Annotated in this window: 59 protein-coding genes (2 of these 59 running past the window's edge); 37 read left to right on the top strand and 22 right to left on the bottom strand. The window is 70.0% G+C overall.

The annotated features are described in order from the left end of the window. The 4 genes from NDW01_RS06410 to NDW01_RS06395 form a co-directional block, all read left to right on the top strand. Nucleotides 1-129 carry the 3' portion of a cytochrome c biogenesis CcdA family protein gene (locus tag NDW01_RS06410; RefSeq protein ID WP_252818735.1) on the top strand. Its footprint begins 573 nt before the window's first position, so only the last 129 of its 702 coding nucleotides appear in the window; its start codon lies off the left edge, out of view; the stop codon is at nucleotides 127-129. Nucleotides 130-154: 25 nt separating this feature from the next. Continuing rightward, nucleotides 155-1765: a cytochrome c biogenesis protein ResB gene (resB, locus tag NDW01_RS06405; RefSeq protein ID WP_252817602.1), complete on the top strand. Its 1611-nt coding sequence runs from the start codon at nucleotides 155-157 to the stop codon at nucleotides 1763-1765. A gap of 5 nt (nucleotides 1766-1770) precedes the next feature. Next, entirely contained in the window at nucleotides 1771-2733 is a 963-nt protein-coding gene (gene ccsB, locus NDW01_RS06400) for a c-type cytochrome biogenesis protein CcsB (RefSeq protein ID WP_252817600.1), read from the top strand. A 76-nt stretch (nucleotides 2734-2809) separates the two neighbouring features. Further along, nucleotides 2810-3991 carry a L,D-transpeptidase gene (locus NDW01_RS06395; protein ID WP_252779534.1) on the top strand — a complete coding sequence of 394 codons (1182 nt, stop codon included), beginning with the start codon at nucleotides 2810-2812 and terminating at the stop codon, nucleotides 3989-3991. A 61-nt stretch (nucleotides 3992-4052) separates the two neighbouring features. On the opposite strand, the gene NDW01_RS06390 is transcribed toward NDW01_RS06395, so the two are convergent. Then, nucleotides 4053-4403: a PLD nuclease N-terminal domain-containing protein gene (locus NDW01_RS06390; RefSeq protein ID WP_252817598.1), complete on the bottom strand. Its 351-nt coding sequence runs from the start codon at nucleotides 4401-4403 to the stop codon at nucleotides 4053-4055. A gap of 168 nt (nucleotides 4404-4571) precedes the next feature. On the opposite strand from NDW01_RS06390, the gene NDW01_RS06385 reads away from it, so the two are divergent. Both NDW01_RS06385 and NDW01_RS06380 read left to right on the top strand, forming a co-directional pair. Further along, nucleotides 4572-5534, top strand: a complete 963-nt coding sequence (locus tag NDW01_RS06385; protein ID WP_252817597.1) for a hypothetical protein — start codon at nucleotides 4572-4574, stop codon at nucleotides 5532-5534. A 101-nt stretch (nucleotides 5535-5635) separates the two neighbouring features. Continuing rightward, nucleotides 5636-5809 carry a hypothetical protein gene (locus NDW01_RS06380; protein WP_252817594.1) on the top strand — a complete coding sequence of 58 codons (174 nt, stop codon included), beginning with the start codon at nucleotides 5636-5638 and terminating at the stop codon, nucleotides 5807-5809. Between the two features lie 54 nt (nucleotides 5810-5863). On the opposite strand, the gene NDW01_RS06375 is transcribed toward NDW01_RS06380, so the two are convergent. Further along, nucleotides 5864-6079, bottom strand: coding sequence for a BldC family transcriptional regulator (locus NDW01_RS06375; RefSeq protein WP_252779585.1), 216 nt, complete (start codon nucleotides 6077-6079; stop codon nucleotides 5864-5866). Nucleotides 6080-6296: 217 nt separating this feature from the next. Between NDW01_RS06375 and NDW01_RS06370 the strand changes: the two genes are divergently transcribed. Both NDW01_RS06370 and NDW01_RS06365 read left to right on the top strand, forming a co-directional pair. Further along, on the top strand, nucleotides 6297-7301 hold the full coding sequence (locus NDW01_RS06370; RefSeq protein WP_252817592.1) for a threonine ammonia-lyase: 1005 nt from the start codon (nucleotides 6297-6299) through the stop codon (nucleotides 7299-7301). A 126-nt stretch (nucleotides 7302-7427) separates the two neighbouring features. Then, the gene (locus NDW01_RS06365; protein WP_252817590.1) at nucleotides 7428-7745 is read left to right on the top strand and encodes a DUF4229 domain-containing protein; all 318 of its coding nucleotides are present in this window, start codon (nucleotides 7428-7430) and stop codon (nucleotides 7743-7745) included. 9 nt (nucleotides 7746-7754) lie between these two features. Here NDW01_RS06365 and NDW01_RS06360 read toward each other — a convergent pair whose 3' ends face one another. Continuing rightward, complete coding sequence (locus NDW01_RS06360; protein WP_252817588.1) at nucleotides 7755-8447, bottom strand: demethylmenaquinone methyltransferase; 693 nt, start codon at nucleotides 8445-8447, stop codon at nucleotides 7755-7757. 253 nt (nucleotides 8448-8700) lie between these two features. On the opposite strand from NDW01_RS06360, the gene NDW01_RS06355 reads away from it, so the two are divergent. From NDW01_RS06355 to NDW01_RS06280, 16 genes are all read left to right on the top strand, one after another. Next, nucleotides 8701-9981 (top strand): geranylgeranyl reductase family protein, encoded by a 1281-nt coding sequence (locus tag NDW01_RS06355; RefSeq protein WP_252817586.1) that lies wholly within the window; start codon nucleotides 8701-8703, stop codon nucleotides 9979-9981. A gap of 116 nt (nucleotides 9982-10097) precedes the next feature. Further along, nucleotides 10098-10457, top strand: coding sequence for an NADH-quinone oxidoreductase subunit A (locus NDW01_RS06350; RefSeq protein ID WP_252779618.1), 360 nt, complete (start codon nucleotides 10098-10100; stop codon nucleotides 10455-10457). Between the two features lie 2 nt (nucleotides 10458-10459). Beyond that, nucleotides 10460-11014, top strand: a complete 555-nt coding sequence (locus tag NDW01_RS06345; protein ID WP_252802605.1) for a NuoB/complex I 20 kDa subunit family protein — start codon at nucleotides 10460-10462, stop codon at nucleotides 11012-11014. After that, nucleotides 11011-11757, top strand: coding sequence for an NADH-quinone oxidoreductase subunit C (locus tag NDW01_RS06340; protein ID WP_308211653.1), 747 nt, complete (start codon nucleotides 11011-11013; stop codon nucleotides 11755-11757). Before NDW01_RS06345 ends, NDW01_RS06340 begins: the two co-directional genes overlap by 4 nt. Beyond that, nucleotides 11754-13100: an NADH-quinone oxidoreductase subunit D gene (locus NDW01_RS06335; RefSeq protein WP_252817583.1), complete on the top strand. Its 1347-nt coding sequence runs from the start codon at nucleotides 11754-11756 to the stop codon at nucleotides 13098-13100. The genes NDW01_RS06340 and NDW01_RS06335 overlap by 4 nt, the downstream gene beginning before the upstream one ends. Beyond that, entirely contained in the window at nucleotides 13097-13840 is a 744-nt protein-coding gene (nuoE, locus tag NDW01_RS06330) for an NADH-quinone oxidoreductase subunit NuoE (protein ID WP_252817581.1), read from the top strand. The genes NDW01_RS06335 and nuoE overlap by 4 nt, the downstream gene beginning before the upstream one ends. Then, a complete protein-coding gene (nuoF, locus tag NDW01_RS06325) occupies nucleotides 13837-15138 on the top strand; it encodes an NADH-quinone oxidoreductase subunit NuoF (RefSeq protein ID WP_252817579.1) in 1302 nt (433 codons plus the stop codon). Before nuoE ends, nuoF begins: the two co-directional genes overlap by 4 nt. Continuing rightward, nucleotides 15135-17579 (top strand): NADH-quinone oxidoreductase subunit G, encoded by a 2445-nt coding sequence (locus tag NDW01_RS06320; protein WP_252817576.1) that lies wholly within the window; start codon nucleotides 15135-15137, stop codon nucleotides 17577-17579. Before nuoF ends, NDW01_RS06320 begins: the two co-directional genes overlap by 4 nt. Further along, nucleotides 17576-18922: an NADH-quinone oxidoreductase subunit NuoH gene (gene nuoH, locus NDW01_RS06315; protein ID WP_252817574.1), complete on the top strand. Its 1347-nt coding sequence runs from the start codon at nucleotides 17576-17578 to the stop codon at nucleotides 18920-18922. Before NDW01_RS06320 ends, nuoH begins: the two co-directional genes overlap by 4 nt. Further along, nucleotides 18915-19442, top strand: a complete 528-nt coding sequence (nuoI, locus tag NDW01_RS06310) for an NADH-quinone oxidoreductase subunit NuoI (protein WP_252802592.1) — start codon at nucleotides 18915-18917, stop codon at nucleotides 19440-19442. The genes nuoH and nuoI overlap by 8 nt, the downstream gene beginning before the upstream one ends. Continuing rightward, on the top strand, nucleotides 19439-20269 hold the full coding sequence (locus NDW01_RS06305) for an NADH-quinone oxidoreductase subunit J (RefSeq protein ID WP_252817572.1): 831 nt from the start codon (nucleotides 19439-19441) through the stop codon (nucleotides 20267-20269). Before nuoI ends, NDW01_RS06305 begins: the two co-directional genes overlap by 4 nt. Continuing rightward, a complete protein-coding gene (gene nuoK, locus NDW01_RS06300) occupies nucleotides 20266-20562 on the top strand; it encodes an NADH-quinone oxidoreductase subunit NuoK (protein WP_252779706.1) in 297 nt (98 codons plus the stop codon). Before NDW01_RS06305 ends, nuoK begins: the two co-directional genes overlap by 4 nt. A gap of 10 nt (nucleotides 20563-20572) precedes the next feature. Next, complete coding sequence (gene nuoL / locus NDW01_RS06295; RefSeq protein WP_406567690.1) at nucleotides 20573-22513, top strand: NADH-quinone oxidoreductase subunit L; 1941 nt, start codon at nucleotides 20573-20575, stop codon at nucleotides 22511-22513. Between the two features lie 157 nt (nucleotides 22514-22670). Next, entirely contained in the window at nucleotides 22671-24218 is a 1548-nt protein-coding gene (locus tag NDW01_RS06290) for an NADH-quinone oxidoreductase subunit M (protein WP_252817569.1), read from the top strand. Nucleotides 24219-24303: 85 nt separating this feature from the next. Continuing rightward, the gene (gene nuoN, locus NDW01_RS06285) at nucleotides 24304-25866 is read left to right on the top strand and encodes an NADH-quinone oxidoreductase subunit NuoN (protein WP_252779722.1); all 1563 of its coding nucleotides are present in this window, start codon (nucleotides 24304-24306) and stop codon (nucleotides 25864-25866) included. Nucleotides 25867-25883: 17 nt separating this feature from the next. After that, on the top strand, nucleotides 25884-26879 hold the full coding sequence (locus NDW01_RS06280) for a polyprenyl synthetase family protein (RefSeq protein ID WP_252817567.1): 996 nt from the start codon (nucleotides 25884-25886) through the stop codon (nucleotides 26877-26879). Here NDW01_RS06280 and NDW01_RS06275 read toward each other — a convergent pair. Continuing rightward, on the bottom strand, nucleotides 26876-27451 hold the full coding sequence (locus tag NDW01_RS06275) for a hypothetical protein (RefSeq protein WP_252817565.1): 576 nt from the start codon (nucleotides 27449-27451) through the stop codon (nucleotides 26876-26878). The two genes, NDW01_RS06280 and NDW01_RS06275, sit on opposite strands and share 4 nt — an antisense overlap. 169 nt (nucleotides 27452-27620) lie before the next feature. Here NDW01_RS06275 and NDW01_RS06270 point away from each other — a divergent pair, with 169 nt between their 5' ends. The 3 genes from NDW01_RS06270 (at nucleotide 27621) to NDW01_RS06260 (ending at nucleotide 30450) form a co-directional block, all read left to right on the top strand. Then, nucleotides 27621-28529 (top strand): trypsin-like serine peptidase, encoded by a 909-nt coding sequence (locus NDW01_RS06270; RefSeq protein WP_252817563.1) that lies wholly within the window; start codon nucleotides 27621-27623, stop codon nucleotides 28527-28529. A 93-nt stretch (nucleotides 28530-28622) separates the two neighbouring features. Next, complete coding sequence (locus tag NDW01_RS06265; protein WP_252817561.1) at nucleotides 28623-29519, top strand: trypsin-like serine peptidase; 897 nt, start codon at nucleotides 28623-28625, stop codon at nucleotides 29517-29519. 25 nt (nucleotides 29520-29544) lie between these two features. After that, nucleotides 29545-30450: a trypsin-like serine peptidase gene (locus tag NDW01_RS06260; RefSeq protein ID WP_252817559.1), complete on the top strand. Its 906-nt coding sequence runs from the start codon at nucleotides 29545-29547 to the stop codon at nucleotides 30448-30450. Nucleotides 30451-30458: 8 nt separating this feature from the next. Here the strand turns inward: NDW01_RS06260 and rarD are convergent, their stop codons facing one another. Next, nucleotides 30459-31364 carry an EamA family transporter RarD gene (gene rarD, locus NDW01_RS06255; RefSeq protein WP_252817557.1) on the bottom strand — a complete coding sequence of 302 codons (906 nt, stop codon included), beginning with the start codon at nucleotides 31362-31364 and terminating at the stop codon, nucleotides 30459-30461. Nucleotides 31365-31467: 103 nt separating this feature from the next. Between rarD and msrA the strand changes: the two genes are divergently transcribed. The 3 genes from msrA (at nucleotide 31468) to NDW01_RS06240 (ending at nucleotide 33734) form a co-directional block, all read left to right on the top strand. Beyond that, complete coding sequence (msrA, locus tag NDW01_RS06250; protein WP_252817555.1) at nucleotides 31468-32124, top strand: peptide-methionine (S)-S-oxide reductase MsrA; 657 nt, start codon at nucleotides 31468-31470, stop codon at nucleotides 32122-32124. Between the two features lie 3 nt (nucleotides 32125-32127). Beyond that, complete coding sequence (locus NDW01_RS06245; protein ID WP_252817553.1) at nucleotides 32128-32646, top strand: flavoprotein; 519 nt, start codon at nucleotides 32128-32130, stop codon at nucleotides 32644-32646. A gap of 605 nt (nucleotides 32647-33251) precedes the next feature. Then, a complete protein-coding gene (locus tag NDW01_RS06240; RefSeq protein WP_252817552.1) occupies nucleotides 33252-33734 on the top strand; it encodes a hypothetical protein in 483 nt (160 codons plus the stop codon). Nucleotides 33735-33809: 75 nt separating this feature from the next. On the opposite strand, the gene NDW01_RS06235 is transcribed toward NDW01_RS06240, so the two are convergent. Beyond that, nucleotides 33810-34811 carry an aldo/keto reductase gene (locus NDW01_RS06235; RefSeq protein ID WP_252817550.1) on the bottom strand — a complete coding sequence of 334 codons (1002 nt, stop codon included), beginning with the start codon at nucleotides 34809-34811 and terminating at the stop codon, nucleotides 33810-33812. Between the two features lie 106 nt (nucleotides 34812-34917). Here NDW01_RS06235 and NDW01_RS06230 point away from each other — a divergent pair, with 106 nt between their 5' ends. The 3 genes from NDW01_RS06230 (at nucleotide 34918) to NDW01_RS06220 (ending at nucleotide 36099) form a co-directional block, all read left to right on the top strand. Then, entirely contained in the window at nucleotides 34918-35241 is a 324-nt protein-coding gene (locus tag NDW01_RS06230; RefSeq protein WP_252817548.1) for a hypothetical protein, read from the top strand. A gap of 154 nt (nucleotides 35242-35395) precedes the next feature. Beyond that, nucleotides 35396-35707, top strand: coding sequence for a hypothetical protein (locus tag NDW01_RS06225; protein WP_252817547.1), 312 nt, complete (start codon nucleotides 35396-35398; stop codon nucleotides 35705-35707). Beyond that, on the top strand, nucleotides 35683-36099 hold the full coding sequence (locus tag NDW01_RS06220) for a PIN domain-containing protein (RefSeq protein ID WP_252817545.1): 417 nt from the start codon (nucleotides 35683-35685) through the stop codon (nucleotides 36097-36099). The genes NDW01_RS06225 and NDW01_RS06220 overlap by 25 nt, the downstream gene beginning before the upstream one ends. Before the next feature lie 44 nt (nucleotides 36100-36143). On the opposite strand, the gene NDW01_RS06215 is transcribed toward NDW01_RS06220, so the two are convergent. Both NDW01_RS06215 and NDW01_RS06210 read right to left on the bottom strand, forming a co-directional pair. Further along, complete coding sequence (locus NDW01_RS06215; RefSeq protein ID WP_252817543.1) at nucleotides 36144-37301, bottom strand: alpha-hydroxy-acid oxidizing protein; 1158 nt, start codon at nucleotides 37299-37301, stop codon at nucleotides 36144-36146. 118 nt (nucleotides 37302-37419) lie between these two features. Next, the gene (locus tag NDW01_RS06210) at nucleotides 37420-37929 is read right to left on the bottom strand and encodes a hypothetical protein (protein WP_252817541.1); all 510 of its coding nucleotides are present in this window, start codon (nucleotides 37927-37929) and stop codon (nucleotides 37420-37422) included. 163 nt (nucleotides 37930-38092) lie between these two features. Here NDW01_RS06210 and NDW01_RS06205 point away from each other — a divergent pair, with 163 nt between their 5' ends. Continuing rightward, complete coding sequence (locus NDW01_RS06205) at nucleotides 38093-38344, top strand: DUF4236 domain-containing protein (protein WP_252817539.1); 252 nt, start codon at nucleotides 38093-38095, stop codon at nucleotides 38342-38344. An 8-nt stretch (nucleotides 38345-38352) separates the two neighbouring features. On the opposite strand, the gene NDW01_RS06200 is transcribed toward NDW01_RS06205, so the two are convergent. Then, entirely contained in the window at nucleotides 38353-39216 is an 864-nt protein-coding gene (locus NDW01_RS06200) for a DMT family protein (RefSeq protein ID WP_252817538.1), read from the bottom strand. A gap of 148 nt (nucleotides 39217-39364) precedes the next feature. Between NDW01_RS06200 and NDW01_RS06195 the strand changes: the two genes are divergently transcribed. After that, on the top strand, nucleotides 39365-39595 hold the full coding sequence (locus NDW01_RS06195) for a hypothetical protein (protein ID WP_252817536.1): 231 nt from the start codon (nucleotides 39365-39367) through the stop codon (nucleotides 39593-39595). 309 nt (nucleotides 39596-39904) lie between these two features. Here NDW01_RS06195 and NDW01_RS06190 read toward each other — a convergent pair whose 3' ends face one another. The 4 genes from NDW01_RS06190 to NDW01_RS06175 all read right to left on the bottom strand — a co-directional run bounded on the left by NDW01_RS06190 (nucleotide 39905) and on the right by NDW01_RS06175 (nucleotide 44731). Next, on the bottom strand, nucleotides 39905-40225 hold the full coding sequence (locus NDW01_RS06190) for a hypothetical protein (RefSeq protein ID WP_252779862.1): 321 nt from the start codon (nucleotides 40223-40225) through the stop codon (nucleotides 39905-39907). Between the two features lie 137 nt (nucleotides 40226-40362). Next, entirely contained in the window at nucleotides 40363-40836 is a 474-nt protein-coding gene (locus NDW01_RS06185) for a hypothetical protein (RefSeq protein ID WP_252817534.1), read from the bottom strand. 257 nt (nucleotides 40837-41093) lie between these two features. Continuing rightward, nucleotides 41094-42923 carry an ABC transporter ATP-binding protein gene (locus tag NDW01_RS06180; RefSeq protein WP_252817532.1) on the bottom strand — a complete coding sequence of 610 codons (1830 nt, stop codon included), beginning with the start codon at nucleotides 42921-42923 and terminating at the stop codon, nucleotides 41094-41096. Continuing rightward, on the bottom strand, nucleotides 42920-44731 hold the full coding sequence (locus tag NDW01_RS06175; RefSeq protein ID WP_252817530.1) for an ABC transporter ATP-binding protein: 1812 nt from the start codon (nucleotides 44729-44731) through the stop codon (nucleotides 42920-42922). Before NDW01_RS06175 ends, NDW01_RS06180 begins: the two co-directional genes overlap by 4 nt. A 213-nt stretch (nucleotides 44732-44944) precedes the next feature. Between NDW01_RS06175 and NDW01_RS06170 the strand changes: the two genes are divergently transcribed. Then, the gene (locus NDW01_RS06170; RefSeq protein WP_252817528.1) at nucleotides 44945-46222 is read left to right on the top strand and encodes a D-arabinono-1,4-lactone oxidase; all 1278 of its coding nucleotides are present in this window, start codon (nucleotides 44945-44947) and stop codon (nucleotides 46220-46222) included. 14 nt (nucleotides 46223-46236) lie between these two features. On the opposite strand, the gene NDW01_RS06165 is transcribed toward NDW01_RS06170, so the two are convergent. The 3 genes from NDW01_RS06165 to NDW01_RS06155 form a co-directional block, all read right to left on the bottom strand. Beyond that, a complete protein-coding gene (locus tag NDW01_RS06165) occupies nucleotides 46237-47130 on the bottom strand; it encodes a hypothetical protein (protein WP_252817526.1) in 894 nt (297 codons plus the stop codon). A 73-nt stretch (nucleotides 47131-47203) separates the two neighbouring features. Beyond that, nucleotides 47204-49003 (bottom strand): asparagine synthase (glutamine-hydrolyzing), encoded by a 1800-nt coding sequence (gene asnB, locus NDW01_RS06160; RefSeq protein ID WP_252817524.1) that lies wholly within the window; start codon nucleotides 49001-49003, stop codon nucleotides 47204-47206. 122 nt (nucleotides 49004-49125) lie between these two features. Then, entirely contained in the window at nucleotides 49126-49713 is a 588-nt protein-coding gene (locus NDW01_RS06155; protein ID WP_252817522.1) for an HD domain-containing protein, read from the bottom strand. 142 nt (nucleotides 49714-49855) lie between these two features. On the opposite strand from NDW01_RS06155, the gene NDW01_RS06150 reads away from it, so the two are divergent. Beyond that, nucleotides 49856-50200, top strand: a complete 345-nt coding sequence (locus NDW01_RS06150) for a VOC family protein (protein WP_252817520.1) — start codon at nucleotides 49856-49858, stop codon at nucleotides 50198-50200. 33 nt (nucleotides 50201-50233) lie between these two features. Here the strand turns inward: NDW01_RS06150 and NDW01_RS06145 are convergent, their stop codons facing one another. From NDW01_RS06145 to NDW01_RS06120, 6 genes are all read right to left on the bottom strand, one after another. Next, entirely contained in the window at nucleotides 50234-50863 is a 630-nt protein-coding gene (locus NDW01_RS06145; RefSeq protein WP_252817518.1) for a DJ-1/PfpI family protein, read from the bottom strand. Between the two features lie 11 nt (nucleotides 50864-50874). Continuing rightward, nucleotides 50875-51888, bottom strand: coding sequence for a GlxA family transcriptional regulator (locus NDW01_RS06140; protein ID WP_406567689.1), 1014 nt, complete (start codon nucleotides 51886-51888; stop codon nucleotides 50875-50877). Between the two features lie 122 nt (nucleotides 51889-52010). Continuing rightward, nucleotides 52011-53444 (bottom strand): serine hydrolase, encoded by a 1434-nt coding sequence (locus tag NDW01_RS06135; protein ID WP_252817514.1) that lies wholly within the window; start codon nucleotides 53442-53444, stop codon nucleotides 52011-52013. A 132-nt stretch (nucleotides 53445-53576) separates the two neighbouring features. Further along, nucleotides 53577-54560: a ribose-phosphate diphosphokinase gene (locus NDW01_RS06130; protein ID WP_252817512.1), complete on the bottom strand. Its 984-nt coding sequence runs from the start codon at nucleotides 54558-54560 to the stop codon at nucleotides 53577-53579. Nucleotides 54561-54605: 45 nt separating this feature from the next. Further along, nucleotides 54606-55265 (bottom strand): response regulator, encoded by a 660-nt coding sequence (locus NDW01_RS06125; RefSeq protein ID WP_252779928.1) that lies wholly within the window; start codon nucleotides 55263-55265, stop codon nucleotides 54606-54608. Further along, nucleotides 55262-55544 carry the 3' portion of a sensor histidine kinase gene (locus NDW01_RS06120; protein ID WP_252817510.1) on the bottom strand. It continues 878 nt past the right edge of the window, so only the last 283 of its 1161 coding nucleotides appear in the window; the start codon falls outside the window, past its right edge — the gene reads right to left on this strand; its stop codon occupies nucleotides 55262-55264. The genes NDW01_RS06125 and NDW01_RS06120 overlap by 4 nt, the downstream gene beginning before the upstream one ends.

Here is a 55544-nt window from a genome sequence, read left to right as displayed (position 1 = left end):
TACCAGGCCGTGATGCGCATCGGCGGCGGCCTGCTGGTCGCCATCGGGCTGCTCCTCGTCACCGGGCTGTGGAGCGACCTGACGGTCCAACTACAGAGCTGGGTCTCCGGCTTCAAGACGGTGATCTGATGAGCTTCGACAAGGGGGCACGCCCGTGAGCGTCGACGCTCCTGAGGCACAGGCCGCGCCGCAGGCGCCACGGGAGCGCCCGGCGGGCATCGGTGTGCTCGGCTGGCTCCGGTGGGGCTGGCGGCAGCTGACCTCGATGCGCACCGCGCTGGTGCTGCTGTTCCTCGTCGCGCTCGGCACCGTGCCCGGCTCGTTCCTGCCACAGCGGGGGCTCGCGCCGGAGAAGGTCACGACCTTCTTCCAGCAGCACAAGACGCTCGCGCCGGTGCTGGACAAGCTGTCGCTGTTCGACGTGTTCGCCGCGCCCTGGTTCGCGGCGATCTACATCCTGCTGTTCGTCTCCCTGGCCGGCTGCGTGCTGCCGCGCGCCAAGCACCACCTCGTCCAGCTGCGCTCCCGCCCGCCGAGGGCCCCGCGCAACCTCGGCCGGCTGCCGGAGGCCGCGTCGTACGAGACGGACGCCGCCCCCGACGAGGTGCTCGCCGAGGCCCGCACGATCCTCAAGGACCGGCGGTTCCGCGTCGACGCGTACGACGACGCGGTCGCCGCCGAGAAGGGCTACCTCCGCGAGACCGGCAACCTGGTCTTCCACGTGGCCCTGCTCGTGCTGCTGTTCGCGGTCGGCTCCGGCGCGGCGTTCGGCTACAAGGGCAACGTCCTGGTGACCGAGGGGGAGGGCTTCTCCAACACCCTCGCCTCGTACGACGCGTTCAAGGGCGGCCGCAGCTTCACCGCCTCGAAGCTGCCGCCCTTCACCGTCTGGCTCGACTCCTTCTCGGCGAGCTACCTGCCGAGCGGCCCGAACCGCGGGCAGCCGACGAACTTCTCGGCCAAGATCCGGTACCAGAACGGCCTGAAGTCCGCGGTCAAGTCCTACGACCTGAAGGTCAACCACCCGCTGAACGTGGACGGGGCGCGCGTCTACCTCCTGGGCCACGGCTACGCGCCGCGCTTCACCGTGAAGGACGGCAAGGGCCAGGTCGCCTTCCAGGGGGCCGTGCCGTTCCTGCCGACGAACGAGGCGACGTACGCCTCCGAGGGCGTCATCAAGGTGCCCGACGCCCAGCCCGACCAGCTCGGCTTCATCGGGCTGTTCTGGCCCACCGCCGTGCCGAACCAGCAGGGCAAGGTCGTCTCGGCCTTCCCCGCCGCGTGGAACCCGCAGGTCGCGCTGTTCGCCTTCCGGGGCGACCTCGGCCTGTCCAACGGCGCCCCGCAGTCGGTGTACCGGCTGGAGACCGCCAAGCTCAAGCCGCTCCTGATGGGCAACAAGGTCAAGCCCCTCGCGGTCGGCCAGACGCTGCAGCTGCCGAGCGGCGCCGGATCGGTGACCTTCGACGGCTACCGGCAGTACGTCACCATCCAGGTCAACCACGATCCCGGCCGGGTCCCCGCGCTCGCCGCCGGCATCGTCGCGATCATGGGCATCGTGACCTCCTTCCTCGTGCGCCGCCGCAGGGTGTGGGTCCGTGCGAAGGCCGCGGAGGGCGGGCGTACCGTGGTCCAGGTCGGAGGGCTCACCCTCGGCGGCGCCACTCCCGACTTCCAAGCGATCGTCGAGCGGCTCAAGATGGCCGCCCCGGAAGAGCCCCGGAGCACGCCTCCGGACGAACCCCCGAACACAGACGAGGAGTGACGGCCGTGGTCGACACCCATCTGGCCAACCTGAGCAACCAACTGATGCTCGGCGCGGTGCTGCTGTACGTCGTCGCCATGGTCGGATACGCCGCCGACATCTCGTTCGGGCGGCGGCGCGTCGCGGCGGTGCCGCAGGAGGCGAAGGTCCTCGTCGGCGCGGGCGGCCCCGAGACCGTGGAGGACGTGCCGGAGGCCAAGGACGAGCCCGAGGGCGAGGGCGAGCGCCGCAAGGTCGACTGGGGCCGGTTCGCCATCCTGCTCAACGTGCTCGCCTGGGGCGTGCACGGCGCCGAGATCGTCACTCGGGGCATGGCGGCCGACCGTGTGCCCTGGGGCAACATGTACGAGTTCGTGTCCGCGATCACGTTCGCCGCGGTGACCGTGTACCTCGTGATGCTCTGGCGCTACAAGACCACCTGGCTCGGCCCGTTCCTCATGGTGGCCGTCGTCATCGCGCTCGGCATCGCGACGATCTGGCTGTACGACGACCCGGGCCCGCTCCGCCCGGCGCTGCACTCGTACTGGATCGCGATCCACGTGACCGCCGCCGTGACCGCCACCGGGATCTTCACCGTCGCCGGCGTCGCCACGATCCTCTACCTGCTCAAGGCCAGCCGTACGGCGCCCAGGCCAGGCGGCCTGCTGGAGCGCGTCCCGGACGCCGAGACGCTCGACCGCATCTCCCACCGCACGATGATGTTCGGCTTCCCGATCTGGACGTTCGCCATCATCGCCGGCGCGATCTGGGCGGACTCCGCGTGGGGCCGCTACTGGGGCTGGGACCCCAAGGAGACCTGGTCGTTCATCACGTGGGTCGTCTACGCCGGGTACCTGCACGCCCGCGCCACCGCGGGCTGGCGGGGCCGCAAGGCGGCCGTCATCTCGCTGATCGCCTTCGCGTGCCTCCTGTTCAACTTCTTCGGAATCAACTACCTCGTCTCCGGGTTGCACTCCTACGCTGGGTGAACATTTATCTCCCACTGCCAACTTTTTACCGACGCCGTGCGTCGGACAAGGCGTGGGTGAAACTGGGAGGACTCGCGTGGGTAACAGGCGGTCGGCCGTTGGCATGCTGGCGATGGTGGCGCTGCTCGCCGGTGCGTCCGCATGCACGGGCAGCAGTGAGGCGGGCACGAATGGCAAGGACGGCACGAAGGCCCCCGACGCCCAGGTGCGCATCACTCCGGCCAACGGCACCGGCGCCGCCCGTCCCGACCAGGGCGTCGCGGTCGCGTCGTCGGGCGGCAAGCTGGAGCAGGTGACGGTCACCCAGGGCGGCGCGCCGGTGCCGGGGGACTTCACCGCCGACCACATGCAGTGGAAGACCAAGTGGACGCTCAAGCCCGGCGCGTCGTACAGCGTGAACGTCACGGCGAAGAACGCCAAGGGCAAGACCACGACGACGCAGAGCACGTTCACGACGCAGAAGGCCACGCAGAGCTTCAAGATCGCCGACATCACGCCGATGCCGGGGGAGAAGGTCGGCGTGGGCATGCCGATCATCGTGAAGTTCGACACGCCGATCGCCAACAAGGCGAACGTCGAGCGGGCGCTCGAGGTGAAGTCGGACAAGGGTGACACCGGCGTCTGGCACTGGATGTCGCCCACGGAGGTCGTCTTCCGCACCCAGAAGTTCTGGGGCGCGCACCAGAACGTCACGTTCACCGCCCACCTCGCCGGCGTCCGTGGCCTCAAGGGCGTGTACGGCAAGGCGGACGTGTCGCAGTCATTCAAGATCGGCGCGTCGAACGTCACCGTGGCCAACGCCAAGACGCACTACATGAAGGTGAACCACGACGGCGTCGTCAAGACGTTCCCGATCAGCACGGGCATGGGGACGACGACGGAGTACACCACGACCAGCGGCCTGCACATCACGCAGGAGAAGTCCGAGAGCGTGACGATGGAGTCCCCGGGCCGCAAGCCCGGCGACGCCGGCTACTACAAGGAGGTCGTGCACCTCGCGGTCCGGATCACCAACCGCGGCGAGTACGTCCACCAGAGCGTCGGGGAGTACGACGCCCTCGGCCACCGCAACGCCAGCCACGGCTGCGTCCGCACCTCGCCGACCGGCGCCCGCTACTTCTACGACATCGCCCAGCGCGGCGACATCGTGAACGTCACCGGCACCAGCCGGAAGCTGGCCAACGAGGTCGACTCGAACGGCTGGGTGTTCTGGGCCCTGCCGTGGAACAAGTGGGTCGCGGGCAGCGCCCTGGCCTGACCCGCCGAAGACCGCTCACTCCGGCCCCGGCCGCCGTCACGGCGCCGGGGCCTTTGAGAATCTAGGACTCCTCGCCGCGGAGGCGGCGGTCCAGATGACGGAGGAACTCCGGGTCGTCGTCCGGGCCGAGCGGGCCGCGCCGGTCCGCCGGCCCCGGATCGTCCCGGCCGAAGTCCCGTGAGGTGAGGAACTCCGGCGGCCACGCGGTCACGCCGGCCGTCACGAACCTGCGGCGCCGGCCGAACAGCAGCCAGGCGATCGCGCCGAGTTCGAAACCCAGCAACACAATGAGGAACCACGCAAACTTCGGCAAATGCCGAGTTTCGGTCTCATCGGTCGACAGGACCTCAAATAGGCAGAAAAGCCACACGCCGAGTGCGACAAGGACGAGCACGACGGCAAGGACGAGCATGCTCGCAGGGTAACCCGCCCACCTGAACGCCACCGCAGAGGTGACCGCATCGGGTCTCAGAGGCGACCGTACGGCGGCGCGGCGGGACGCCGGATCGCCGGCGGTGGGGATGACGGGCGGACGGAGGCTGGCTTACGCTTCCGCTTAGCCGAGGCGAGGGGCCGTGTCATGCGTTACCGGGTGAACCGTCGCCAGCAGCCCGAGGCGCCGGCCGCCGAGTCCCGGACGGGGCGCCACCGCCGGAGCAAGGACTCCGCCGGAGACGCCGATCGGGCCGCGCCCGCCGAACGCCACGTCGCCCGTCCGCGCCGCCTGCAGCCCAGAGACGCGCTCGGCCGCTTCCGCAAGCTGCGCCCGGACGAGGAACGGCGGCTCACGGACCGCGCGGACACCCCGCTGCCCGACCGGCCGAAGGCGCCCGACCGGCCGGCCGAGCCGCGCTACACCTGGCGCGACTTCGAACTCGACGACGAGCTCCCGCGCGCGGCGCCGCACCCGCCCGACGCGCCCGACGTACGGGACGGGCGCCGGCACTGCGGATCGCTCGAGGACATCCTCTACCGCCAGTGGCCCGCCGACGGGGCGCCGGCCTCCCCGGACGTCGTGCGGGCCGTGGACAGCCTCGCCGAGCTGCCCGACGTGCTGAAGGACAAGCTGGCCGAGAGCCTGAACGGCATCTACGTGGGCTCCGGCGGCGTGCCGGACCTCGACGACATGGCCTATCTCCGGGGCGAGCCCCTGCCGTCGGGCAAGGCGACCTGGGACATCTGCGCGGGGGCGTACGGGGATCGCACCATCGTCGTCGGTGACCGTCCGTCACCGACTCCAGACGTGATGCTGCACGAGATTGGGCACGCTCTTGACGACATCGACGGCACGATGACCGATGAGAGCGGCCGACAATGGCAGTCCGACAGCCCGGAGTTCCGTGCGCTGTACGCCCAATGTCTTCCACACTTGGAGAGTGAGTTTCACCGGCAGGCGGAAGATCTGGGCCGTCACGAGTTCTTCGCGGACGCCTTCGCGGCGATCGCGTCCCGCCAACGGCCGGCGCTTGTCGACATGCTCGGCGGCGATACCCGAACAGCGCTCAACGTAATGCTTTTCTTCAACCGCAAATACGGGATTTAGGTGATGGCGCGATGTACGTGATCAGGCTCCCCGGCGGGACCCTGCGGGTGCCCGCGAGCGTGCTGGCACCCGGACGGCGGGCGCACGGAGGGACGGGGAGCGTGATCGGCCAGGCCTATGTGGAAATCGGCCCGGAAGACCCCGACTACCAGCGACTTCTCGCGGAGTCGATCTCGGAAGAGGAGATGGCCGAGAAGCGACGTCGCTGGCGCGAGGACGACGAGGCGCTGCGCGCCGAATTCGAGGAGTTCAAGGCCCGGCAGGCGGAGGAGTGACGGGCCTGACAGGCGGAGGGATGACGGCGCGGTCCGGTCGCCGCCGTCGACCGTCTACCGGCTGAGTTCGCTGCGTACGGAGGACTCGACCGGCTCCTCGCCCCTCAGTAGTGCGTGCACCTCGGATTCCCGGAAACGACGGTGCCCCCCCGGCGTCCGGATGCTGCTGATCCGGCCGGCCGCTGCCCAGCGTGTTACCGTTTTCGGGTCGACCCGGAACAGGGCGGCGACCTCACCCGGGGTCAGCAGGCGCTCGCTCGTACTCTCCACGTTTTCTCTCCCCCTTTGTCCCGCTCTCGTCGCGGGTGGACTGTTTCTCAGTCTGCCGTGTCAAGACCGATTTCTCCCTTGTTTTCGCAAAACATCACGCTGCGTAGTTTTGTGACATGCAGTAATGACTGGACGTGACGGATCAGTTGCGACCTTCCGGCCGGACGATCGACCTGTCGCCCACAGTGACGCCCCGGAGCCACGTAGGGTGCTCGCTATGTCCGATCTTGTAACACCGGAGGAGATCGAGGACGCCGCCAGGCGGCTGTCCGGGGTGGCGATGCGCACCCCCCTGGTGCCGCTCCGCGGCACGGCGCCCTCGGCCCCGCTCCTGCTGAAGGCCGAGTCGCTGCAGCCGGTCGGCTCCTTCAAGCTCCGCGGCGCGTACGCCGCGGTCAGCGCACTGCCCGAGGAGGAGCGTAAGAACGGCGTCATCGCGCACTCCAGCGGCAACCACGCCCAGGCGGTGGCCTACGCCGCGCACGTGCTCGGCATCCCCGCCGTTCTCGTCGTCCCGCACACGATCCCGGCCGTGAAGGCCGACGCCTGCCGCGCGCTCGGCGCCGAGATCGTCTACGTCGAGCCGACCATGGAGGCCCGTGTGGAGACGGCCGACCGGCTGGCCGGCGCGCACGGGTACGCGCTCATCCCGCCCTTCGACGACCCGCGGATCATCGCGGGACAGGGCACGATCGGCCTGGAGATCCTCGAGGACGAGCCCGAGGCCGACGCGGTGTTCGTGCCGATCAGCGGGGGCGGCCTGATCGCCGGCGTCGCCACGGCGATCAAGGCGAAGCGCCCCGAGACCAAGGTCATCGGCGTGGAGCCCGCGCTGGCCGCCGACGCGCGCGACTCCTTCCGCGTCGGCCGCCGGATCGGCTGGCCGGCCGCCGAGACGAGCCGGACCATCGCCGACGCCCTGCGCGTCGAGCGCGTCGGCGAACGGCCCTTCGAGCACATCCGCGCGTACGTCGACGACGTCATCGTGGTCTCCGAGGACGAGATCCGTTCCGCGATGCGGCTGCTCGCCCGCCGCGCGGGCCTGGTCGCCGAGCCGGGTGGAGCGGTGGCGACGGCCGGGCACCTGGCGGCGACCGGGTCGCGCGGACGCCACCACACGGGACGTCCCCGGCGTCACGTCGCCGTCGTCTCCGGCGGCAACGTGGACCCGGCCCTGTACGCGGAGATCCTCGCCGAGCCGGAGCAGCCGGAGCGGAACTGACAGTCCGGGAGACACTGACGGCCCGGGAGACACTGACGGCCCGGGCCGAACTGACGCTCGTGGTCCGGGGCCGGCGGGCCGGGCCCCGGACCGACTCCCGCGAAGGGGGGATAGTCTCAGAACGTCATGCGTTCCGTACTCGTTTACACCCTTGCCCGGCTGGCGCTGTTCGGCGCGACCGCCGGAGTGCTGTTCCTGGCCGGAGCGCGTGGGTTCCTGCTCCTCGCGCTGGCCATCCTGATCAGCGGCGTCATCAGCTTCGTCCTGCTGTCACGTCAGCGCGACGCCGTCTCGTCCTCCGTCACCCAGCGCGCCGCCCGGATGCGGGAGAACCTCGCCGCCGGCGCCGCCCGCGAGGACGAGGACGACGAGGACGCCACGAAGAAGGACGTCCCGGCGCCTTCGTCGACGACCCGTCAGGACGACCGGGAGCCCAGCGCCTGACTCACCCGGTCAGCGGACGGCGTGATGCAGGGCCACCGCGCCGAACGTCAGGTTGCGCCAGCGGACCGAGGTCCAGCCGGCCTCCTGGATGAGCCGGGCGAACCCCGCCTGGTCGTGCCAGGCCGCCGTCGACTCCGCGAGGTAGTGGTAGGAGTCGGGGTTCGAGCTGACCTTCGCCATCAGCGGCAGGCCGACCTTCAGGTGCAGGCCGTGCAGGGTCCGCAGCACCGGGTTCGGCGGTCGGCTGACCTCGCAGACGAGCAGCCGCCCGCCCGGCCTCGTCACCCGGCGCATCTCGGCCAGCGCCCGGACCGTGTCGCTCACGTTGCGGATGCCGAAGGAGATCGTCACCGCGTCGAAGGACTCGTCGGCGAACGGGAGCCGCAGCGCGTCCCCGGCGACGAACCGCACGCCCGCGTACCCGTTGCGGCGCACGCCCTCCCGCAGCATGCCGAAAGAGAAGTCGCAGGCGGTGGTGTGCGCCCCAGCCTCGGCGAACGGCACCGACGAGGTGCCCGTGCCGGCGGCGAGGTCGAGGACCCGTTCGCCGGCGCGCACGTCGAGGGCCTTGACGACCTCACGCCGCCACAGCCGGTCGAGGCCGCCCGTCATCAGGTCGTTGAGGAGGTCGTAGCGCGCGGCGGTGCGGTCGAACATCGCCGCCACCTCCGCGGGTCGCTTGTCCAGGGATGCCCGCGTCATGAGACGTAAGCGTACGCAAGCGGCCGGTTAACGCGGGACGCGGGCAGGCGCGTACGATCGGGCAGCGCGCATGGTTCCCGAGCATCGAGAGGCACGGTCTACACTCACGGTGTAGGGAGCTTGTGAAGCGCTTCACAAAAGAACAAGAGAGCCACCCCGGGTCGCACCCGGCTCCACGCAGCCCCGTACGATCCGTCGCGGCAGCCCCCGACTCAGGGGCGCACAACCGAAACCGTGCACCCGAAGGAATCCCGTGACCGAGCCAGTGTCCACAACGCAGAAGGACCCCGAGACCGAAGCCGACGTCATCGTCGTCGGCGCGGGCCCGGCGGGCTCGACCACTGCCTACCACCTGGCGCAGGCGGGTCTCAACGTTCTGCTGCTGGAGAAGACGACCTTCCCACGCGAGAAGGTGTGCGGTGACGGCCTGACCCCCCGCGCGGTCAAGCAGCTGGTGAAGATGGGCGTCGACATCGACGCGCCCGGCTGGATCCGCAACAAGGGGCTGCGGATCATCGGCGGCGGCGTCCGGCTCGAACTGCCCTGGCCCGACCTGGCGAGCTACCCCGACTACGGCCTGGTCCGCACGCGGATGGACTTCGACCAGATCCTCGCCGAGCGCGCCGTCGCCGCCGGCGTCAAGCTCCACATGAACACCAACGTCACCGGCCCGGTCCTCGACGACCGCACCGGCCGGATCACCGGCGTCGTCGCGAAGACCGCCGACGGCGAGGTGACCTACACGGCGCCGCTCGTCGTCGCGGCGGACGGCAACTCCACGCGGCTCTCGCTCGCGATGGGCCTGCGCAAGCGCGACGACCGGCCGATCGGCGTGGCGGTCCGGCGCTACTACACGAGCCCGCGCCACGACGACGACTTCCTCGAGTCCTGGCTGGAGCTGTGGGACGGCGACCGGCTGCTGCCCGGATACGGCTGGATCTTCGGCGTCGGCGACGGCACCTCCAACGTCGGCCTCGGCCTGCTCAACACCAGCGAGGCGTTCAAGAACGTCGACTACCGCGCGCTCCTGCGCAGCTGGCTCGCCGGGATGCCGGAGGAGTGGGGCTACCAGGAGGACAACGCCACCGGCCCGGTGCGCGGCGCGGCCCTGCCGATGGGCTTCAACCGGACCCCGCACTACACCCGCGGCCTCCTGCTCGTCGGCGACGCCGGCGGCATGATCAACCCGTTCAACGGCGAGGGCATCGCGTACGCGATGGAGTCCGGCGAGATGGCCGCCGAGATCATCGCCCAGGCCCTGGCCCGGCCGACCCCGGCGCAGCGCGAGCGTGCCCTGCACGACTACCCGCGCGTGCTCAAGGAGGCCTACGGCGGCTACTACACGATCGGCCGGATCTTCGTGAAGGCGATCGGCGATCCGCGGATCATGAAGTTCGCGACGCGCCACGGCCTGCCGCACCCGACGCTGATGAGGTTCACGCTCAAGCTGCTCGCCAACCTGACCGATCCGCGGGGCGGCGACGCGATGGACCGCGTCATCAACGCGATGTCGAAAATGGCTCCGGCGGCGTGAGACGAGAGAAGAAATGATGATCGCCCTGCCTAGGATTGGGAATCCCGCCTCTGGATCGCGGCCGTGCCGCGCCGGTGGCGCGCTCGAAGGCAACACCAAGAGGGGGGTGTAGGGATTTGAACCTCTACGTTCCTATTGTCGTACTCGGCGCGCTCGCGCTGCTGTTCGCCGTGGGTTCGGTCATCATGGGGTCCTTCACAGGTCCCAAGCGCTGGAACCGCGCACGTCTCGAAGCGTACGAATGCGGCATCGAACCGACGCCGCAGCCGGTCGGCGGTGGCCGCTTCCCGGTGAAGTACTACCTGACCGCGATGCTGTTCATCGTCTTCGACATCGAGATCATCTTCCTCTACCCCTGGGCGGTCGCCTTCGACCACATGGGGCTGTTCGGTCTCGTCGAAATGGTGCTCTTCATCGTCACCGTCCTCATCGCGTACGCCTACGTGTGGCGTCGCGGTGGTCTGGAGTGGGACTGACAATGGGTCTTGAAGAGAAACTCCCCGCAGGCGTCCTGCTGACCACGGTCGAGCAGGTCATCGGCCTGGCGCGCAAGAGCTCGGTCTGGCCGGCGACGTTCGGTCTGGCCTGCTGCGCCATCGAGATGATGGCGACCGGCGACCCGCGCCACGACTTCTCCCGGTGGGGCATGGAGCGCGCCTCGGGCTCGCCGCGGCAGGCCGACCTGATGATCGTCGCCGGCCGGGTGAGCCAGAAGATGGCCCCCGTCCTCCGGCAGATCTACGACCAGATGGCCTCGCCCAAGTGGGTCATCGCGATGGGCGTGTGCGCCTCCTCCGGCGGCATGTTCAACAACTACGCGATCGTCCAGGGCGTCGACCACATCGTCCCGGTCGACGTCTACCTGCCCGGCTGCCCGCCGCGGCCGGAGATGCTGCTCGACGCGATCCTCAAGCTGCACGACAAGATCCAGAACACCAAGCTGGGCGTGCACCGCAAGCGGGAGATCGAGGAGCTGGAGAAGGCCCGGCTCCGCCAGCTCCCGCTCCTGGACCAGCCCGAGGTGGTCTCGTGACGTCACAACACCCTGAGCAGCAGGCCGAGCAGGCCGCCGACCAGCTGCCGGCGCACGCCGAAGAGGAGCGCCGCGAGCAGCCGATCGCCCGGATGGGCATGTTCGGCGCCAAGACGACCGGCGACACCTCCGGCTACGGCCGGCTCGTCGTCCGGCAGTCGCCCAAGGTCTCCAGCCCCCGCCCGTACGGCGGTCCGCGCACGACCGGCGCCGAGGGCGAGTTCGACGAGATCGCGGACGCGCTGGAGCGCGCCTACCCCGAGTTCGGCGAGGCGATCGAGCGCGTCGTCGTGGACCGCGGCGAGCTGACCCTCGTCGTCCGCCGCGAGCACCTGGCGCAGGTCGCCCAGGTGCTGCGCGACGACCCGGCGCTGCGCTTCGAGCTGTGCACCGGCGTGTCCGGCGTGCACTACCCGGCGGAGACCGGTTCGGAGCTGCACGCGGTGTACCCGCTGCTGTCGATGACCCACAACCGGCGCGTCCGGCTCGAGGTCACCGCCCCCGACGCGGACCCGCACGTCCCGTCGCTGGTCAAGGTCTACCCGACCAACGACTGGCACGAGCGCGAGACGTACGACCTGTTCGGAATCGTCTTCGACGGCCACCCGGCGCTCACCCGGATCATGATGCCGGACGACTGGCAGGGCCACCCGCAGCGCAAGGACTACCCGCTCGGCGGCATCCCCGTCGAATACCGCGGGGCGAAGGTGCCCCCGCCCGACGAGAGGAGGTCCTACGTATGACCGCCACGGATTACGACGCCTACGGCACGGGCGAGGCCGCCGAGGGCACCGTCTACAACGTCAACGGCCAGGACTGGAACGAGGTCGTGGACGCCGCGGCGTCCGGCGACGAGGACCGCATGGTCGTCAACATGGGTCCGCAGCACCCGTCGACCCACGGCGTGCTCCGGCTCATCCTGACGCTCGACGGCGAGACGGTCGACGAGGCCCGGCTGGGCATCGGCTACCTCCACACCGGCATCGAGAAGAACATGGAGTACCGGACGTGGACCCAGGGGACCACGTTCTGCACCCGCATGGACTATCTCTCGCCGCTGTTCAACGAGGCGGCGTACTGCCTCGCGGTGGAGAAGCTGCTCGGCATCACCGACGACGTCCCCGAGCGGGCGCAGGTCATCCGCGTGATGATGATGGAGGTCAACCGGATCTCCTCGCACCTGGTCGCGATCGCGACGTTCGGCCTCGAGCTCGGCGCGACCACCGTCATGCTCAACGGGTTCATCGAGCGTGAGTACGCCCTCGACATCTTCGAGATGGTCGCGGGCCTGCGCATGAACATGGCCTACATCCGGCCGGGCGGCGTCGCCCAGGACCTGCCGCCGGGTGCCATCGACAAGATCGGTGACTTCGTCAAGCGGGAGAAGGGCCGGCTCAAGCAGCTGCGCAAGCTCCTCGACGCGAACCCGGTGTTCGTCGCGCGGACCAAGGACATCGCCTACCTCGACCTGACCGGCTGCATGGCGCTCGGCGTCACCGGCCCGGTCCTGCGCGCCGCGGGCCTGCCGTGGGACCTGCGCAAGACCCAGCCGTACTGCGGCTACGAGACGTACGAGTTCGACGTGCCGACCGTGGACACGTGCGACGTGTACGGCCGCTACCTCGTGCGCATGGCGGAGATGGAAGAGTCCCTGAAGATCATCGAGCAGTGCCTCGACCGGCTGAGCTCCGGCTCGGCCAAGTCGGGCCCGGTGATGGTCCAGGACAAGAAGATCGGCTGGCCGGCGCAGCTCGCGCTGGGGCCGGACGGCATGGGCAACTCGCCGAACCACATCGCGCACATCATGGGCCAGTCCATGGAGGCCCTCATCCACCACTTCAAGCTGGTGACCGAGGGATTCCGCGTTCCGGCCGGCCAGGTGTACGCCGCGGTGGAGTCGCCGCGCGGCGAGCTCGGCTGTCACGCGGTCAGCGACGGCGGCACCCGCCCGTACCGCGTGCACTTCCGCGACCCGTCGTTCACCAACCTGCAGGCGGCCCCGGCGATGTCCGAGGGCGGCCAGGTCGCCGACGTCATCGCCGCGGTGGCCAGCATCGACCCGGTGATGGGGGGAGTCGACCGATGAGCGCTGAGGAACAGCGCGACGAGCAGCGCACCGAGCGCGCGGCGGGGATCGTGGCGCACGAGGACGGTGCGGCCCTCGACCCCGAGGTCCGCGCGCGACTCGAGCGCGACGCCAAGGAGATCATCGCGCGCTATCCGAAGCCGCGGTCGGCGCTGCTGCCGATGCTGCACCTCGTGCAGTCCGAGGTCGGGTACGTCAGCGAGGACGGCATCCAGTTCTGCGCCGACATGCTGGGCATCACGCCCGCGCAGGTCACCGGCGTCGCGACCTTCTACACGCAGTACAAGCGCGAGCCGGTCGGCGAGTACCACGTCGGCGTCTGCATCAACACGCTGTGCGCGATCATGGGCGGCGACCAGATCTGGGAGGAGCTGTCCGAGCACGTCGGCGTCGGTCACGACGAGGCGACCCCGGACGGCAAGATCAGCCTCGAGCGCCTCGAGTGCAACGCGGCCTGCGACTTCGCTCCCGTGATGATGGTCAACTGGGAGTTCTTCGACGACATGACGCCGGAGAAGGCCAAGCAGCTCGTCGACGACCTGCGCGCCGGCAAGCCGGTCGCGCCGACCCGCGGCCCAGGCTCGGTGTGCAGCTGGAAGCAGGCGTCGCGGGTGCTCGCGGGCTTCAACGACGGCCGCGCCGGCGAGGGCGTGCAGGCCGGGCCGGAGTCGCTGGTCGGTCTCGAACTGGCCAAGCGCGAGGGCTGGACCGCTCCTGAGCCCGAGGAGACCACCAAATGACGACGACTCTGACCCCGATCCTCACCAAGACGTGGGACCAGGCGGACTCGTTCACCCTCCGCGGGTACGAGAACGCCGGCGGGTACCAGGCGTTCCGCACGGCGCTGGGCATGAACCCGGACGACATCATCCAGGCGGTGAAGGACTCCGGCCTTCGCGGTCGTGGCGGCGCGGGCTTCCCGACCGGCCTGAAGTGGGGCTTCATCCCGCAGGGCGACGGCAAGCCGCACTACCTCGTCGTCAACGCGGACGAGTCCGAGCCGGGCACGTGCAAGGACATCCCGCTGATGATGGCCAACCCGCACGTGCTGGTCGAGGGCATCATCATCAGCGCGTTCGCGATCCGCGCGAACCACGCGTTCATCTACGTGCGCGGTGAGGTCCTGCACGTCATCCGCCGCCTCCAGCAGGCGGTCGCCGATGCGTACGAGGCGGGCTACCTCGGCACGAACATCCTCGGCTCCGGCTTCGACCTGGAGCTCGTCGTCCACTCCGGCGCCGGCGCGTACATCTGCGGCGAGGAGACGGCGCTGCTCGACTCGCTCGAGGGCTACCGCGGTCAACCCCGGCTCAAGCCTCCCTTCCCGGCGGTGGCCGGCCTCTACGGCGGCCCGACTGTGATCAACAACGTCGAGTCGATCGCCAGTGTTCCCGGCATCATCGCGAACGGCGCCGACTGGTTCGCCTCGATGGGCACCGAGAAGTCCAAGGGCTTCGGCATCTTCAGCCTCTCCGGGCACGTCACCCGGCCGGGCCAGTACGAGGCGCCGCTGGGCATCACGCTCCGCGAGCTGCTCGACATGGCCGGCGGCATCCGGAACGGCCACCGGCTGAAGTTCTGGACGCCGGGCGGCTCCTCGACGCCGCTGTTCACCGACGAGCACCTCGACGTGCCGCTGGACTTCGAGTCCGTCGGCGCGGCCGGCTCCATGCTCGGCACCCGCGCTCTGCAGCTCTTCGACGACACGACCTGCGTCGTACGGGCGGTGCTGCGCTGGAGCGAGTTCTACGCGCACGAGTCGTGCGGCAAGTGCACGCCGTGCCGCGAGGGCACCTACTGGTACAAGCAGATGCTCAAGCGCCTGGAGAAGGGCGAGGGCAGCGAGAAGGACCTCGACACCCTCCTGGACCTGTCGGACAACATCCTCGGCCGGTCGTTCTGCGCCCTCGGCGACGGCGCGACCAGCCCGGTGACCTCGTCCATCCAGTACTTCCGGGACGAGTACATCCAGCACTTCGAACAGGGCGGCTGTCCCTTCGACCGGGCCGCCTCGACCGCGTGGGCAGGTGGAAAGTGACCGTCACCAGCGACAGCACCGGGGTCGAGAAGCGCGAGGACCTGGTCACCGTCACGATCGACGGGTTCGAGATCAGCGTTCCGAAGGGCACGCTGATCATCCGGGCCGCCGAGCTGCTCGGCATCCAGATCCCGCGGTTCTGCGACCACCCGCTGCTCGACCCGATCGGGGCCTGCCGGCAGTGCCTGGTGGAGATCCCGGACGCCGGCAACGGGCGGCCGATGCCCAAGCCGCAGGCGTCCTGCACCACCACGGTCATGCCGAACATGGTGATCAAGACGCAGCTCACCTCGCCGGTGGCCGACAAGGCCCAGCACGGCGTGATGGAGCTGCTGCTGATCAACCACCCGCTGGACTGCCCGATCTGCGACAAGGGCGGCGAGTGCCCCCTGCAGAACCAGGCGATGTCCAACGGCCGCGGCGAGTCCCGGTTCGTCGAGACGAAGCGGACGTTCCCGAAGCCGGTCGCGCTGTCCACCGAGGTCCTGCTGGACCGCGAGCGGTGCATCCAGTGCGCCCGCTGCACCCGGTTCTCCGACCAGATCGCCGGCGACGCGTTCATCGACCTGTTCGAGCGCGGTGCCAAGGAGCAGGTCGGCGCGGCCACGGACGAGCCGTTCCAGTCCTACTTCTCCGGCAACACGGTGCAGATCTGCCCGGTCGGCGCGCTGACCGGCGCGGCGTACCGCTTCCGCTCCCGGCCGTTCGACCTGGTGTCGACGCCGAGCGTCTGCGAGCACTGCGCCTCCGGCTGCGCCCAGCGCACCGACCACCGGCGCGGCAAGGTGACGCGGCGGCTGGCCGGTGACGACCCGCAGGTCAACGAGGAGTGGAACTGCGACAAGGGCCGGTGGGCGTTCACGTACGCCACCCAGCCCGACCGCCTGACCCACCCGCTGATCCGCAACGAGGACGGCGTGCTGGAGCCGGCGTCCTGGCCGGAGGCGCTGAGCGTCGCGGCCGAGGGCCTGGCCCGCGCCCGCGGCAAGGCGGGCGTGCTGACCGGCGGTCGCGTCACCCTCGAGGACGCCTACGCGTACAGCAAGTTCGCCCGGATCGCGCTCGGCACCAACGACATCGACTTCCGTGCCCGCGCGCACTCGGCCGAGGAGGCCGAGTTCCTCGCCGCGACGGTCGCGGGACGCCCGATCACGGTGTCCTACACCGACCTGGAGAACGCCCCGGCGGTGCTGCTGGCCGGCTTCGAGCCGGAGGAGGAGTCGCCGATCGTCTTCCTGCGGCTCCGCAAGGCGGTCCGCAAGAAGGGCCTGAAGGTCTACTCCGTCGCGCCGTACGCCACGCGCGGCCTGCGCAAGCTGTCCGGCACGCTCCTGGCCACCGTGCCGGGGACCGAGGCGGAGGTGCTCGGCGACCTGATCACCGGCACCGGCCTGGACGACGCGGGCAAGGCCGCCGCCGAGCTGCTCAAGACCGAGGGCGCGATCGTCCTCATCGGCGAGCGGCTCGCCGCGGTGCCCGGCGCCCTCTCGGTCGCCGGCCGCCTGGCCACCGCCACCGGCGCCCGCCTCGCGTGGATCCCGCGCCGGGCCGGCGAGCGCGGCGCGATCGAGGCCGGCGCGCTGCCGACCCTGCTGCCGATCGGCCGCCCGGTCACCGACGCCGCCGCCCGCGGCGAGGTCGCGCGGGCCTGGACGGTGGGCTCGCTGCCGGAGACGCCGGGCCGCGACACGGCGGGCATCCTCGCCGCCGCGCGGGACGGCGGGATCGACGCGCTGCTCATCGGCGGCGTCGACCCGTACGACCTGCCGGACCCGGCGGGGGCCCTGGAGGCGCTCGAGAACACCCCGTTCATCGTCAGCCTGGAGCAGCGGGTCAGCGCGGTCACCGACCGGGCCGACGTGGTGCTGCCGGTCGCGACGGTGACGCAGAAGGCCGGGACGTTCGTCAACTGGGAGGGCCGCGGCCGCCCGTTCGACGTCGTGCTCAAGACCCCCGGCGTGATGTCGGACCTGAAGGTGCTGGCCGCGATCGCCGACCAGCTCGACGTCCACCTGGGCCTGCCGGACTCGGCGGCGGCCCGCCGCGAGCTGGCCGCGCTCGGCGCGTTCCGCGGTGACCGGCCGAGCCTGCCCAGCGTGTCCGCGACCGTACCGGCCGACCCGCGCAAGGGCGAGGCGCTGCTGGCCACCTGGCGGATGCTGCTCGACGCGGGCCGGATGCAGGACGGCGAGCCGTACCTCGCGGGCACCGCGAAGACGCCGGTCGCGCGGCTCAGCGCGACGACGGCCGAAGAGATCGCGGCGGACGGGAAGGTCACCGTGGCCACGGCGCACGGCGAGATCACCCTGCCGCTGGAGATCGTCGACATGCCGGATCGCGTGGTCTGGCTCCCCGAGAACTCCCCGGGCTGCGCGGTCCACCGGGACCTGGGCGTTTCGGCCGGGGCGGTCGTGAAGATTCAGAACGGGAGCGTCGCATGAGCGAGACGCACGTCCTCGCCGAGGGCGCCACGCTGAACAGCTTCGGGCACGACCCTTGGTGGATCATCATCCTCAAGGCGCTCGTCGTCTTCGTGTTCCTGCTGCTGACGGTGCTCATCACCGTCTGGGCGGAGCGCCGGATCATCGGCCGGATGCAGCTGCGTCCGGGCCCGAACCGCGCCGGCCCCTTCGGCATCCTGCAGGCGCTGTTCGACGGCATCAAGGGCGCGCTGAAGGAGGACATCGTCCCGCGCGGCGTGGACAAGGTCGTGTTCTTCCTCGCGCCCATCCTCGCCGCCGCGCCCGCGATGGTGTCCTTCTCGGTCATCCCGTGGGGCGGGGTCGTCTCGATCGGCGGCCACAAGACGCCGCTGCAGCTCGCGGACCTGCCGGTCGCGGTGCTGCTGCCGCTGGCGATGGCCTCGATCGGCGTGTACGGGTTCGTGCTCGCGGGCTGGTCGTCAATGTCGCCGTACGCCCTGCTCGGCGGTCTGCGCTCCAGCGCCCAGGTGATCTCCTACGAGATCGCGATGGGCCTGTCGTTCGTGGCGGTGTTCCTGTTCGCCGGGACGCTGTCCACCTCCGAGATCGTCGCGGCGCAGGCGCACGGCACGGCGTTCAAGATCGCCGGGGTGACGTTCCACACGCCGTCCTGGTACGCGATCCTGCTGCTGCCGTCGTTCATCATCTACATCTTCACGATGATGGGTGAGTCCGGCCGTATCCCGTTCGACCTGCCCGAGGGCGAGGGCGAGCTGGTCGCCGGTTACCACACCGAGTACTCGTCGCTGAAGTTCATGATGTTCTACCTCGCCGAGTACGTGAACATGACGACGCTGTCGGCGCTGTGCACGACGCTGTTCCTCGGCGGGTACCGCGCGCCGTGGCCGATCACCTGGTTCTGGTCCGGAGCCAACTCCGGCTGGTGGCCGGTCCTGTGGTTCCTGATCAAGATCTGGATGTTCACCTTCTTCTTCATCTGGCTGCGCGCGGCCCTGCCGCGGGTCCGCTACGACCAGCTGATGAAGCTCGGCTGGAAGGTCCTCATCCCGGTCTCGCTCGGCTGGATCCTGTTCGTGTCGGTGGTGCGGGCCCTGCGCAACGAGCACCACGACGTCGGCCCGATCATGATCGTCGCCGCGATCGTCGTCGTCCTGCTGCTCATCGCGTCGTTCCTGTGGGAGCGGGTCTCGGCGAGCGAGGTGCAGCCGGAGGAGACGGAGGCCGCGGCCGAGCACGACCCGATGGCGGGCGGCTTCCCGGTGCCGCCGCTCGACGCGCCGCACTACCACGGCGTCGGCAACGGCCGTGCGCCCAACTCCGCGGAGGCCACCCGTGCTTGATTTCCTGAACCCGATCAAGGGGTTCGGCGTCGCGTTCCACCAGATGCTCAGCAAGACCGAGGTGGTGGAGTACCCCGAGGTCAAGAAGCCGACGGCACCGCGCTTCCACGGTCGGCACCAGCTGAACCGCTGGCCCGACGGCCTGGAGAAGTGCGTCGGCTGCGAGCTGTGCGCGTGGGCGTGTCCCGCCGACGCGATCTACGTCGAGGGCGCCGACAACACCGAGGAGGAGCGGTTCTCCCCGGGTGAGCGGTACGGCCGCGTCTACCAGATCAACTACCTGCGGTGCATCCTCTGCGGGCTGTGCATCGAGGCGTGCCCGACCCGGGCGCTCACGATGACCAATGAGTACGAACTCGCCGATGTCAGCCGTGAGAGCCTCATCTACACCAAGGAGATGCTCCTCGCGCCGCTGACCGAGGCCATGGAGGCCCCGCCGCACCAGATGCGTCTCGGCGAGACCGAGGAGGACTACTACCGCCTCGGCGCCAAGAGCGAGTCCAAGGACGGTGCCAAATGACCGGGGCAGTGGCCGCGGGCGCGCACCAGACCGGCGAGAGCGCGATCTTCTGGATCCTCGCGATCGTCTCGGTCGGGGCGGCCCTCGGCATGATCCTGACGCGGAAGGCCGTGCACTCGGCGCTGATGCTGGCGGCGGTGATGTTCTCGCTCGCGGTGCTGTACGCCGTGAACGAGGCGCCGTTCCTGGCGTTCGTGCAGGTGATCGTCTACACCGGCGCGGTGCTGATGCTGTTCCTGTTCGTCGTCATGATCATCGGGGTCAGCTCGACCGACTCCCTGGTCGAGACGATCAAGGGTCAGCGTGTCGCCGCCGCGATCGTGGGCATCGCCTTCGCGGTCCTGCTGTTCGTCGGCTTCGGCCACGCGACGCTGCCGAAGACGGCCGGCCTGAAGGACGCGAACGCCAATGGCGGCAACGTCATGGGCCTGGCGCGGCTGATCTTCACCAAGTACGTCTTCGCGTTCGAGGTGACCAGCGCCCTGCTGATCACCGCGGCGCTGGGCGCGATGGTCCTCGCCCACCGTGAGCGGCTGCGCCCGAAGCCGACGCAGAAGCAGCTGTCGAAGGAGCGGATCAAGAGCGACCGCGTCTCGCCGCTGCCGCCGCCCGGCACGTACGCCCGCCACAACGCCGTCGACATGCCGGCGCTGCTGCCCGACGGCAGCATCTCGGAGCTGTCGGTCAGCCCGGTCATCGCCCGGCGCCGTACCGGCGACCACGAGGACCTGCACGGCGCGTCGCCCGAGGTGGTCGCCCATGAGGGCGCCAAGACGGTCAAGGCCGTGATCGAGAAGCCGGTCGAGGTCGAGGAGGAGGAACAGTGACGGGCCACTATCTGGTTCTGTCCGCCATCCTGTTCACGATCGGCGGGATCGGCGTGCTCATCCGCCGCAACGCCATCGTGGTCTTCATGTGCGTCGAGCTCATGCTCAACGCCACCAACCTGGCGTTCGTGAGCTTCGCCCGCATGCACGGCAGCCTCGACGGGCAGATCATCGCGTTCTTCGTGATGGTCGTGGCCGCGGCCGAGGTCGTCGTCGGACTGGCGATCATCATGACGATCTTCCGGAGCAGGAAGTCCTCGTCGGTCGACGACGCGAACCTGCTGAAGTACTGAGGACATCCCGATGACCACGATGAACGCTGTTCTTGCCGCCGGTGGGCCGGAACTCCACCCCCAGGCGGCCGAGGGCGTCCAGTCCGTCGCCTGGCTGCTGATCGCCCTGCCGCTCGCCGGCGCGGCGATCCTGCTGCTGAGCGGGCGCCGTACCGACAAGTGGGGCCACCTGCTGGGCACCGCGATGTCCCTGGGCGCCTTCGTCGTCGGCGTCCTCGCCTTCTTCCAGATGCTGGGTCAGCACGCCGACGGCCGCAGCCGGCTGGTGCACCTGTTCCCCTTCATCTCGGCCGGGTCGCTGAAGGTCGACATGAACCTGCTGGTCGACCCGCTGTCGATCAGCTTCGTTCTGCTGATCACCGGGGTCGGCTCGCTGATCCACATCTACTCGATCGGCTACATGAGCCACGACCCGGACCGGCGGCGCTTCTTCGCCTACCTGAACCTCTTCGTGGCGGCGATGCTCCTGCTGGTGCTGGCCGACAACTACGTCGGCCTGTACATCGGCTGGGAGGGCGTGGGTCTCGCGTCGTACCTGCTGATCGGGTTCTGGCAGCACAAGCCGAGCGCGGCCACGGCGGCCAAGAAGGCGTTCATCGTCAACCGGGTCGGTGACTTCGGCCTGTCCGTCGCCATCATGGTGATGTTCGCGACGTTCGGCTCGCTGAGCTACCAGGACGTCTTCGGCCAGGCCTCACAGGCGTCGCAGGGCACGATCACCGCGATCGGCCTGCTGCTCCTGCTCGGCGCGTGCGGTAAGTCCGCGCAGCTCCCGCTGCAGTCCTGGCTCCTGGACGCCATGGAGGGCCCGACCCCGGTGTCGGCGCTCATCCACGCGGCGACGATGGTCACCGCGGGCGTCTACCTGATCGTCCGCTCGCACGCGATCTACGAGCTGTCGCCGGACGCGCGCCTGCTGGTCACGATCGTCGGCGTCGCCACGCTGCTCGCCGGTGCGATCATCGGTTGCGCCAAGGACGACATCAAGAAGGCCCTCGCCGGCTCGACGATGTCGCAGATCGGCTACATGGTGCTGGCCGCCGGCCTCGGCCGTCCCGGCTACGTCTTCGCGATCGCGCACCTCATCGCGCACGGCTTCTTCAAGGCCGGCATGTTCCTCGGCGCCGGTTCGGTCATGCACGCCATGAACGACGACGTGAACATGCGCAAGTTCGGCGGCCTGCGGAAGGTCATGCCGATCACGTTCGCGACGTTCGGCCTCGGCTACCTCGCCATCATCGGCTTCCCCGGCCTGTCCGGCTGGTGGACCAAGGACGGCATCATCGACGCCGCCTTCGAGAAGGGCGGCACGTCCGGCCAGATCCTCGGCTGGCTCGCCCTGATCGGCGCCGGCATCACCGCGTACTACATGTCGCGCCTGATGTTCATGACGTTCTTCGGCGAGCCGCGCTGGGACGAGGACGTGCACCCGCACGAGTCCCCGAAGGTCATGACGGTCCCGCTGATCCTGCTGGCCATCGGCTCGGTCGCGGGCGGTGCCTTCCTCATCCTCGGCGACCGGTTCGCGAAGTTCCTCGCGCCGGTCGTGGGCGAGCCGGAGGCGTCGCACCGGCTGATCACGCCGTACACCGCGATCGTGTTCGCGCTCATGGTGGTCGGCGTCGGCCTCGCGTACGTGCAGTACCTGCGCCGCCCGGTCCCGCGGACGGCCCCGGCGGGCAACCCCGCCGTGACCTTCGCCCGCAAGGACCTGTACGGCGACGCGCTGAACGAGTCGCTGCTCATGCGGCCCGGTCAGTGGCTGACCCGCCTCACGGTCTTCTTCGACAACCGCGGCGTCGACGGTGTCGTCAACGGCCTCGCCGCGTTCATCGGAGGAACCTCCGGCCGGGTCCGCCGCGTCCAGACCGGTTTCGTCCGCTCGTACGCACTGTCCATGTTCGTCGGCGCCGCGCTGGTCGTCGGTGCCCTGTTCCTGGTGAGGATCTGATGGCCACGACTGCCGCAGTGGCCGACCACCGGTGGCATGGCGTCGTACGCCCTGTCCATCCGTGCTCGCTGGAGAGCCGCACTCGTCGTCGGTGCCCTGTTCCTGGTGAGGATCTAGTGGTCGCCACGACTTCCCTGCCGCACCGGAAGGTGGCCTCATGCTGACCGCCCTCATCGCGATCCCGGCCGTCGGCGCGCTGCTCGTCGCGCTGCTGCCGAAGGGCCGTGACGCGCTGGCCAAGCAGGTCGCGCTCGGCGTCACGCTCGTCGTGGCGGTGCTGTCCATCGTCATGGCGGTGCAGTTCGACCCGAACGGCAAGCGTTTCCAGTTCACCGAGAAGTACTGGTGGATCAAGCAGTTCGGCGTGCACTACGCGGTCGGCGTCGACGGCGTCGCCCTGGTGCTGATCCTGCTGTCGACGATCCTCGTTCCGCTGGTCGTGCTGGCCTCCTGGAACGACGCGGACCGTTCGGGCGGGGTCGACGCCCCGCCGAAGCGGTCGGTGAAGACCTACTTCGCGCTGCTGCTCGCCCTCGAGGCGATGATGGTCGGCGTCTTCGCGGCGACCGACGTCTTCCTCTTCTACGTCTTCTTCGAGGCGATGCTGATCCCGGTGTACTTCATCATCGGGTCCTACGGCGGGCCGCAGCGCTCGTACGCCGCGGTCAAGTTCCTGCTGTACTCGCTGTTCGGCGGCCTGCTGATGCTCGCCGCGGTGATCGGCCTGTACGTCGTGTCGGCGAACGCGGGCCACGGCACGTTCCTGTTCGACGAGCTGCGCGCCCCGGAGATCCTGCATCACATCTCGCCGACCACGGCCAAGTGGCTGTTCCTCGGCTTCTTCATCGCCTTCGCGATCAAGGCGCCGCTGGTGCCGTTCCACACCTGGCTGCCGGACGCCGCGGGCCAGGCCCCGGCCGGCGCCGCCGTGCTGATCGTCGGCGTGCTGGACAAGGTCGGCACGTTCGGGATGCTGCGGTTCTGCCTGGAGCTGTTCCCGGGCGCGTCGAAGTGGTTCACGCCGGTGGTGCTGACGCTGTCGGTGATCGGCATCGTGTACGGCGCGGTCCTCGCGATCGGCCAGGTCGACATCAAGCGCCTGATCGCCTACACGTCGGTCTCCCACTTCGGCTTCATCACGCTGGGCATCTTCGCGATGACCTCGTCGGGTCAGAGCGGCGCGACGCTGTACATGGTGAACCACGGGTTCTCGACCGGCGCGCTGTTCCTGCTCGCCGGGTTCATGATCTCCCGTCGCGGGTCGGCGCGGATCGACGCGTACGGCGGCGTGCAGAAGGTGGCGCCGCTGCTGGCCGGCACCTTCCTCGTCGCGGGTCTGTCCGGTCTGTCGCTGCCGGGTCTGTCGAGCTTCGTCTCGGAGTTCATGGTCCTGGTCGGCACGTTCTCGCGCTACAAGGTGCCCGCGGTCATCGCGACGGTCGGCATCATCCTCGCCGCGATCTACATCCTGTGGATGTACCAGCGGACGATGAACGGCCCGACCGCCGAGGCGGTCAAGGGCATGAAGGACCTGTCCAAGCGTGAGCTGATCGTCGTGGCGCCGATCATCGCGATCATCGTCGCGCTCGGCTTCTACCCGAAGCCGGTGCTGGACGCCATCAACCCGTCGGTCAAGCAGACCCTGATCCAGGTCCACCAGCAGGACCCGAAGCCGACGGTCGCCGAGAAGGGAAGCCACCAGTGACCCGGAGCGAATCCGCCGCAGCGAGCGGAGTCGTCGGCCGAGGTACGAGGTCGGCGGCGGAGCGAGTGAGAAGGATGAGCGACCAATGAGCACGGTCTACATGGCGGCGGGGGACATCCCGACCCCCCACATCGAGTACGGGCGGCTCGCGCCGGTCCTGATCGTGCTCGGGGCGGCGTGCGTCGGCGTGCTCGTCGAGGCCCTCGCGCCCCGTGCCCAGCGGTACGGGCTGCAGGTACTGGTCTCGGTCGTCGGCCTGGTCGCGGCGTTCGCCTGGACGATCGCGCTCGGCATCGGCGACCAGCCGCACCACGTCGCCGCGATGGGCGCGGTCGGCGTCGACGGGCCGACCCTGTTCATCCAGGGCACGATCCTCGTCCTCGCCCTGATGTCGATGCTGCTGATCGCCGAGCGGACGAACGGTGACAGCCCGTTCACGGCGCAGGCGTCCACGGTCCCCGGAAGCCCGGAGGAGCGCGAGAGCCTCGTCGCGGGCCTGGTGCAGACCGAGATCTACCCGCTGGTGCTGTTCGCGGTCGGCGGCATGCTGATCTTCCCGGCCGCCAACGACCTGCTGACGATGTTCGTGGCCCTGGAGGTCATGTCGCTGCCGCTGTACCTGCTGTGCGGCCTGGCGCGGCGCCGTCGTCTCCTCTCGCAGGAGGCCGCGGTCAAGTACTTCCTGCTCGGCGCGTTCTCCTCGGCGTTCTTCCTCTACGGCACCGCGCTGCTGTACGGCTTCGCCGGTTCGGTGCGGCTGTCGGACATCGCGGCGGCGATCAGCAAGCAGGGCGGCACCGAGCCGCTGCTGCTCGCGGGCGTCGCGCTGCTCTCGGTCGGCCTGCTGTTCAAGATGGGCGCCGCGCCGTTCCAGGCGTGGAAGCCGGACGTGTACCAGGGCGCCCCGACGGCGCTCACCGCGCTGATGGCCTCCTGCACCCTGGTCGCCGCGGTCGGCGGTGTGCTGCGCGTGTTCTACGTCGGCCTGGAGACGCTGCGCTGGGACTGGCGGCCGATGATGTGGGCCGTCGCGATCCTCACGATGCTGGTCGGCGCGATCGTCGCGATCACCCAGACCGACGTGAAGCGCATGCTGGCGTACTCCTCCATCGCGCACGGCGGCTTCCTGCTCACCGGCGTCATCGCCACCAACAAGGCGGGCCTGTCGAGCACGCTGTTCTACCTGGCGGCGTACGGCTTCACCACGGTCGGCGCCTTCGCGGTCATCACGATGGTCCGTGACGCCGGTGGCGAGGCCGGGCACCTGTCCCGGTGGGCGGGCCTGGGCAAGCGTCAGCCGCTCGTCGCCGGAACGTTCGCCTTCTTCCTGCTGGCGTTCGCCGGTATCCCGCTGACCAGCGGGTTCACCGGGAAGTTCGCGGTCTTCCAGGCCGCGATGGCCGGCGGCGCGATGCCGCTGGTGATCGTGGGTGTGGTGTCCTCCGCCATCGCCGCGTTCTTCTACGTCCGGGTCATCGTGCTGATGTTCTTCAGCGAGCCGCTGGCGGACGGGCCGAGTGTGGCCTTCAGCCCGACGACCGCGGCGGCGGTCGCAGTTGGGGCGTTCGTTACCCTGGTCCTCGGCGTGATTCCCGGCCCCGCGCTGCACCTGGCGCAGTCGGCCGCAAATCAGCTGTTCGTCCGCTGAGACTTGGGGAGAAGTCTGTGAGTAGTGCCCTTCTGGGCCTTCCGGCCGTCGATGACACACTCGCAGCAGGCATCCAGGAGAGACTGGCCGAGGTCGAGGAGGCGCTGCGGGACGCGGTGCGCAGCGACTACGCGCTGATCACCGACGCCTCGCGGCACCTCACCGATGCGGGCGGCAAGCGGTTCCGGCCGATGCTGGTGCTGCTGGCCGCCCAGTTCGGTGACCCGGCCGCCCCCGGGGTCATCCCGGTCGCGGTCGTGGTGGAGCTGACCCACCTGGCGACGCTCTACCACGACGACGTGATGGACGAGGCCGTGATGCGGCGCGGTCAGGTCTCGGCCAACAACCGGTGGAACAACACCATCGCGATCCTCACCGGCGACTACCTGTTCGCCCGCGCCTCGGACCTCCTCGCCGACCTCGGCCCGGAGGCGGTGCGCATCCAGGCGCGGACGTTCGCGCGGCTGGTCCGCGGGCAGATCCAGGAGACCGCCGGCCCCGCCGAGGACGCCGACCCGCTCGACCACTACATCGAGGTCATCGCGGGCAAGACGGGCTCGCTGATCGCCGCGTCCGCGCAGCTGGGGTCCCTGCTGGCGGGTGCCAGCCCGGAGATCGTCGAGAGGCTGACGGCGGCCTGCGAGAAGATCGGTGTCGCGTTCCAGCTGTCCGACGACATCCTCGACATCGCCTCGGAGTCGGAGGAGTCGGGCAAGACGCCCGGTACCGACCTGCGCGAGGGCATCCGCACGCTGCCGGTGCTCCACGTGCTGCGTTCGGCGGCGGACGAGGACGCCCGGCTGCGTGAGCTCCTCGATTCGGACCTCACCGACGACGCGCGGCACGCCGAGGCCCTGGCCCTGCTGCGCGCCCATCCGGCGATGGGCCGGGCCCGCGCCGACCTGCGCCGGTGGGTCGACGAGGCCCGCGCCGAGCTGCTGACCCTGCCGGATGTTCCCGCGCGGGCGGCGTTCCTGTCCCTCTGCGACTTCGTTCTGACCCGTACGAGCTAATCGCGTCGGCGGCGGACGAGCAGGGTTCCGGCGCCCGCGAGCAGCAGCGCGGCCATCACCGCGCCGATCGCCAGGAACGGCGTCTTCGAGTCATCGTGGCTCTGTGAGGCCGTCGGTGTGGCGCTCAGGTTCGCGGGCGCATGCGGGGACGCGGTGGGCTTCGCCCCGGGCGGCGGAATGACCGGCGCCGACGAGTGCGTGCCGCCGGTACCGGGGGTGCCGGGTTTGTCGCCCTTGGCCACGACGACGACCTCGCCGCGGATCGTACGCCCGTCTCCGCACGACGCGATGATCGCGTACGGGCCCGGCCGCAGGTCCTTCTTGATCCTCGCGTCGCCCTCGCCGGTGTCCGCCTTGCCGTAGAGGTCGACGTCGCGGGTGAACGCCCGGGACCTGGCGACATGGGCCGTCGGGCCGACGCTGCAGCCGGGCACGGAGATGTGGACGCGCTGCCCGGGGTGAGGGGAGCGCGGCAGGACGGCGACGCCGTCCGCGGTGGCAGGCGCGGCGCCCAGCCCGGTCGCCGTGACGGCGGCGGCGGTGACCGCGACGGCCCTACGAACTGCTCGCACTGCGTCCTCCTCGGAGCCTCGCGGGCTCTGGCGCCCATGACCGGTACGGGACATGCAAGTTACTGCATACCTTGATCAAGAGTGGAGATGTTAGGGCTACGCTATTGGTTCGCTTTGCCGGGGTTAAACAATGTCTTCAACGGGGTGAGTGGTGCGCGCGACGAGATTCATGCCGATTGTGCTGATCCCGGCCGCGTTGGTCACTCTGGCCGGGCCGGCGGTCGCCCGATCCACCCATCGGCACGGCGCCACCGTGGCCAGTGCGCAGACGGACGATCCGTACGGCGTCTCCGACGCGGCCACCCTGGCGTTCTGGACGCCGAAGCGGATGGCGGCGGCCACCCCGCTCGACGGCCGGCCGACGCAGGCGCCGAGCGGCAAGATGAGCGTGGCGTCCAGCCGGCCGACCGCCAACACGTGGAGCGGCAGCCCGGTCGTCGGGGCGCTGTTCCTCAGCAACGGCAGCGGCAGCCACTACTGCACCGCCAGCGTCGTCAGCACGTCCAAGAAGAGCCTCATCCTCACCGCCGGGCACTGCCTGTACGGCACGAACGGCTGGGCGAAGAACATCGTCTTCGTGCCGCGCTACAGCAAGACCAAGGGCGCCCGGCCGTACGGCGCCTGGACGATCACGTCCATGTACGTCGACTCCCGGTGGAAGAGCCATCGTGACCCAGACCTCGACTTCGGCTTCGCGGTGGTCGGCACGCGGAACGGCAGGCGCATCGCGGACGTCGTCGGCGCGAACCGGCTCGTCATCAACCAGGGCTACACGAACCGGGTCCGCGTCATCGGGTACCCGATGAAGAAGTACTCCTCCGTCGACAAGCCGATCTACTGCAACGTCACGACCCACAAGGCCTTCAAGTACCAGATCTACTTCGACTGCAACGGCTTCTACGGAGGCACGAGCGGCAGTCCTTGGATCAAGAATTACAACACCACGACCCGGCGCGGCGACGTGCTGGGCGTCATCGGCGGCTACGAGGAGGGCGGCAAGTACGACTGGCGTTCGTACAGCTCCGTCTTCGACAAGGACATCAACAACCTCTTCACGACGGCCAAGAAGCACGGCTGAATCGCGACACGGCTCGCGAAAGCCCGGCGGCGCCGCCGCGATGATGCAATAGTTCGTCATCGTGTACGCCTGCGCACGGAGGGTGAGCCCCGGGTGAAGACCACACGACTGCTCTGTGCCGTCCTGGCCGGCCTGGCGCCGCTCACCCCGCTCCCGCACGCCTCGGCCGCGAGCGCGGACGGCGTGCATGCCGTCAGCTTCGTCGACCGCGCCGCGGGAACCCACAGCGCGGCGTACTGGACCGAACGGCGCATGGAGACCGCGACGCCCGTCGACCCCCGCCTCGTCCGGCAGGCCGGGCCGCCCGACGCCGTTCCGTCGGCCGGCTACACCGGCGGCAGCCGCGTCGTCGGGGCGCTGTTCCTCAGCAACGGCACCGGCCGGCACTACTGCACCGCCAGCGTGGTCGGCTCGGCCAAGCGGAATCTCCTGATCACCGCGGCGCACTGCCTGTACAGCCCGAGCGGCCGTACCTGGAACCGCAACATCGTGTTCGTGCCGAAGTACAGCCGCGGCCACCGCCCGTACGGCACCTGGCCGGTCTGGCTGATGGTGGCCGACCAGCGCTGGATCGACCACGGCGACCCGGACGCCGACGTCGCGTTCGCCGCCGTCCAGGAGATGGACGGCCGGCGCATCGCCGACGTCGTCGGGGCGAACGAGCTGCTGATCAATACGGGCTACTTCAACCGGGTCACGGTGATCGGTTACCCGTCGCGGTCGAACAACCCGAGCGACCGGCCGATCCGCTGCACCGGCCAGACGTACCGGCAGGCCGACGGTCAGCTCCGCTTCGACTGCGGTGGCTTCACCGGCGGCACGAGCGGCAGTCCGTGGATCGCCGAGTACGACGACCAGGCGCAGCGCGGTTACGTGGTCGGAGTGATCGGCGGCTACCAGCGCGGCGGCGACACCGACTGGCGGTCCTACAGCCCGCTGTTCGACGACGACATCGGCCACCTGGCCGTCAACGCGAACGACCAGGCCTGAGCGGGACGTCCAGAGCCGGCACCCGATGCGGATCGGACGATGGGCGCAGGGAGTCCTGCTGACGGCGGCCCTGCCCTCCGTGGCGGCGCCGGCCGCCGCCGACGTGGAGACGGTCCGCGCGGTGAGCCACGCCGAACCCGACGCGGCCCGCGCGGCAGCGTACTGGACCGTCTCCCGGATGGCGTCCGCCACTCCGACGGGACACCGATCGGCCCGTAAGGCCGGGAAGCCGTCCGGGCCCCCGGCCGGAACGCCCACCGCCGAGAAGGGCGGCGGCAGCCGGTCCGTCGGCGCGCTCTTCTACGACGACGGCGACGGCGGCCACTACTGCACCGCGAGCGTCGTCCACACGCCGAAGAAGGACCTCATCCTCACGGCGGCCCACTGCCTGTACGACCCGAAGAAGCACATCTACGCGCGGCACATCGCCTTCGTGCCGGACTACAACGCCGCGCGACCCAGGCCGTACGGCGTCTGGCCCATCCGCAGGACCTGGCTCGACGCGCGCTGGACGAGACACGGCGACCCGGACCTCGACGTCGGCTTCGCGGCGCTGCGCAAGGTCGGCGGCCGTCACATCGCCGACGTCGTCGGCTCGAACACCCTCCGCACCGGCCAGGGGTACACCAACCGGGTGACCGTGATCGGGTACCCGGTCAGGAGCCACAACCCGGCGGACAAACCGGTCCGATGCACGAACCGGACGTTCAAGCAGGCGAGGCACCAGCTCGGCTTCGACTGCCGGGGCCTGTACGGCGGCACGAGCGGCAGCCCGTGGCTCCTCCGGTACGACGCCAAGAAACAGAGCGGCGACGTGATCGGCACGATCGGCGGTCACCAGGACGGCGGATCGACCCACTGGCGTTCCTACAGCCCCGTTTTCGACGATGACATCGCCAAGCTCATCGTCAAGGCCGACAGGGAGTCCTAGAGACGGTCTCAGGCGGCCTCGGCGACCGGCTCCGGCCGCGGCGCCGTACGCCGCTTGGAGCGGGCCGCGCGCAGCCCGTCCCCGGTGAGCATCACGAGCGCCGCCCAGACCAGGAGGAACCCGACCCACCGGCTCGCCGGCATCTCCTCGTGCTGCACCAGCAGGCCGATGAGGAACTGGATGACCGGCGCGAGGTACTGCAGCATGCCGATGACGGTCAGCGGCACCCGCGTCGCCGCCGTGTTGAACAGCATCAGCGGGATCGCCGTCACCACGCCCGCCCCGGCGAGCAGCGCGACGTGCCCGACTCCGTGCCCGGTGAAGGTCTGGTGCGGCGCGAGCAGCGTGTACGCCAGCGCGGGCACGAACAGCACCGCCGTCTCGACCGTCAGGCTCTCCGCCGATCCGGTCGCCGCGAACTTCTTGACCAGCCCGTACGTGCCGAAGCTGCAGGCCAGCAGCAGCGCGATCCACGGCAGCCGGCCGTAGTCGGCGGCCAGCACCCCGACCGCGACCACGCTGACCCCGATCGCCGCCCACTGCCAGGGCCGCAGCCGCTCCCGGAAGACCAGGACGCCGAGCAGCACGCTGACCAGCGGGTTGATGAAGTAGCCGAGGGCCGCCTCGATCGTGTGCCCGCTGTTCACGGCGTAGATGTACGTACCCCAGTTGACCGTGATGATCAGCGCGGCGACCGCCAGCAGCAGGATCCGTCGCAGCCCCATCGTGCGGAGCCATCCCCAGTGCCGACGTACGGCCAGGACGACGAGGACGGCCACCAGCGACCAGATCATGCGGTGCGCGAGGATCTCCAGCGCCCCGGCCGGCTTCAGCAATGGCCAGTAGAGCGGGAACAAGCCCCACATCGTGTACGCCGCGATGCCGGACACAATGCCACGACGGGTATCAGCCACCGCCAAATCGTATCAAGCCGTAATCAGCGTAAATGCTTAACGGTACTGTCCAGTGCTGCTACACGGACGGGGGTTCGCTTGCGCCGAGAGATACCCTGCAAGGGTGTTCGGATTCGCGAAGATGACGATGGTGACCCCCGAAGAGGCCCTCCCGGGCCGCGACACGCCCATGCCCGTCGCCGGGCGGCACACGGTGCTCGGCACCCCGCTCGCCCCGCCGTACCCGCCGGGCACCGCGATCGCCGAATTCGGCGAGGGCTGCTTCTGGGGCGTCGAGCGCGCCTTCTGGAAGATCCCCGGCGTCGTGTCGACGGCCGTCGGCTACGCGGGCGGCTACACCCCCAACCCCACCTACGAAGAGGTCTGCTCCGGCCGCACCGGCCACACCGAGGCCGTGCGCGTGGTGTACGACCCGGCCAAGATCTCCTACGACCAGCTGCTCAAGGCGTTCTGGGAGGGCCACGACCCGACCCAGGGCATGCGCCAGGGCAACGATGTCGGCACGCAGTACCGCTCGGTCATCTTCTACCGCGACGACGCCGAGCGCGACGCCGCCCTCGCCTCCCGCGAGGCGTACCAGAAGGTCCTGAACGCCGCCGGCTACGGCGAGATCACCACCGAGATCGTCCCCGCCGGTGAGTTCTACTTCGCCGAGGACTACCACCAGCAGTACCTCTCGGACGCCAAGAACCCGAACGGCTACTGCGGCGTCGGCGGCACCGGCCTCACCTGCCCGGTGGGCGTGGCCCGCGCCGAGTAGGACGTGACCTCGCGCGGGGTCCTCTACCTGGTGGTCTGTGCCGCTCCTGCGGCCTCCAACGTTGAGGACCTGGTGGTCCTTGCGCAGGCGGCGGGATGGCGCGTCTTCGTGATCGCCACTCCGCTGGCACTGCGCTTCATCGATGCCGACCGGCTCGCCTCGCTGACGCGTGAGCCGGTGCGGAGTGAGTGGCGGATGCCGGGGGAGCCCAAGGCGCTGCCTCCGGCCGACGCGGCGATCGTCGCTCCGGCGACCTTTAACACGATCAACACGTGGGCGACCGGCATCACTGACACGTTCGCCGTCGGTGTGCTGTGTGAGTTGGCGGGATCCGGTGTCCCGATCGTGGCGGTTCCGCTGCTCAAGGACGCGCTTGCCCGTCATGTGGCGTTCGGTCCCAACCTCGACGCGTTGCGCTCGATGGGCGTGCGGGTGCTGTTCGATCCGTCTGCGCCGCCGGATGCCCGTATGCCACCCTGGGAGCAGATCCTCACAGAGCTTGCCGCACTTCGGGCACGGTAGCCCCTGGCGAAAGGCACAGCGTGGACGCTCGCGCCGAGATCGGTCGTCGCATCGCCCGCCAGAGACGGCGGCGAGGATTGAGCCAGGCCGTGCTGGCCCAACTGGTCGGGCGTTCCGAGAGCTGGCAGATCCGCTGGCCTGGCGCTTACCCCACGCGACTGCTTCCGGACTCGGTTTCAACCCTGGCAACCCCTTCTCCCTCACGGTGTGGAAGGAGCGCGCGCCGACTCCGGGACCGAAGACGCCAGATCAGGGCATGTTGACGCAGGCCCGTTGATCAGGACTTCTGGCGAGTGACTTCCGTGGGTGCTGTGTTGGCCAGGGCTCTAAGTAGGTGTAAGGCTGTTCGGCGGAAGCTTGACGCTCAGGTGCGTGATCGCGCTGTTGACTGCCAGAGGTCCGTACGCTCATCGGCCAGCCACCCGTCATCGTCGGTGGGCTCGCGGGCCTGTCGCGCTTGTCGAGCCCCTATCGCGCCACGGTCGACCTAGACGTCGTCGATTGTCTGGTCGGCGGCGTGCCTCATCTTGAGGTGCTCCGCGCGGCCGACGGTGCCAAGCCAGTTGAACCGGCGGCGGTCCCTACTGCCCACCCCGTACGGCGCAGTGAAGGTCGACGTGCTCGAAGTCCGGCAGGCAGAACTTGACCAGCCCAGCGACGACCCGGGTGATCGCCTCCATGCTTCGGCACACGCCTGGGCCAATGACACCGCAACAGACCTCACCATCGAAGTGATCCGTACGAACGGCGAGCATGTCGAGGTCATCACGCCGGTAGCCGAATCGGGTCCGCTGATCGCAATGAAACTCCAGGCAGTGGAGAACCGATCTGCCGGCGAACAGGGCACCGACCTGCTCGACATCGTCCGCCTCATCTTTGACGAGGCCACACGGCCTGCCGTGCTGGCTCAGATCCGTGCCGTCGACGCCGCGGTTGCATACGACATCGCGCTTCATGTCGACCGCTGGTTCGTACACGGGCGCAAGGAAACGCTCCACTGGATACGTAACGCAGCCGGTGCGGATGTCACACTCGACGATCTCGACCTCATCGCGGAGTCGCTGAACGCCGCCGCGCAGCGCTGGTGAGGAACATCGGGTTACAGCACCGGTCCGCTTTGACCTCCGGCCGCGTCGGGCCGGAGGTAGGCTGTATACGGGCGGTCAGCGCCGGGCGAAGCGCGACTGCAGTTTGTACGGGTACGGCGGCTCGATGTCGCTCGCCGAGGTGAGCCGGTCCACCTGTTCGGCGGTCAGTGACCACTCGACGGCGGCGAGGTCGTCCTTCACCTGGTCGAGGGTGCGCGCGCCGATGATCGGGGCGGTGACCGGCGCGCGCTGCATCAGCCAGCGCAGCGACACCTGCGCCGCCGTACGGCCGGTCTCCTCCGCGATCGCGGAGACCTCGTCGACCACCCGCCAGGTGCGCTCGGTGGCGTACTTGCTCCAGGGGATCGTCCCGGAGACTTCACCCTGCTTGACGCGGCTGCCGTCCGACGGGCTGGTCGTGCCGCGCCGGTACTTGCCGGACAGCCAGCCGGCCCGCAGCGGCGACCAGGGGATCACCCCGAGCCCTTCGGCTCGGCAGACGGGGAGCAGTTCCCACTCGGCGTCGCGGTCGAGCAGGTTGTAGAGCGGCTGAAGGCACACGAACGGCTCCCAGCCGTGCATCGCCGAAAGGTCGAGGGCCTTCTGCAGCTGCCAGCCGCAGAAGTTGCTGGTGCCGACGTACCGGACGGTTCCGTTCCGTACGAGCGTGTCCAGGGTCGACAGGGTCTCCTCGAGCGGTGTGGCGTTGTCCCAGTTGTGCACCTGGTACAGGTCGATGTGGTCGGTGCCGAGCCGGCGGAGGCTGGCGTGCACGGCGTCGAGGATGTGCTTGCGCGACAAGCCGCGGTCGTTCGGGCCCGGGCCCATCGCGTTGAACGCCTTCGTGGCGATGATGAAGTCGTCGCGGTTCTTGGTCTTCAGCCAGCGGCCGAGGATCTCCTCGGAACCGCCCTGGGCGTAGACGTCGGCGGTGTCGAGGAAGGTTCCGCCCGCCTCGGCGTAGGCGTCCATGATGTGGTGACTCGTCTGTTCGTCCGTCTCCACGCCGAACATCATCGTGCCCAGGCAGAGCTCGCTGACCTGGAGACCGGACCTACCGAGAAATCGATTCCTCATGCCGCGGACGCTAGGATTTGGAGTGCACTCTAGGTCAAGACGCCAAGAATCCGAACGGCTACTACGGCACAGGGGTCAGTCGTCCGGTGGACATTTCCCGCACCGAATGAACGAAGCGGTCTTCGACGAGGTCTCGGGTCTGTGGGCGGAGCATCTCGGGCTGACGTTCCCGGATGACCTCAAGGGGCTGGAGGCCGACGGCGAACCCGTTGCGCTGCTCGACACCTACATGGCCGGCTGCGTCAGTGGCTATCTGGGTGGAGAGCTGGACGCCGAGAAGCGCGTGATCCTGGATGACTGTAACCGCGTGCTCCAGAAGCTTCTTCCAACGCTCCCTCATGGCGACGGACGCGAATATGCGGCGCGCCTCGTCCGGATGGCCGACCTCATCCTCAGCGACTCGCCGTCGCCTCAGTCGAGTGGGACGTGACCTTGGGCAACGTGCTGTACATCGCCGTCCGTGCCGCTCCGGCGGCCTCGGGCGTTGAGGACCTGCTGCTGCCTCGAGGCCGCAGCAGAGGCTCTTGTCAGACGAGCCCTGTCCGCGACCCCCGCTTTGCTACTTCTAGTAGTAAAGTGGATCCATGGCTGATTCTGAGAGCCGGTACGGACTGGGGGAAGGCCCTATCGCCAAGGTGAGCGTCTCACTGCGGGCGGGTAACGTTCGCGCGGTCCGGGAACGCGCCGGGCATAGGGGTTTCTCCGCCTATGTCGACGCTGCGGTGGAGCGGCAGCTCGAGCGGGACCTCCTGGAAGAGGCTCTTGAGGCGAACGAGGCGGAGGCGGGCCCGATCCCTCAGGAACTCCGGGATGAGGCCACCGAGTTGTTCCGTGCCGTCAAGAGCGCGCCTGAGCTCCAGGAGGATGCCGGGTGGCGCGGTCGCGAAGCAGGCTGAGCGCGGGCACCCTGGTCCTCGACTGCGAGGGGCTGGTCAAATGGTGCGCGGCCGATCAAAGGGTCACGGCTTTGGTGAGGGAAGCGCAGGACAACGACTTTCGGGTCGTGGTCAGCGCCCTCACCCCCATAGAGGCCCAAGACGTCCGCACCACGGCGGATCGACTCCGTTGGCACCTCTCCCGATTGAGGATCGAACCGGTCAGTGAAGAGATCAGCATGGCGGCCGTCGAGCTGTTGCGCGCCCAGGGGCTACACGGGCACAAGTACGCGATCGACGCGGTCGTGGCGGCGACCGCTCTGAGCTCGGCCAAGCCGGTCGTGATCCTTACCTCCGACGAGGACGACATGACGAAGCTATGCGGCAAAGCCGTCCGGGTCGTACCTGTATGAGCTGCTGGTGAGCGTCGCTCGGGCAGCGCGGGTGCCCGGATCGGTCAGGCCACGCGGCGCAGTGACTCGGGGGTGAGGTCCTTCAGGGTCGGGTAGCCGTCGACGGCCATGATGAGGTCCGCTTCGGCCAGGAGCGAGCGCAGGACGTGCACGACGCCGTCGACGCCGCCGAGCGCGAGGGCATAGGCGTACGGACGGCCGATTCCCACCGCCGCGGCGCCCAGCGCGAGGGCCTTGATGATGTCGGCGCCGTCGCGTACGCCCGAGTCGAACAGGACCGGCAGCCCATCGGCGGCGTCGAGCACGTCGGGCAGGCAGTCCAGGGCGGTCAGCCCGTTGTTGGCCTGCCGGCCGCCGTGGTTGGAGCAGTAGATGGCGTCCGCGCCGTGGTCCTTGGCGCGGCGGACGTCGTCGGGATGGCAGATGCCCTTGAGCATCAGCGGCAGCTCGGTCTGCGACCGGAGCCAGTCCAGGTCGTCCCACCTGAACGGTCCACCGAAGATCGGCAATGTGCGCACCGCCACCTCGACGGGATCGTCGCCGGGCCGCAGCCGCTTCCGGAACACCGGGTCGCTGGTGTAGTTGGTCAGGCAGCCACTGGGCACCTGCGGGTAGTTCGAGTCGCGCAGGTCCCGCGGCCGCCAGCCGGTGACCCAGGTGTCGAGGGTCACGGCGATGCCCTTGTAACCCGCCGCCTCCGCGCGGTGCACCAGGCTCGCGGCCATGTCCCGGTCCGGCGGGGTGTAGAGCTGGAAGAAGCCGGGCGTATCGCCGAGTACCGCGGCCACGTCCTCCATCGGATCCGCCGACAGCGTCCCCTCGAAGAACGGGACGCCGGTGCGGGCGGAGGCACGCGCGCAGGCGAGGTCGCCGTGGCGGTCCTGGGAGCAGACCCCGATCACCCCGATCGGCGCCATGAACACCGGTGAGGGCAGCTTCACCCCGAACAGTTCGATCGACATGTCGCGTTCGGCCGGGGCGACCAGCATGCGCGGATACAGGCCCCAGCGCTTGAACGCCTCGCAGTTGGCCCGCTGGGTGTGCTCATCACCGGCGCCGCCGGCGACGTACCCCCAGACCTTCGGCGGCATCGCGGCCGACGCCTTCGCCTCCAGGTCCGCGAACTTGATGGGGTACTGCGGTTGATGCCCGGACAGTCCCTGGGCGTACAGCTCGTTCTGGTATTCAGCAAAAGCTGCCATATCTGGCGTGCTACCCCGTGAGCACGCTCCGTCAACCTGGTCGCGCGGGTGGGCCGTGCCGGCGGCGGCGTCCCGGCCCTCACCCGGGTCGGGTGAGAGCCGGGACGCGCCGTGCGGATCAGTAGTGGTAGTACGGGTTCTTGATGTACTTCTTCGTGACGCACTTCTGCTGGGCGTTGCTGACCGGCAGGTTCTGACAGACCTGCACCTTGACGCCGCGCAGGAACGCCTTGCCGGTCGAGGTCTTCTTCCAGTCGAGGTGCTTGCCCTTACCGCAGGCCTTGCCGCTCGTGTATTCGACGTCGTTCCCGGGGACGTCCAGGATGATCCGGGCCTGGGCGCACCACTTGCCGCTCGCGATGTCGGTCACCCGTACGCTCCACTCGGCCTTGTCGGTCAGCGTCCCGTCGTGCCAGCCCACCCAGGCCTTGCCCTTGGGAATGCCGCTCAGCCTGGTGCCCAGCCCGCTCAAGGTGAAGTACGTCTTCTTCGAGGCGCCGGCGGTCGTGACGGAGCCGTCGGCCTTGACGGGGGCGGCCTGGGCCGAGGCCATCGGCACCAGCGCGAACGCCGCCGCGGCCGCGACCGAGAGCATGCCGACGCGACGGGAGATCCGGAGAGTGGTCATCGTTTCCTCTTGGGGTCGAGGGGATCGACGGCCACATCCTGTTGGTCGTGGAGTCTCGGGAACAGATCCCCGGGTCCCGATTCCGAATGGTGCCCCGGCACTAGTACCGCGACGGCGGGCGCCGGGTCATTGGCATTCAACTGCGGGAAGTTTGGCTCAGGGCATGGCGGGCATCTGCTGGCGCATCTATTGGCAAGGAACGAAGGGGAGCGCGGCGATGGGCGTGATGTTCCGTAAGCGGCAGAAGTTCGGGCCGCTGATCTTCAATTTCACCGAGCACGGCTTCTCGTCGTGGAGCATCAAAATCGGTCGCTGGTCGTGGAACTCCCGAAGCCGTGCGCATCGGGTCGATCTGCCCGGTCCGCTGTCCTGGAAGCAGAACAAGTCCCGCAGCCGCGCCCGCGACCGCGTCTGAGCCCGGGCTCAGTGGTGTGACGTCGGCGCGGGGGCGGGCTCGGCCGTCTCCGTGGCGGGCTCGCCGAAGCGGGCGAGGGCGAGCGTTGCCGCGACGGCCAGGAGGAAGCCCAGCACGGCGCTCCAGGCGTACCCGTGACGGGTGCCGTCGCCCAGGAGGACGACTCCGACCAGCGCCGGCACGACGGTCTCGGCCACGACCATGGCGGCGGTGGTCGTGGTCACCGAGCCGCGCTGCAGCGCGGTCGCGAAGAACAGGAACGCGGACAGACCGCCGGCCGCGATGACGTACGCCGCCGGGTCCGTCAGCAGATCGAGCGGGGACAGGCTCACCAGCACCCGCGCGCCGATGGCGACGAACCCGAACCCCAGGCCCGCGACGAACCCGAGCACCGCAGACCGGGTCTCTCCGCGCAGGCGCCCGGCCGCCATTCCCGCCGCTCCCATCACGACGACGCAGCCGAGCAGTGCGAGCCGGAAGGTCAGGCTCACCGACGCCGGGTTCTCGTGGCCGGCGGCCAGGCCGAGCAGGGCCAGGCCGACACAGACCGTGGCGACCGCCGCCCATTCCCGTACGGACAGGCGGACGTGCAGGACCCAGGCGGCGACGACCGCGGTGACCGCCAGGTTCGCGGCGATGACCGCCTGCACGACGAACAGCGGAAGCGACCGCAGCGCCGCCAGTTCGGCGACGAAGCCGAGCACGTCCAGCCCCGTGCCGATGAGGAACGGAAGCCGCCGGATGAGGCGGACCAGCAGCCGCGGGTCGACGCCCGTGCCCGTGGGTGCGGTGCGGGCGGCGAGGGCCTGCAGCACGCTCGCCGTGCCGAAGCAGATGGCGGCGGCGACCGCCCCGAGCAGACTCCAGACCATTCCCCGAGCCTAGGGCCGATCGGTCGTGCTGTCCGCTCCGGTACGCCCTCGCGCCGCCGCAGGCGACCGGCGACGACGCCGGCCGGGAGGTCATGGTTGTCCCGCCGGCCCGTCCTTATCGGGCCATTCCCTACCGACCGGTCATAACGTGCGTACTGTCCACCACCTCGACCTGACGGCGCACCTGCCCGGTCCGCCGCCGGCACCGGAGGTGCTCCGCCTCGTCCGGGACGTGCTCGACGGGCTCGCCGGCCGGCCCCTGGCCCAGGACTGGGACGACGTCCACTACGTCCGCGTCGGCACCGGCCGCACGCCGCTCACCGCGGCCGAACGGGAGTCCCTCGGTCCGGTCGCCGAACTGTTCCCCCTTTTCGGCTGAACGGGCAATGGGGCCCGGCCCACCGCTCCTCCGGTGGACCGGGCCCGTCGGCCCCGGATGGACCGGGCCCCCCGCCCCCGGGTGGGCCCGGTCCTGCCGCCGCGCCGGCGGTGGGCCCGCGGTGCGACGAAACCCCGGGGGATAGTTCGGTTGCTGCCCCTACCGGGCCGTGACCGGCCCGGTAGGGGCAACAGCGGAGCCTGGTCAAGATCTTCCAGGTGCTCGGCTGCGCGTTCGCTCGCTCGCCGAGTTCGGCGTGGGAGTCAGACGCTCACCGACAGCCGCTTTGCCTTCGGTCGTGGCCTGAGGTCACCAGGTTGTGTTGCAGGAGGGCACGAACCCGGTGACGCCGGTCGCGATGTCGCGGCCGTGCAACGACGTCCACGACGTCACACCGTTGTCGCACGTGTAAGCGGGGGCGGAATACACCATGTCGACGTCGAAGCCCTGACCCGGGTAGCCCAGCCCGAGGATCCCCGAGTAAGGGTCGTTGAGCGCACCATTCGCCCAGATCCTGACGCCGGCCACTCGGAAATCCGTCCCGGTCCCGGCGTCGGCGGGCGCCGCCAATGGCCCGACCGCCGCCACCGTGGCACCGGCCATGAGAGCAGCCATCGTGATCTTCCCCATGCGCACTATGAATCATCTCCTTGATCTCGAGGGAATGAATTCAAGCGAAATACCTGATCATCGCCTCATGGGTCCATAGTGAGTCATCGCTCACTACGACAGTCTTCAGCTAACGCAGCAGAGGGCTCCTCTCCAGATCAGAAACGGACGTGGTGGGGGGAGACGAATTGGTAGTCGGCAACGAATCCGCCGTTGACGTCGGCCTTGCCGTGGCCGGCGGGTACGGCCTTGGAAACCAGGGATCGTGCGGTCTTGCGGGTCTCCCAGGCGTAGTCGTTCTTGTGGGTCTTGGTGTTGTAGTACTGGATGCTGGTGAAGATGTAAGTCCCCCGGTGGGCGTATTCGGCGGACTCGTCGACGCGGACCCAGAGGGTCTTGCAGGTCGCGGAGTGGTAGACGCGCAGGGTGCCGCCGGTGGCCTTGGGGTGGCCCTCGGAGTCGTGGCCGGTGAGCTTGGCGGTGAGGATGAGGCGTCCGTGGTACTTGCCGGCTGCTTTGGTGCAGGGGCTGGACTTGGCGGTGGACGCCTCGGCGGCGGTGGTGGTGGCCATCGCGCCGGTGGCGATGGCGGCGACCGTGAGCAGCGCGGAAATGCGGCGGCTGATTCCCATGGTGATGTTCCCCTCGATGAGGCGAGCCGAATGGCCGCCTTCTGCCCTATTTGACCCGCCGCTCGGATCCTTGGTTGACGAAAGAACATCACGAACACATAACGACCGCATGATTCCGTTCGAGTCGAAGGCGCGATGCCCTGGTGACCTGCGTTCAAGCGAATATGGCAGGACTCGCGCAAATAGCCGACTCATTATCGACCTGTCAATACCACTAAGGTGGAAGTCGATTAGGAGCACCGGTCCGCCTCTCCGGGTCATTGGACGGTGGTGTCCGCCGCCTCCTCCTCCGCCTCCTCCTCGGCCTCGGCGAGGAGTTCGCCGGTCCACAGGCGGCGCATCTCCGCGCAGTCCTCCAGCAGCTCGTCGAGCGGGCCCCGACCGACGACGCGTCCCCGGTCGAGGACCACGATCCGGTCGGCTCGTTCGAGGGCCGCCCGGCGGTGCGACACGACGAGCAGCGTCGCCGGTCCGCGGCCGTCGCGCGCGGCGTCGGCGATCCGCTCCCACAGCAGCCGCTCGGTCTCCACGTCCAGCGCGGAGGACAGGTCGTCGACGACGAGCAGGTCCGGTGCCCGTACGAGCGCCCGCGCGGCCGTGGCCCGCTGCACCTGCCCACCGGACAGCCGCACGCCGCGGGGGCCGACGACCGTTTCCAGGCCGTCCGGCATGGCCGCCACGTCGGCGTCGAAGGCCGCGAGCCCGATCGCGGTGGCGAGCCGTTCGCCGTCCGCGCCGAGCAGGAGGTTCTCCCGGAGGGAGTCGGAGAACAACCGGGGGATCTGGCTCGCGTACGCCACCCGGCCGGGGACCAGGTAGGTCCCCGGGTCGTCGACGGGCCGGCCGTTCCAGGCGACCGTCCCCGCGTCCAGGGGCACGAGCCCCAGCAGCGCCCGTACGAGGGTCGTCTTGCCGGCTCCGACGGCTCCGGTGATCACGGTGAACGACCCGCGCTCGATCCGCAGGTCGACGGCGTCCAGCCCGCGGCCGCCCCCGTACCGCACGGTCAGGCCCCGGCCCTCGACGACATCGAGGGGGTCGGGGTGCGGCGGCGGCGCCGGGACCGGCGGCGGATCCCGGCGGAACCAGACGCCGCTCACCCGCGCCAGGTCGTGGACGTCCTCGTGCGGCGCCATGAGCCGGCCGAGGCGTTCGGCCGCGACCGCCGCCTGCGGCAGCCGGTACAGGAACGTGCCGAGGGAGCGCGGCAGCGCGGTCAGCCAGCCGAGGTAGCCGGTGAAGAGCGCCAGGTCGCCGACCGTGAAGCTCCCGTGGTGCATCGCGGGCGCGGCGATGAGCAGGACGATGCCCATGCCGATCTCGACGGTCGCGCTCGTCACCGTGTCCAGCAGGTCGGTCGCGAGCCGGTCCCGCACGGCGGCCTTCCGCCGCCGGCGGTTGTGCGCGCGCAGCCGCGCCAGCACCGCGTCCTCGGCCCCGGCGGTCTTGATCGCGAGGATGCCCGCGAACGCGTCGCCGACGTGCGCCGTCACCACCGCGCCGAGCCGCCGGGCACGCCGGTGGAGCCGCCGGACGGCCGTGCCGAGCAGCCGGCTCAGCACGCCCACCGCGATCATCGGCAGCACGAGGGCGAGCGTGACGGCGGGGTCGACCGTCGCCATGATCACCAGCGCGGTGACGCCGAACAGCACGGTGCCGGTCAGGTCCACCAGGTCATCGGTGACCTGGACGAGGTCGCTCACGTCGTCGCGGAGCCGCGCCTGCGCCTCACCCGACGAGTACGGCAGCCGGGCCGCGGCGGCGCCACGGGCGGTGAGGATCGAGCGCAGGACGTTGACGCGCAGCGTCGTCGCCGCGGCCTCCCACCAGTAGACGCCGTACGCCCAGGCGGTCACCAGGTTCAGGCCGCGCACCACCTCCAGCCCGACGAACGCGGCGCAGAGCCACAGCGCCCCCGGCAGGCCGGCGGCCCGATCCCCGCTCAGCCGGTCGAACACCTCCTTGAGCAGCAGGCCGCCGCCGATGGGGAACAGATACGTCGGCAGCCACAGCAGGGCGCCGAGCACGTACCGGCCCAGCCCGGAGGAGCGGGCCAGACCGGCCATCACGGTCGGCACGGGTCTCATCGCGCCACCCCCGCCGCGCTCAGCAGCCGCGCGAACCGGCTGCCGTGATCGGCCGCCAGCGCGTCCCGGCGGCCGCACTCGACGATCCGGCCGCCGTCGACGACCGCGACCACGTCCACCCGCGCCAGCGAGGACAGCCGGTGGGCGATCAGCACGCCGGTACGGTCGGCGAGGAGCCGGTCCACGACCTCCTCGACGCGCCGCTCGGTCGCCGGATCCAGCCGGCTGGACGCCTCGTCCAGCACCACCAGCCCCGGATCGGCGAGCAGCGTACGGGCGAACGCCAGCAACTGCGCCTCACCGGCCGAGACGCCGGCCGCGTCGCCGCCCAGCCCGGTGTCGAGACCGTCGGGCAGCCCGGCCAGCCACGCGCCGAGGCCGACCTCGTCCAGGATCTCCCGCAGCCGCCGGTCATCGGCCAGGCCCGGCCGGAACAACGTCAGGTTGTCCCGCACGCTCGCGGTGAACAACTGCACGTCCTGCGTGACGACGCCGATCCGCCGCCGTACCGACTCCGGGTCGGCGTCCCGCAGGTCCAGCCCGCCGACCCGTACGACGCCCTCGGTCGGGTCGTACAGGCGCAGGACGAGCCGGGCGATGGTGGTCTTGCCGCTGCCCGTACGGCCGACCAGGCCGAGCGTCTCGCCCGGCGCCAGCGTCAGGTCGACGCCGGACAGCACCGGCACGCCGTCGTCGGCGTACGCGAACCCGACCCCGTCGAGCCGCAGGCCGAGCGGGCCCGAGGCCGGCAGCGGCCGGGGATCGGCGGGCTCCGGCAGCGTACGGCGTTCGGCCAGGAGGTCACGGACGCGGGCGACGCCCGCGAGCGCCGCCTGGTACTCCCGCAACTGGTCGATCAGCCGCTCGAACGGCGTCCGGACCATCTGCGTGTACTGGAACAGCAGCACGGCGGTGCCGACGGTCAGCGTTCCGGACCCGCGGGCCCACGCGGCCACCGCGAGGACCAGCGCCGTACCCGCCGCGAACGCCACCGACGTGCCCGCGAGCAGGCCGCTGCCGACGCGCTCGGACCGGAACTCCGCGCGGTACTTGCGGCCGCTCGCCCGGTGGACGCGGTTGACCGCGTGCTCGCCGGCGCCGTTCGCGCGGAGGTCCTCCAGCCCGGCCAGGCGCTCCTCGATGTCGCCGAACAGCGCGGCGTATTCCGCGCGGGAACGAGCGGCCGACGGCACGGCCAGCCGTTGCGCCCGTGCCATCGCGAACCCGATCGCCGCGCAGTACGCGAGCAGCAGCGCGCCGATGAGCGGCTCGACGGTCAGCATGACGACGAGCACGCCCGCCAGCAGCAGGACGCCGGCCACGACGTCGAGTAGGAAGGCGACGACGAACTCGGCGATCGCGACGACGTCGCCGTCGACCCGTTCGATCAGCTCGCCGGGCGTACGCCGCCCGTGGAAGCCCATGTCGAGGCCGAGCGCGTGCTCGGCCAGCCGCTCCCGCAGGCGGTTGGTGCCGTCCCAGGCCAGGCGGCTCGCCAGCCAGGCGGTGAGGGTACGGGCGCCCTGCCCGGCGACGGCCAGGATCAGGTAGCCGACGGCGACGAACACCAGGCGGCGGGTGCTCGCGCCGCCGATGGCCTCGTCGACGAAACGCCGGGTGAGCTGGGGTGCGGCGAGCGGGAGTGCGGTCGCCGCCGCGATCGCGGCGGCCAGGGCCGCAGTCGCGCGAGGGCCTGGGCGAAGGCAGCCCAGGACGGAGGTCGAGGTGCTCTTACCGGTGAAGGTGGTCTTACCGGTCGAGGTGGTCTTACCGGCGTCTGCCCGCGCCGGTCGGTTCGATGGTCGCACGTGGCGTCGTGTCCTTCGCGTAGGCGGCGAATACCTGCTGGGCGGACACGTACGCAGTGCGCATGACCATCTCCTCGGTCGGCTGCTCGTACCTCGGGAGTACAACAGAGGGCGGCCACGGCGGCAACGCGTTTTCCGGCAGGGCATATCGTGCGAGGTGGGCAGATCGACCGCGCAGGGCGGCCGACGAGGGCGAAAGGTGCGTGGGGGCCGGTGGCCGGTGCGGTTCGGAACTGGGCGGGCAACATCGGCTTCCGGGCCGAGGAGGTCCGCTACCCGACCTCTCTCGACGAGGTACGCGGCCTGGTGACGCGCGGTTCGAAGGTGCGCGTGCTGGGCAGCGGCCACTCCTTCAACGACATCGCCGACACGCCGGACACCCTGATCTCGCTGGCGGAGCTCCCCTCCGCGGTGGAGATCGACGGCGCCGCCGGCACGGTGAAGGTCGGCGCGAGCGTGCGATACGCCGAGCTGAGCCGCGAGCTGCACGACAAGGGGTACGCCCTGCACAACCTGGCGTCCCTGCCGCACATCTCCGTCGCCGGCTCGATCGCGACGGCGACGCACGGATCGGGGGAGAGGAACGGCAACCTCGCCACGGCGGTGTCCGGGCTGGAGCTGGTCACGGCCGCCGGTGACCTGGTCGCGCTGAGCCGCGAGCGGGACGGCGACCGCTTCGCCGGGGCCGTCGTCGGGCTCGGCGCCCTCGGCGTCGTCGTGAGCGTGACGCTGGACATCGCGCCGACGTTCGACGTGCGGCAGCGGGTGTACGAAGGGCTGCCGCTGGAGGTCCTGGACGAGCGCTTCTCCGCGGTGGTGTCCGGCGCGTACAGCGTGAGCCTGTTCACCACGTGGCGTGAGGCGCGGATCGACCAGGTGTGGGTGAAGGACCGCGTCGACGCGGCGGACGTGGACCCGATGCCGGAGGAGTGGTTCGGCGCCCGGGCCGCCGACGGGCCCCGGCACCCGGTGCCCGCGATGTCCCCCGTCGCCTGCACCGAGCAGGGTGGTGTGCCCGGACCGTGGTACGACCGGCTGCCGCACTTCCGGCCGGATTTCGCGCCGAGCAGCAGCGGCGACGAGCTGCAGTCGGAGTTCCTCCTGGACCGAACCCGCGCCGTCGAGGCGCTGCACGCCCTGAACGAGGTCCGCGACCGGATCGCCCCCGTCCTGCAGATCTGCGAGATCCGGACCGTCGCGGCGGACGACCTGTGGATGAGCACGTCCTACGGGCGGGACACGGTGGCCCTGCACTTCACCTGGGTCAAGGACGCCGAAGCGGTGCGCCCCGTGCTGGAGCTGCTCGACGAGCGCCTGGCGCCCTTCGAGGCCCGGCCGCACTGGGGCAAGCTGTTCACCACCTCCGCCGACGCGCTGCGCTCGCGGTACCCGCGCCTAGCTGACTTCCACGCCCTGGCCCGCGACTACGACCCGAACGGCGTCTTCACCAACGACTTCCTCACCCGCCACCTCTTCGCCGACCTGGACTGACCCGCCGCGTCGTTTCAGTCGAAGAGCGCGTCGACCGTGCGGACGATGACGGAGCGCTTGACCCAGGCCTCGATCTGGGCGACGTCGGTGCAGGCGGTGATGCGTTCGCGCGCCTCGTCCGGGACCATGACGCCGCGCGCCTCGAGCACCTGAAGGAGGGTGTTAACCCTGCCTTTGGCCTCGCCTTTGGCCTCGCCTTCGGCCTCCCCCTCGGCCTTACCTTCGGCGTAGGTCCTGCGGAACGCCTCGCTTTTGTAGGGAGATGTATCGCTTCGCACGAATGCCTCCAGTTCGGTGGCGGGTGTCTCCGGCAGAGCCGCGAGCACGATGTCAATGTACAGTTTCGCGCGGTCTCCGTCCTCCATCGTGGCCAGGGCGGAGAGCAGGGCGTGGAACATTCTCGCCCGGTCGTAGGCGGCGCCGTGGGTCATGGTCGACAGGACGGCCAGCTCCGGCGCGCGGACGGCCTCCGCGGCGTCGGTGACGACCGGGACCGCCTCGGGCTTGAGCACCAGCGGAGTCAGGGTCCACCCCGGATGGCCGAGCTCGATCGGCTCGGCGCACCAGTCGCCGACGGCGGCGTCCGCGCAGATCACCAGCAGGATCGCCGGGCAGCGGGCCCGCGCGCGCAGGCCCGCGAGGTAGACCGGCCAGCTCCACCGCTTGCCCTGGTCGCGCCCGAGCTGGATCTCCACGACCACGGCCAGCACGGGGGTGTCCGCCTCGAAGACGACGACGGCGTCCGCGCGGAACTCCGCCGGATTCCACTCGGTGAGATCGCCGGATTCAACCCGGACGGCTTTATAGTCTGGGATGTCGACTTTTAAAGCGTTATGGAGGATTTCCGCCGCCAGGGCCGGTCGGTTCTTGAAGAGCAAGGCGAGCGATTCATGGCTCAGCGATGGCATGGCCGGGACTTTAAACCGGCCATGCCATCGGCCGCGAATTGATCACTCGCCAATTGCGATAAATGGTGAATAGTTAGATGTGTTCGGGGCGGTAGGCCGTCAGCCAGTCGTTGAGGCCGACGATGCGCTCCATCGCGGTCCGGTTCTCCTGGAGGCTGGCCCGGCCGATCGGGCGGCGCAGGGCGGCGCGCGCGGCCTTTACGTCGAGGTAGGGCCGTACGGGGGCGTTCGGGTCGGTGAGGATGCCGGACAGGCGGTCGCGTACGGACCGTTCGTAGCTGGGGTTCTGGGTGGCCGGATACGGGCTCTTCCGCCGTCGTACGACCGACGCGGGAAGGAGGTCGCTGACGGCGCCGCGCAGGAGGCTCTTCTCCCGGCCGTCGTAGGTCTTGTACGCCCACGGCGTGTTGAAGACGTACTCGACGAGCCGGTGGTCGCAGAACGGCACGCGGACCTCCAGGCCGACCGCCATGCTCAGCCGGTCCTTGCGATCAAGGAGGAAACGGACCATCCGGGTGAGGTGGAGGTAGCAGATCTCCCGCATGCGGCGTTCGAGGCCATCCTCGCCGGGCAGGCGGGGCACCTCGTCGATCGCCTGGCGGTACCGCTCGGCGACGTACGCGTCCGTGCGCCGGTCGAGGTCGCGGTCCACGAGGTCCGTCATCCCGCCCAGGCCGTGGAGCCAGGGGAAGGTGTCGGCGGCGACCGCGGCCGGATCGTGGAACCAGCGGTACCCCCCGAAGACCTCGTCGGCGGACTCGCCCGACAAGGCGACCGTGGAGTGCCGCCGGATCTCGGCGAACAGCAGGTACAGCGAGGTGTCCATGTCGCCGATGCCGGGCAGGTCCCTGGCGCGCATCACCTGCTCGACGGCCTCGGGGGAGGACAGGCTCTCACCGCTCAGAACGACGTCGGTGTGGTGGGACCCGACGTGCTTGGCGACGTCATGGACGTACGGCGTGTCGGCCGTGTCCCGCATGGCGTCCGGCACGAACCCGCCGCCCTCATCGGTGAAGTCGACCGCGAAGGTGCGCACGGTGCCCAGCCCCATCGCCCGGTCGGCCAGCGCGGTGAGGGCGCTGGAGTCCAGCCCGCCCGACAGCAGCGTGCACAGGGGGACGTCCGAGATGAGCTGCCGTTCGACGATGTCCTCCAGGAGCTCGCGGACGCGCCGGACGGTCCGGGGGATGCCGTCGGTGTGCTCCCGCGCGGTCAGCGCCCAGTAGCGCCGGTCGGTGACCCCGGCGCGCGAGACCCGCACGACGTGCCCGGGCTCGACCTCGTACATGCCGTCGAAGACGGCGTGGCCCGGGGTCTTCGCGGTGGTGAGCAGCTCGAACAGGCCCTCGTCGCGGAGGCGCGGGGTGAACAGCGGGTTGGCGAGGACGGCCTTGGGCTCGGAGCCGAACAGCACTCCGTGTCGGGTCGGCGCGTAGTACAGCGGCTTGATGCCCATCCGGTCCCGTACGAGGAGGAGCTCTTCGGTCCGCCGGTCCCACAGCGCGAACGCGTACATCCCGTTCAGGTGCTCGACGAGGTCGGCGCCCCAGTGCAGGTACGCCCGCAGGACGACCTCGGTGTCGCTCCGGGTGCGGAACCGGTGCCCGTGGAACTCCAGCACCTTGCGCAGCTCACGGAAGTTGTACGTCTCGCCGCTGTAGACCAGGGTCACCGGCCCCTCGCTCATCGGCTGAGCGCCGCCCCGCGGGTCGATCACGGCGAGGCGCCGGTGCCCCAGCGCGACGTGGGGGTCGATCCACAGCCCTTCGGCGTCGGGGCCCCGGAGCGCCATCGTGCGCGTCATCGCGAGGGCGGTGTCGCGTTCGAGCGTGAGATCACGGTCGTAGTCCACCCAGCCGGCTATGCCGCACATGCAAGAGCCTCCTCAGTCGGCTGTACTATGCACGTGACTGACGCTAACTCCGTTTGTCAGAAACATCCAAGTAACGAACCTCACGGCGCACGGGCCTGGACATCGGGGCCGGGCCGTGTACCTCAGCCCGGGCCGTTCTCGCCGTTCACCACGCCGTGGAGCCAGTCGAGCGATCCGGTGGCGAGCGCCTCATCCGCCAGCTTCTTCCCGGACGGCGTCTGCAGCGCGGCCAGCGAACTGTCGATCCACGGCTGGATGGTGTGGTGCCCCTGGTCGCGGTACTCGATGGCCTGGAGCAGGCACTCGAGCTTGTCGGCGTCCCGAGCGCAGCGGGCCTCCAGGCTGGCCCGCTGCTCGTACTCCGCGACCGACCCGGAGATCAGCTCCGCCACCGGGGCGGGCAGCCCGCGCACCTGATTCGCGGTGACCTGCTCGTTGGGCGTGCGGGCGACGTACCGCTGGGCGAGGTACGGCAGGTCGGTCAGCCGGGTCTCCTGACTGTCGTGGAAGAGGCTGAGCAGGATGGCCCGCTCGGGACTCGCGCCCTCCAGGGCGGCCAGGACGCCGGCCAGCACCGCCGCACGGAAGGAATGGTCCGCGATGCTCTCGGGCGAGGCGACCCCCGCGACGAGCCAGCCGCTCCGCTTGTAGCGCTTGAGCAATCCCATCTCGTAGACGAACTCCGTCAAGCGCGCGAGCTCCTCCGGCATGCCTGCCCCCCTCAGTCTCGGCCGCCCGGGTATCTCACGGTAGACGACTTTCCCCAGATCAGACGGTAAGCGGAGGCCAGATCTCGGCCCGGCTCCCGCCGGGCCGGGGAGTGCCATCCGGACCGCCGGGTACCGTTCCGGCATGATCGGACGATTGAACGAACTCGTCATCGACTGCGCCGACCCGCCGAAGCTCGCCCGCTTCTGGACGGCGGTGGTCGGCGGCGAGGCCGTGGACCGCGATCCCGACTGGTCCTACGTCGACCCTCCCGGCGGGCCGATGCGCCTGGCGTTCCAGATGGTGCCCGAGGGCAAGGAGGTCAAGAACCGCCTCCACCTCGACGTCGAGGTCGCGGACATCGACGCCGCCCGCGAACGCCTCTGCGCCGAGGGCGCCACCGCCGTCGAGGACGCGCGCACCGACTCCCACGGCCGGTTCCAGGTCATGCGCGACCCGGAGGGCAACGAGTTCTGCCTCGTGACCTGACAGCGCTGTCCGGCGCCGCCGGGCAGCGTGGGGTCATCCGGCCGCCAGGTGGGCGGTGACGAAGTCCAGGACCTCGGGAGATGCCTTCGGGAGTGAGCCGCTGTCGAAGGGCGGCCGCGGGTCGTACTCGGTCCAGAGCTGGATCGCCCGGGCGGCGACGTCGCCGCCGATGCGGGCGGCCAAGGTCAGCGCCATGTCGATGCCGGCCGAGACGCCCGCCGCCGTGACGATCCGGCCGGCCGTCACGACGCGCTCGGGGACGTACGTCGCGCCGGTCGCCTCGAGTTCCCTCCGCACGCACCAGTGGGTCGTCGCCCGCAGGCCGTCGAGCAGCCCGGCCGCGCCGAGGATCAGCGAGCCGGAGCACACCGACGTCGTCCACCGCGTCGTGGGATGCACGCGCCGGACCCAGTCGACGTACCGCTGATCGCCGAGCACGACGTCGCGAGTGCCCGGACCGCCCGGCACGAGGAGGACGTCGCACCGGTCCAGCTCGTCGAACGCCGCGTCGGCCAGCACGGTGAGCGCCCCGTCCGAACCGACGGGGCCGCGTTCGGCCGCCGCGAACACCGCCGTGACGCCCGGCAGGCGCGACAGCACCTCATGCGGCCCGACGGCGTCGAGCGGGGTGAACCCTTCGTACAGCGCGAACACGATCCGCACGGAGTCGCTCCTCATCGGGATGCCACGGACGCGTGGCCGCGGAACCGGCGGCGGTAGTCGCCGGGGGTGACGGACACGGTCCTCCGGAAACTGCGGTGCATGGTCTCGGGCGTGCCGAAGCCGCACTCGCGGGCGATCACGTCGAGCGGGCGGCCGGTGGTCTCCAGCAGCCGGCGGGCCGCCTCGACCCGCACCGACTCGACGTACGACCCCGGAGTCACGCCGACGTCATCGCGGAACACGCGGGCGAAATGACGCGTGCTGAGCCCCGTACGGGCGGCCAGCGCCTCGACGGACAGGTCCGCGGTCAGGTGGTCGGCGATCCACCGCTGCAGCTCCCGCATGCCGGGCCGGTCCGGCCGCTGCCCGGCCAGCTGGGCGCTGAACTGCGCCTGCCCGCCCGGCCGCTGCACGAACACGACCAACTGCCGGGCGACCGCCCGGGCGGCCGCGGCGCCGAGATCGTCCTCGACCATCGCGAGCGCCAGGTCGATCCCCGCGGTCACGCCCGCGGAGGTCCAGACCGGATCGTCCCGTACGAAGATCGGGTCCGGATCGACCTCGACCGACGGGAACCGCTCGGCCAGCAGACGGCAGGCGGACCAGTGCGTGGTGGCCCGCCGGCCGTCGAGCAGCCCGGCACGCGCCAGCAGGAACGCCCCGCTGCACACCGAGCCGACACGGCGGGCGCGGCGCGCGGCGGCCGAGATCCACGCGATGGTCGGCTCGTCGCGGGCGGCCTCCGCGGTACCGGGCCCGCCGACCACGATGAGGGTGTCGACGGGGTCGTCGTGGAAGGCCCGGTGCGGGAGGACCGCCAGGCCGCTGGACGCCTCGACCGGCGTACGTTCGGCGGCGACCACCTCGGTGGTGTAGGCGTCGCCGGCCAGCGCGAAGACCTCCAGGGGGCCGGTGAGGTCCAGCGACTGGAATCCGGAGTGGACGAGGAACGTGATCCGCACGCCCCCAGCGTCGCCGCCCCGGCCGAGTGCCCGCAATGACGCGGATATGACGATTGCGGCCATCTGCCGGTCCGCGGACCGGCAGATGCCCGTCGGTGCGCGGCCCCCGGGAGATGAGGCCGACATCGCCGGATCAGCAGAAGGGGCCGGGATTCCCCGGCCCCTTCACCCCGTGCCCGCCTGCGTCAGCGCGCGGCCTCGTAGGCGTCCATCGTGCGTCCGAGCAGCGCGAACTTCTCGGTCCGGTTGACCGACGGCTGAACGTCCTGACGGTTCGGGTCGATGTACCGGTAGCCGAGGTTGCTGAACGCGGCGATGATGTAGTGCCGGTTCGGCTTGCCGGGCAGCGACGTGACGATGCCCGCGTCGCTCACCGCGTTCTCCGACAGCCCCGTCTTGTGAGCGAACGTCACCTGTGCGGCGTCCTGGCAGGGCTGCACGGGGTACTGGTACTTGCCATCGGTCGGGTCGTCGTTGACCGTCACGGTTCCGTCAGGGCCGATCCACCGTTGCGAGATCCGCTGCGGCATGCCCGCCGTCGGGTAGGTGTAGCCGCAGTAGTTCGTCGTCGACAGGACGTTGTTCCAGCCCTGGTCGCCGAGCTCCTTCAGGAAGAACTCCCGGGAGGACGTGCTCAGGACGTCACTGGTGACCGCCTTGCCGTTCGGGGCGGTCCATGCCGTGCCCGACACTCCGTTGAGGAGCGCCAGCAGCTTGGCGGTGTCCAGAGAGGACATGGTGATGCCGGAGGTCCAGTTTCCGCCGTTGGCGGGGTTGGTGTCCTTCAGTTGCAGCGTCTCCAGGCCGATGTCCTGGAAGGTCTGGTTGAGACCGTCGATCGCGCCCTTGTCGTTCAACAGCTTGATCATCGCGCACGCCGAGCCGTTGTCGGAGACGGTGATCATGCGGTCGAAGTAGTTCCGGACGGTGTCGGTCGTGGCGGCGCCGCACAGGTCGGAGGCCTGCGTCGGCTGGTAGGAGTACGTGTCGTCCAGCGTGATGACGCCCTCGTCCACGAGCTGGAGGACGCCGAAGCCGACCAGCAGCTTGAGGGTTGACGCCGGGTAGGGCGACATGAAGTCGATGGGTGCGTTCTCGCGGCCGGGGACGACGTCGGTGTCGCCCTGCCCGTTGTCGGTGTTCCAGAGGTTGGTGTCCCAGTGCCGGTAGCGCACCGCGGTGGTGTGGAAGTTCCGGTCGACCGGGACGATGACGCCGTTCTTGTACGTCGGGCTCGTCACGACGGTGCCCGAGGAGACGGGTCGGCCGTTGCCGTCGAGCTCGAGGACGGTCACGTCGACGTTCGGCTGCTGGTGGATCTGTGTCGCGGCCGCGATGGCCGCCGCCTTCAGCTTGGGCGCCCGATCACGTCCCGCGAGCCTCTTTTCCGGGTCGACGTCGACCGAGGCGGACTTCTTCGCCTGGGTGGACGTGGGGGGTTCGGTGTCCAGGACCTCGCCGAACTTCAAACCCGCGATGGTCCGTTGAAGCTGCCGTGCGACGGCGCTGGTGTCGGTCTCGGCGGCATGCGCCGGCGGTACGACGGCGGCCAGCACCACGGCCGCCCCGCCCAGAGCGACCCGGCCACGACCGCGCGCGCGACTTCGGTTCAAGATCATTCTGACAAAGTCGTCTTACGACACTGGACTGCGCCGGTTTTCGGGCGAGTCAGAACTCCGCCGGGCGACGGTCGCGGGTAGCGCTCGGTCCACGGCTGCATCGCGGGACCGCCCCGAGGACGGCCGCGAAAGTCAGAAGTCGAACAGGACGCTGATGCTCTCGCGGCGGTGGATGCGGGCGATCGCCTCCGCGAACAGCGGCGCGACCGAGACCTTCTGCACCTTCGGCGACAGCCGTACCGGCTGGTTCTCCACCGTGTCGGTCACGTAGAGCCGCGAGATCGGGCTGGAGTCCAGGCGCTCCATCGACTTGCCGGTGAACACCCCGTGCGTCACCGCCGCGCGCACGCTCCGCGCACCGTGCTCCATCACGGACTCCGCGACCTCGGTGAGCGTGCCGGCGGTGATCGTGAAGTCGTCGACGATCACCGCGTCCCGGCCGCGTACGTCGCCGATCAGATCGACGACCCGCGCGGTCTCGGTGTGGTCGACGCGCTCCTTGTCGGCGATGGCGAGCGGCGCGCCGAGGCGCCTGGCGTACTTCCGTGCCTGCTTGGCGAACCCCGCGTCCGGTGACACGACGACGAGGTTCTCCGAGTCGCCGATGGCCTCGGCGAGCAGCGGGAGGGCGTACAGGTCGTCGACCGGCCGCGTGAAGAACCCCTGGATCTGCGGGGCGTGCAGGTCCATCGTGACGACGCGGTCGGCCCCGGCGACCTCGATCGACTGCGCGCAGACCCGGGCCCGGATCGACACCCGCGGCTCGTCCTTCTTGTCGGCCTTCGCGTAGCTGAAGTAGGGCATCAGCACGGTCACCGACGCGGCGCTGGCGCGCTTGAACGCGTCGATCCAGAACAGCAGCTCGACGAAGTTGTCATTGGCGGGGAAGACGGTGGACTGCACCAGGTGGACGTGCCGGCCCCGGACGTTCTGGTTGACCTTCACGAACAGGTTGCCGTCGGAGAACCGGATGACCTCCCCGCGCCCCGGCTTCACGCCCAGGTGATCACAGATCGCCGCGGTGAGCCGCGGACTGCCCGATCCGCCGAACACCAGCAACTCTTCGAACTCCGAACCGGTCACCCGCATCGCCTCCCGCGCGTCCGCCTCGATCATGCCCGGAAGAGGCCTGTTCGTCACTATCGATCTGCCGTGCGCCGGTCACCGGCCGGACGGATGCGCGAGCCCGTTCTCCCAGGCCCAGGCGGCGATCTGGACCCGGTTACGGACACCGAGCTTCGCCTGGACGCTGGCCAGGTGGCTCTTGACCGTGCTCACCGAGATGAAGAGCTCCGCGCCGATCTCCTGGTTCGTACGGCCCCGGGCGATGGCCCGGATGACCTCGGTCTCCCGTACGGACAGCGGCACCGCCGGAGGCGCGGCGGGAGTCCGGGCGGGCGCGAGGTGCCGGAGCAGTCGTACGGTGACCGACGGGGAGATCAGGGCGTCACCGCTGCCCGCGGCGCGTACGGCCTCGACGAGCAGGGCCGGGCCGGCGTCCTTGAGGATGAAGCCGACGGCGCCCGCGCGCAGCGCCCCGTAGACGTACTCGTCGAGGTCGAACGTGGTCACGATGACGACCCGGAGCGGGTCGGGAACGTCCGGACCGGCCAGGAGGCGCGTGACCTCGATGCCGTCGAGGCCCGGCATCCGGATGTCGACCAGGCACACGTCCGGTCGCAGCCGCCGCGCCAGGGCGACGGCCTCGGCCCCGTCGGCGGCCTCGGCGACGACGGTGATGTCCGGCTGGTCCTCCAGGATGAGGCGGAGCCCGCCGCGGACCATCGCCTGGTCGTCGGCGATCAGCACCCGGGTGCTCACGAGCGGCTCGGCACCGGCAGGCTGGCGCGCACCGACCAGCCGGCCCACGGCCGCGGACCGGCGACGAGGGTGCCGCCGAGGGCCTCGACGCGTTCGCGCATTCCGACGAGGCCGTACCCGCCCGAGTGGGGGAACCTCGGCGAACCGGCGGGGGAGGCGTCGTCGGTGACCTCGACGGTGATGTCGCGCCGGTCGTGGGTGAGGGCCACGATGACCTCCCCGGCGCCGGAGGCGTAGCGCGTGATGTTGGTGAGCGATTCCTGGACGACCCGGTAGACG

The sequence above is a fragment of the Actinoallomurus soli genome (genome assembly GCF_024055715.1).
GTDB classification, from domain to species: domain Bacteria; phylum Actinomycetota; class Actinomycetes; order Streptosporangiales; family Streptosporangiaceae; genus Actinoallomurus; species Actinoallomurus soli.
Note: the sequence above shows the minus strand (reverse complement) of the source record. Positions and strands in the feature narration are given on the sequence as shown.

What these genes read in the sequence shown, in the direction of transcription:
- NDW01_RS06360 (WP_252817588.1), bottom strand. Translation starts at nt 8,447, where the DNA reads ATGACGCGGGCATCCCTGGACAAGCGACCCGCGGAGGTGGCGGCGATG.
- NDW01_RS06200 (WP_252817538.1), bottom strand. Translation starts at nt 39,216, where the DNA reads ATGGTCTGGAGTCTGCTCGGGGCGGTCGCCGCCGCCATCTGCTTCGGC.
- NDW01_RS06390 (WP_252817598.1), bottom strand. Translation starts at nt 4,403, where the DNA reads ATGCTCGTCCTTGCCGTCGTGCTCGTCCTTGTCGCACTCGGCGTGTGG.
- NDW01_RS06210 (WP_252817541.1), bottom strand. Translation starts at nt 37,929, where the DNA reads ATGACCACTCTCCGGATCTCCCGTCGCGTCGGCATGCTCTCGGTCGCG.
- NDW01_RS06190 (WP_252779862.1), bottom strand. Translation starts at nt 40,225, where the DNA reads ATGGGGAAGATCACGATGGCTGCTCTCATGGCCGGTGCCACGGTGGCG.
- NDW01_RS06290 (WP_252817569.1), top strand. Translation starts at nt 22,671, where the DNA reads ATGCTGACCGCCCTCATCGCGATCCCGGCCGTCGGCGCGCTGCTCGTC.
- NDW01_RS06180 (WP_252817532.1), bottom strand. Translation starts at nt 42,923, where the DNA reads ATGAGACCCGTGCCGACCGTGATGGCCGGTCTGGCCCGCTCCTCCGGG.
- NDW01_RS06155 (WP_252817522.1), bottom strand. Translation starts at nt 49,713, where the DNA reads ATGCCGGAGGAGCTCGCGCGCTTGACGGAGTTCGTCTACGAGATGGGA.
- NDW01_RS06225 (WP_252817547.1), top strand. Translation starts at nt 35,396, where the DNA reads ATGGCTGATTCTGAGAGCCGGTACGGACTGGGGGAAGGCCCTATCGCC.
- NDW01_RS06140 (WP_406567689.1), bottom strand. Translation starts at nt 51,888, where the DNA reads ATGGCCGCAATCGTCATATCCGCGTCATTGCGGGCACTCGGCCGGGGC.
- NDW01_RS06165 (WP_252817526.1), bottom strand. Translation starts at nt 47,130, where the DNA reads ATGCCATCGCTGAGCCATGAATCGCTCGCCTTGCTCTTCAAGAACCGA.
- NDW01_RS06230 (WP_252817548.1), top strand. Translation starts at nt 34,918, where the DNA reads ATGAACGAAGCGGTCTTCGACGAGGTCTCGGGTCTGTGGGCGGAGCAT.
- nuoN (WP_252779722.1), top strand. Translation starts at nt 24,304, where the DNA reads ATGAGCACGGTCTACATGGCGGCGGGGGACATCCCGACCCCCCACATC.
- NDW01_RS06235 (WP_252817550.1), bottom strand. Translation starts at nt 34,811, where the DNA reads ATGAGGAATCGATTTCTCGGTAGGTCCGGTCTCCAGGTCAGCGAGCTC.
- NDW01_RS06130 (WP_252817512.1), bottom strand. Translation starts at nt 54,560, where the DNA reads ATGATCGAGGCGGACGCGCGGGAGGCGATGCGGGTGACCGGTTCGGAG.
- NDW01_RS06150 (WP_252817520.1), top strand. Translation starts at nt 49,856, where the DNA reads ATGATCGGACGATTGAACGAACTCGTCATCGACTGCGCCGACCCGCCG.
- NDW01_RS06305 (WP_252817572.1), top strand. Translation starts at nt 19,439, where the DNA reads ATGACCGGGGCAGTGGCCGCGGGCGCGCACCAGACCGGCGAGAGCGCG.
- nuoF (WP_252817579.1), top strand. Translation starts at nt 13,837, where the DNA reads ATGACGACGACTCTGACCCCGATCCTCACCAAGACGTGGGACCAGGCG.
- NDW01_RS06270 (WP_252817563.1), top strand. Translation starts at nt 27,621, where the DNA reads ATGCCGATTGTGCTGATCCCGGCCGCGTTGGTCACTCTGGCCGGGCCG.
- nuoH (WP_252817574.1), top strand. Translation starts at nt 17,576, where the DNA reads ATGAGCGAGACGCACGTCCTCGCCGAGGGCGCCACGCTGAACAGCTTC.
- NDW01_RS06345 (WP_252802605.1), top strand. Translation starts at nt 10,460, where the DNA reads ATGGGTCTTGAAGAGAAACTCCCCGCAGGCGTCCTGCTGACCACGGTC.
- NDW01_RS06335 (WP_252817583.1), top strand. Translation starts at nt 11,754, where the DNA reads ATGACCGCCACGGATTACGACGCCTACGGCACGGGCGAGGCCGCCGAG.
- NDW01_RS06260 (WP_252817559.1), top strand. Translation starts at nt 29,545, where the DNA reads ATGCGGATCGGACGATGGGCGCAGGGAGTCCTGCTGACGGCGGCCCTG.
- NDW01_RS06135 (WP_252817514.1), bottom strand. Translation starts at nt 53,444, where the DNA reads ATGATCTTGAACCGAAGTCGCGCGCGCGGTCGTGGCCGGGTCGCTCTG.
- NDW01_RS06385 (WP_252817597.1), top strand. Translation starts at nt 4,572, where the DNA reads ATGCGTTACCGGGTGAACCGTCGCCAGCAGCCCGAGGCGCCGGCCGCC.
- nuoL (WP_406567690.1), top strand. Translation starts at nt 20,573, where the DNA reads ATGACCACGATGAACGCTGTTCTTGCCGCCGGTGGGCCGGAACTCCAC.
- NDW01_RS06215 (WP_252817543.1), bottom strand. Translation starts at nt 37,301, where the DNA reads ATGGCAGCTTTTGCTGAATACCAGAACGAGCTGTACGCCCAGGGACTG.
- NDW01_RS06365 (WP_252817590.1), top strand. Translation starts at nt 7,428, where the DNA reads ATGCGTTCCGTACTCGTTTACACCCTTGCCCGGCTGGCGCTGTTCGGC.
- asnB (WP_252817524.1), bottom strand. Translation starts at nt 49,003, where the DNA reads ATGTGCGGCATAGCCGGCTGGGTGGACTACGACCGTGATCTCACGCTC.
- NDW01_RS06370 (WP_252817592.1), top strand. Translation starts at nt 6,297, where the DNA reads ATGTCCGATCTTGTAACACCGGAGGAGATCGAGGACGCCGCCAGGCGG.
- NDW01_RS06185 (WP_252817534.1), bottom strand. Translation starts at nt 40,836, where the DNA reads ATGGGAATCAGCCGCCGCATTTCCGCGCTGCTCACGGTCGCCGCCATC.
- nuoE (WP_252817581.1), top strand. Translation starts at nt 13,097, where the DNA reads ATGAGCGCTGAGGAACAGCGCGACGAGCAGCGCACCGAGCGCGCGGCG.
- NDW01_RS06205 (WP_252817539.1), top strand. Translation starts at nt 38,093, where the DNA reads ATGGCGGGCATCTGCTGGCGCATCTATTGGCAAGGAACGAAGGGGAGC.